The 47,458-nt window shown below is 31.9% G+C and carries 46 protein-coding genes and 1 pseudogene; 21 read left to right on the top strand and 26 right to left on the bottom strand.

The window, feature by feature from the left end; genetic code table 11:
- Both ACKI44_RS06975 and ACKI44_RS06970 read left to right on the top strand, forming a co-directional pair.
- On the top strand, positions 1-573 hold a 573-nt coding region (locus tag ACKI44_RS06975; RefSeq protein ID WP_407422871.1), incomplete at its 5' end, for a restriction endonuclease subunit S.
- Positions 574-645: 72 nt separating this feature from the next.
- Positions 646-1,305 carry a restriction endonuclease subunit S gene (locus ACKI44_RS06970; protein ID WP_407422868.1) on the top strand — a complete coding sequence of 220 codons (660 nt, stop codon included), beginning with the start codon at positions 646-648 and terminating at the stop codon, positions 1,303-1,305.
- On the opposite strand, the gene ACKI44_RS06965 is transcribed toward ACKI44_RS06970, so the two are convergent.
- Entirely contained in the window at positions 1,272-1,877 is a 606-nt protein-coding gene (locus tag ACKI44_RS06965; RefSeq protein ID WP_407422875.1) for a restriction endonuclease subunit S, read from the bottom strand. The genes ACKI44_RS06970 and ACKI44_RS06965 overlap by 34 nt on opposite strands.
- A 42-nt stretch (positions 1,878-1,919) precedes the next feature.
- Positions 1,920-2,432 (bottom strand): annotated as a pseudogene (locus ACKI44_RS06960) (restriction endonuclease subunit S); the annotation flags it as partial.
- An 81-nt stretch (positions 2,433-2,513) separates the two neighbouring features.
- Here ACKI44_RS06960 and xerA point away from each other — a divergent pair.
- The 3 genes from xerA to ACKI44_RS06945 all read left to right on the top strand — a co-directional run bounded on the left by xerA (position 2,514) and on the right by ACKI44_RS06945 (position 6,593).
- Complete coding sequence (gene xerA / locus ACKI44_RS06955; protein WP_407422866.1) at positions 2,514-3,509, top strand: site-specific tyrosine recombinase/integron integrase; 996 nt, start codon at positions 2,514-2,516, stop codon at positions 3,507-3,509.
- 123 nt (positions 3,510-3,632) lie between these two features.
- Complete coding sequence (locus tag ACKI44_RS06950; protein WP_407422864.1) at positions 3,633-4,394, top strand: abortive infection family protein; 762 nt, start codon at positions 3,633-3,635, stop codon at positions 4,392-4,394.
- A 9-nt stretch (positions 4,395-4,403) separates the two neighbouring features.
- Positions 4,404-6,593, top strand: a complete 2,190-nt coding sequence (locus ACKI44_RS06945) for a tetratricopeptide repeat protein (protein ID WP_407422862.1) — start codon at positions 4,404-4,406, stop codon at positions 6,591-6,593.
- A 46-nt stretch (positions 6,594-6,639) separates the two neighbouring features.
- Here ACKI44_RS06945 and ACKI44_RS06940 read toward each other — a convergent pair whose 3' ends face one another.
- From ACKI44_RS06940 to ACKI44_RS06875, 14 genes are all read right to left on the bottom strand, one after another.
- Positions 6,640-6,906 carry a winged helix-turn-helix domain-containing protein gene (locus ACKI44_RS06940; RefSeq protein WP_407422860.1) on the bottom strand — a complete coding sequence of 89 codons (267 nt, stop codon included), beginning with the start codon at positions 6,904-6,906 and terminating at the stop codon, positions 6,640-6,642.
- An 8-nt stretch (positions 6,907-6,914) separates the two neighbouring features.
- Positions 6,915-7,865: a hypothetical protein gene (locus ACKI44_RS06935; RefSeq protein ID WP_407422858.1), complete on the bottom strand. Its 951-nt coding sequence runs from the start codon at positions 7,863-7,865 to the stop codon at positions 6,915-6,917.
- A 1-nt stretch (position 7,866) separates the two neighbouring features.
- The gene (locus tag ACKI44_RS06930) at positions 7,867-8,889 is read right to left on the bottom strand and encodes a hypothetical protein (RefSeq protein WP_407422856.1); all 1,023 of its coding nucleotides are present in this window, start codon (positions 8,887-8,889) and stop codon (positions 7,867-7,869) included.
- Between the two features lie 12 nt (positions 8,890-8,901).
- Positions 8,902-9,759: a hypothetical protein gene (locus ACKI44_RS06925; protein ID WP_407422854.1), complete on the bottom strand. Its 858-nt coding sequence runs from the start codon at positions 9,757-9,759 to the stop codon at positions 8,902-8,904.
- Positions 9,760-9,763: 4 nt separating this feature from the next.
- Positions 9,764-10,789 carry a hypothetical protein gene (locus ACKI44_RS06920; protein WP_407422850.1) on the bottom strand — a complete coding sequence of 342 codons (1,026 nt, stop codon included), beginning with the start codon at positions 10,787-10,789 and terminating at the stop codon, positions 9,764-9,766.
- 14 nt (positions 10,790-10,803) lie between these two features.
- Entirely contained in the window at positions 10,804-11,652 is an 849-nt protein-coding gene (locus tag ACKI44_RS06915) for a hypothetical protein (protein ID WP_407422848.1), read from the bottom strand.
- A 24-nt stretch (positions 11,653-11,676) separates the two neighbouring features.
- Positions 11,677-11,928 (bottom strand): hypothetical protein, encoded by a 252-nt coding sequence (locus ACKI44_RS06910; protein ID WP_407414922.1) that lies wholly within the window; start codon positions 11,926-11,928, stop codon positions 11,677-11,679.
- Positions 11,929-12,078 carry a hypothetical protein gene (locus ACKI44_RS06905; protein WP_292799589.1) on the bottom strand — a complete coding sequence of 50 codons (150 nt, stop codon included), beginning with the start codon at positions 12,076-12,078 and terminating at the stop codon, positions 11,929-11,931. It lies immediately after the preceding gene.
- A complete protein-coding gene (locus ACKI44_RS06900) occupies positions 12,075-12,266 on the bottom strand; it encodes a hypothetical protein (protein WP_296811474.1) in 192 nt (63 codons plus the stop codon). The genes ACKI44_RS06905 and ACKI44_RS06900 overlap by 4 nt, the downstream gene beginning before the upstream one ends.
- Positions 12,267-12,332: 66 nt before the next feature.
- Positions 12,333-13,109 carry a hypothetical protein gene (locus ACKI44_RS06895; protein WP_407414926.1) on the bottom strand — a complete coding sequence of 259 codons (777 nt, stop codon included), beginning with the start codon at positions 13,107-13,109 and terminating at the stop codon, positions 12,333-12,335.
- A 1-nt stretch (position 13,110) separates the two neighbouring features.
- Positions 13,111-14,298 carry a hypothetical protein gene (locus ACKI44_RS06890; RefSeq protein ID WP_407422846.1) on the bottom strand — a complete coding sequence of 396 codons (1,188 nt, stop codon included), beginning with the start codon at positions 14,296-14,298 and terminating at the stop codon, positions 13,111-13,113.
- Between the two features lie 274 nt (positions 14,299-14,572).
- Complete coding sequence (locus ACKI44_RS06885) at positions 14,573-15,226, bottom strand: flavodoxin family protein (RefSeq protein ID WP_407422844.1); 654 nt, start codon at positions 15,224-15,226, stop codon at positions 14,573-14,575.
- Between the two features lie 32 nt (positions 15,227-15,258).
- Positions 15,259-15,384 carry a hypothetical protein gene (locus ACKI44_RS06880; protein ID WP_407422842.1) on the bottom strand — a complete coding sequence of 42 codons (126 nt, stop codon included), beginning with the start codon at positions 15,382-15,384 and terminating at the stop codon, positions 15,259-15,261.
- A gap of 330 nt (positions 15,385-15,714) precedes the next feature.
- Entirely contained in the window at positions 15,715-16,662 is a 948-nt protein-coding gene (locus ACKI44_RS06875) for a hypothetical protein (protein ID WP_407422840.1), read from the bottom strand.
- 104 nt (positions 16,663-16,766) lie between these two features.
- Between ACKI44_RS06875 and ACKI44_RS06870 the strand changes: the two genes are divergently transcribed.
- Positions 16,767-17,348, top strand: a complete 582-nt coding sequence (locus ACKI44_RS06870) for a TMEM175 family protein (protein WP_407422838.1) — start codon at positions 16,767-16,769, stop codon at positions 17,346-17,348.
- An 18-nt stretch (positions 17,349-17,366) separates the two neighbouring features.
- On the opposite strand, the gene ACKI44_RS06865 is transcribed toward ACKI44_RS06870, so the two are convergent.
- On the bottom strand, positions 17,367-18,677 hold the full coding sequence (locus ACKI44_RS06865) for a hypothetical protein (RefSeq protein WP_407422836.1): 1,311 nt from the start codon (positions 18,675-18,677) through the stop codon (positions 17,367-17,369).
- A 249-nt stretch (positions 18,678-18,926) separates the two neighbouring features.
- Between ACKI44_RS06865 and ACKI44_RS06860 the strand changes: the two genes are divergently transcribed.
- On the top strand, positions 18,927-19,919 hold the full coding sequence (locus ACKI44_RS06860) for a tRNA-dihydrouridine synthase (RefSeq protein WP_407422834.1): 993 nt from the start codon (positions 18,927-18,929) through the stop codon (positions 19,917-19,919).
- 6 nt (positions 19,920-19,925) lie between these two features.
- Here ACKI44_RS06860 and ACKI44_RS06855 read toward each other — a convergent pair whose 3' ends face one another.
- Positions 19,926-20,495: a TMEM175 family protein gene (locus tag ACKI44_RS06855; RefSeq protein WP_407422832.1), complete on the bottom strand. Its 570-nt coding sequence runs from the start codon at positions 20,493-20,495 to the stop codon at positions 19,926-19,928.
- Positions 20,492-21,067, bottom strand: coding sequence for a TMEM175 family protein (locus ACKI44_RS06850; protein WP_407422830.1), 576 nt, complete (start codon positions 21,065-21,067; stop codon positions 20,492-20,494). The genes ACKI44_RS06855 and ACKI44_RS06850 overlap by 4 nt, the downstream gene beginning before the upstream one ends.
- Before the next feature lie 133 nt (positions 21,068-21,200).
- Between ACKI44_RS06850 and ACKI44_RS06845 the strand changes: the two genes are divergently transcribed.
- Entirely contained in the window at positions 21,201-22,091 is an 891-nt protein-coding gene (locus ACKI44_RS06845; protein WP_407422828.1) for a radical SAM protein, read from the top strand.
- Between the two features lie 9 nt (positions 22,092-22,100).
- Entirely contained in the window at positions 22,101-22,991 is an 891-nt protein-coding gene (locus tag ACKI44_RS06840) for a radical SAM protein (protein ID WP_407422826.1), read from the top strand.
- Here ACKI44_RS06840 and ACKI44_RS06835 read toward each other — a convergent pair.
- Positions 22,986-23,375, bottom strand: coding sequence for a winged helix-turn-helix transcriptional regulator (locus ACKI44_RS06835; protein WP_407422824.1), 390 nt, complete (start codon positions 23,373-23,375; stop codon positions 22,986-22,988). The two genes, ACKI44_RS06840 and ACKI44_RS06835, sit on opposite strands and share 6 nt — an antisense overlap.
- Positions 23,376-23,512: 137 nt before the next feature.
- Between ACKI44_RS06835 and ACKI44_RS06830 the strand changes: the two genes are divergently transcribed.
- Together ACKI44_RS06830 and ACKI44_RS06825 are read left to right on the top strand one after the other, a co-directional pair.
- Positions 23,513-24,160 carry a nitroreductase gene (locus tag ACKI44_RS06830; RefSeq protein ID WP_407422822.1) on the top strand — a complete coding sequence of 216 codons (648 nt, stop codon included), beginning with the start codon at positions 23,513-23,515 and terminating at the stop codon, positions 24,158-24,160.
- A gap of 378 nt (positions 24,161-24,538) precedes the next feature.
- Positions 24,539-25,432, top strand: coding sequence for a phosphatase PAP2 family protein (locus tag ACKI44_RS06825; protein WP_407422820.1), 894 nt, complete (start codon positions 24,539-24,541; stop codon positions 25,430-25,432).
- A gap of 77 nt (positions 25,433-25,509) precedes the next feature.
- On the opposite strand, the gene ACKI44_RS06820 is transcribed toward ACKI44_RS06825, so the two are convergent.
- On the bottom strand, positions 25,510-27,240 hold the full coding sequence (locus ACKI44_RS06820; RefSeq protein WP_407422818.1) for an MATE family efflux transporter: 1,731 nt from the start codon (positions 27,238-27,240) through the stop codon (positions 25,510-25,512).
- Positions 27,241-28,725: 1,485 nt separating this feature from the next.
- Here ACKI44_RS06820 and ACKI44_RS06815 point away from each other — a divergent pair.
- The 6 genes from ACKI44_RS06815 (at position 28,726) to ACKI44_RS06790 (ending at position 32,538) form a co-directional block, all read left to right on the top strand.
- Entirely contained in the window at positions 28,726-29,997 is a 1,272-nt protein-coding gene (locus ACKI44_RS06815; protein ID WP_407422816.1) for an STAS domain-containing protein, read from the top strand.
- A gap of 252 nt (positions 29,998-30,249) precedes the next feature.
- Positions 30,250-30,378, top strand: a complete 129-nt coding sequence (locus ACKI44_RS06810; protein ID WP_407422873.1) for a nucleotidyltransferase domain-containing protein — start codon at positions 30,250-30,252, stop codon at positions 30,376-30,378.
- Between the two features lie 164 nt (positions 30,379-30,542).
- Entirely contained in the window at positions 30,543-30,896 is a 354-nt protein-coding gene (locus tag ACKI44_RS06805; RefSeq protein WP_407422814.1) for a HEPN domain-containing protein, read from the top strand.
- Positions 30,897-31,082: 186 nt separating this feature from the next.
- A complete protein-coding gene (locus tag ACKI44_RS06800) occupies positions 31,083-31,655 on the top strand; it encodes a transglutaminase family protein (protein ID WP_292845747.1) in 573 nt (190 codons plus the stop codon).
- A 123-nt stretch (positions 31,656-31,778) separates the two neighbouring features.
- Positions 31,779-31,976 (top strand): hypothetical protein, encoded by a 198-nt coding sequence (locus ACKI44_RS06795; protein WP_292845744.1) that lies wholly within the window; start codon positions 31,779-31,781, stop codon positions 31,974-31,976.
- Positions 31,960-32,538 carry a zeta toxin family protein gene (locus ACKI44_RS06790; protein WP_407422811.1) on the top strand — a complete coding sequence of 193 codons (579 nt, stop codon included), beginning with the start codon at positions 31,960-31,962 and terminating at the stop codon, positions 32,536-32,538. Before ACKI44_RS06795 ends, ACKI44_RS06790 begins: the two co-directional genes overlap by 17 nt.
- A gap of 532 nt (positions 32,539-33,070) precedes the next feature.
- Here ACKI44_RS06790 and ACKI44_RS06785 read toward each other — a convergent pair.
- Positions 33,071-33,541, bottom strand: a complete 471-nt coding sequence (locus ACKI44_RS06785; protein ID WP_407422809.1) for a hypothetical protein — start codon at positions 33,539-33,541, stop codon at positions 33,071-33,073.
- A complete protein-coding gene (locus ACKI44_RS06780; RefSeq protein ID WP_407422807.1) occupies positions 33,538-33,999 on the bottom strand; it encodes a DUF3990 domain-containing protein in 462 nt (153 codons plus the stop codon). The genes ACKI44_RS06785 and ACKI44_RS06780 overlap by 4 nt, the downstream gene beginning before the upstream one ends.
- 521 nt (positions 34,000-34,520) lie before the next feature.
- Here ACKI44_RS06780 and ACKI44_RS06775 point away from each other — a divergent pair.
- Together ACKI44_RS06775 and ACKI44_RS06770 are read left to right on the top strand one after the other, a co-directional pair.
- A complete protein-coding gene (locus ACKI44_RS06775; RefSeq protein ID WP_407422805.1) occupies positions 34,521-34,979 on the top strand; it encodes a MarR family transcriptional regulator in 459 nt (152 codons plus the stop codon).
- Between the two features lie 61 nt (positions 34,980-35,040).
- Positions 35,041-35,520 carry a bacterioferritin gene (locus tag ACKI44_RS06770; RefSeq protein ID WP_407422803.1) on the top strand — a complete coding sequence of 160 codons (480 nt, stop codon included), beginning with the start codon at positions 35,041-35,043 and terminating at the stop codon, positions 35,518-35,520.
- A gap of 66 nt (positions 35,521-35,586) precedes the next feature.
- On the opposite strand, the gene ACKI44_RS06765 is transcribed toward ACKI44_RS06770, so the two are convergent.
- The 3 genes from ACKI44_RS06765 to ACKI44_RS06755 are packed head-to-tail and all read right to left on the bottom strand — an operon-like array spanning position 35,587 to position 38,128.
- Positions 35,587-37,413 carry a PP2C family protein-serine/threonine phosphatase gene (locus ACKI44_RS06765; RefSeq protein ID WP_407422801.1) on the bottom strand — a complete coding sequence of 609 codons (1,827 nt, stop codon included), beginning with the start codon at positions 37,411-37,413 and terminating at the stop codon, positions 35,587-35,589.
- A 41-nt stretch (positions 37,414-37,454) separates the two neighbouring features.
- Positions 37,455-37,832, bottom strand: coding sequence for an ATP-binding protein (locus ACKI44_RS06760; RefSeq protein ID WP_407422799.1), 378 nt, complete (start codon positions 37,830-37,832; stop codon positions 37,455-37,457).
- A complete protein-coding gene (locus tag ACKI44_RS06755; protein WP_407422797.1) occupies positions 37,829-38,128 on the bottom strand; it encodes an STAS domain-containing protein in 300 nt (99 codons plus the stop codon). Before ACKI44_RS06755 ends, ACKI44_RS06760 begins: the two co-directional genes overlap by 4 nt.
- A gap of 248 nt (positions 38,129-38,376) precedes the next feature.
- Here ACKI44_RS06755 and ACKI44_RS06750 point away from each other — a divergent pair, with 248 nt between their 5' ends.
- Both ACKI44_RS06750 and ACKI44_RS06745 read left to right on the top strand, forming a co-directional pair.
- Entirely contained in the window at positions 38,377-45,219 is a 6,843-nt protein-coding gene (locus tag ACKI44_RS06750) for an amino acid adenylation domain-containing protein (protein WP_407422795.1), read from the top strand.
- 21 nt (positions 45,220-45,240) lie between these two features.
- A complete protein-coding gene (locus ACKI44_RS06745; protein ID WP_407422793.1) occupies positions 45,241-47,004 on the top strand; it encodes an MATE family efflux transporter in 1,764 nt (587 codons plus the stop codon).
- The last annotated feature ends 454 nt before the right edge of the window (positions 47,005-47,458 follow it).

Genomic DNA, 47,458 nt, shown 5'->3' with positions numbered 1-47,458 from the left:
AAATTAAGATTTGCAGAGTTTGAAGATGAATGGATACCTTATAAAATCGGAGATATCAGTGAAACTTATTCTGGTGGAACCCCTTCTACTTCAAAAAAAGAGTATTACGAAGGTAATATTCCATTTATTAAATCTGGTGAGATTAATAATAATGTTACTGAACAATATATAACTGAAGATGCATTAAAAAATTCATCTGCAAAGAGAGTCCAAAAAGGAGATTTATTATTAGCATTATATGGTGCTACAAGTGGTGAAGTAGCAATTTCTAAAATTGATGGTGCAATTAATCAAGCTGTTTTAAAAATAGACAATAATATGGACAATTATTTCCAATATTGTTATTTTTTAATGTATAAAGATCAAATTGTCCAAAAATATATTCAAGGGGGACAAGGAAACCTTTCAGCAAATATTATTAAAAAATTAGAATTTAAATATCCAAGTTTAGCCGAACAAAAGAAAATAAGTCAATTTTTCAGGTCTTTTGATAATAAACTGGAACTATATGAAAATAAGATTATAAAATACAATAATCTCAAAAAAGGTTTACTCCAACAAATGTTTGTTTAATTGCTAAATTTTTTATTAATTATGAATAATTTTTAATAATAATTCATTTTTTATTTTATTTAATAAAAAAATTTGATATTTTTAACAATACATATAATAAAATTATTTTACCAACTCCGATTTAGTGGATTTACCAAAGTTTGGGAATCCACAAGAATTGGCGAAATTGCTGAAGTTGTAGGTGGGGGAACTCCAAAAACTGAGGTTGAAGAGTATTGGAATGGTGAAATAAAGTGGTTTACTGCATCAGAAATTGGTAAAACAAAATATATCTTTGATAGTGAAAGACATATCTCCGATAATGGTTTAAAAAATAGTTCTGCTAAACTATTGCCAAAATATACTATATTACTATCTTCAAGAGCAACTGTTGGAGAGATAAGCATTGCTTTAACTGAATGTTCCACAAATCAAGGTTTTCAGTCTTTGATTACAAAAAATAATGTTGATAATGAGTTTATTTATTATTTAATTTCAACAATTAAAAATGAATTTTTAAGGAGATCATCAGGGTCTACATTTTTAGAAATTAGTAAAAATGAAATTAAAAGAATACCCATTAATATTCCAGAGTTATCTGAACAAAATAAAATATCTAATTTATTTTCGGCTATTGATAACAAAATTGAGATGTTAGAAAAAAAATGCCAATATTATCAAGACTTTAAAAAATATTTAATGCAAAGAATATTTTCAAGTCAAGACGATAAATTAAGAATTATGTGCACATAATCAAACATTTGTTGGAGTAAACCTTTTTTTAATTTTTGAAAAGTTAAAAATTGAATTTCATATAATTCTATCTTACTATCAATTTCTGTTAAGAAGAGAGATATTGTATTTTGAGTCTCTTCTGAAGGCATTTTAACTTTTAAATTTTTAATGTCATTAGAATTAATTGATTCAAATGTACTTCCTTGTGATAATCTTTCCCAAACATGATTGTCCTTTAATGACTGTAAAAGATAATAGATAAATTTATTTCCTTCTATTGAACAAACTCCTCTCCCAATACAGGATTCGAATTCGTTTATAGCCAAATCACCAACAGGAGCTCTAACAGTCATAATAATATCTCCAGGTTTTGAAATTTTAGTAATTTCAGATGTATAAACTCTAGGTACAACTTTACCATTAATTATATCTGCATTTCCTTGAATCAACACTGTATGAAAATTATTTTCTGAATAATTCTCTGAAGATGGAGATTGTCCCATGGTAATCTTACATACATCTCCCAATTTTACAGTTTTCCAATTTTCATTATCTGCAAATCTTAATTTCTGTGTGAAAATTTGTTGCATCAAATACTTCTTGAAATCTTGATAATATTGATATTTCTTTTCTAATAATTCAATCTTTTTATTTAAAATTAAGAATAATTTGGTAATTTTATTTTGTTCTCCAATATTTGGAAACTTAATTTTCATTTTAGATAAATTTCCACCAGATATTAATGCTCTTGTTGTTATAGAACTAAATTTTATAATATTATTGCGTTGCTTTGGTGATCTAAAATAATATGCAAAAAACAATGAATTTACATCCATTTTTGGCCTTGCTCTCAACAAAAATCCACTAAATACACATTTTATTTCTTTTCCAACATAAGCGCTTGTTAACCCTATTTCTTCTGATGTTTCTGAGGTTCTAGTAAAAAATAAATCATTTGGTTTTACAGAGTACCTTTTAATTTCTTCGTCATTTAATTCAACTAAACCTTTAATTGTATTTTCAGTATTTAATTCATAATTATTAACATCCATATAGTTTAAAATTTGAATACCTTTCCCAAAATAGTCTTTACCTTTGTTTAATCCATTTTTTATATCGAAAATATTTTCAAATTTATCTTCATTCCAATTTTCATTAAATCCATTAAATCGGAGATTATATTCTAATTAAAATTTCAAAATTAGATAAAATATAAATTATTTCTTATGAAAGCTAAATTAATTAATTTGATAAAAACCAAAATGGAAACTTTTTTAGATGAAAATCAGACTGATGAATTAGAAAATGTATTGATAACTGTTTTTAATGATTTTGAGATAATCAAAAAGGATTTAAAATTATCAATATTTGAATCCAAAGAAAATCAGGATTTGTTGGATGCATTTCTTTCTGCTAAAAGAGTGGAAGGTTGTTCTAATCGTACAATAGCTTATTACAGAACCACTATTTTTAAAATGCTTGATGGAGTTGGTCTTAAAATTGAAGATATTACTACTGATGATTTAAGAAATTATCTTGCAGATTATAAAGGTAAAAACAATGCATCTAAAAGCACTATTGATAATGTTAGGAGAGTACTATCAAGTTTTTTCAGTTGGCTTGAAGATGAGGATTATATTTTAAAAAATCCAGTTAGAAGAATCCGTAAAATTAAAACCAAAAAAGTTGTCAAAGAAGTAATTAGTGATGAGAATTTTGAAATTTTAAGAGATTCTTGTACTAACATAAGGGATTTAGCCATGATTGAACTTTTAGCTTCAACTGGTATACGTGTAGGTGAACTTGTAAACTTGAATATTGATGATGTTTTATTTAATGAACGAGAATGTGTAGTATTAGGCAAAGGTGACTCAGAACGTATAGTTTACTTTGATGCAAAAACAAAAATTCATTTGCTAAAATATTTAGAATCTAGAAATGATGATAATCCTGCATTATTTGTTGCATTTAAAAAACCATATAATCGATTGGGAATAAATGGAGTAGAACGTAGAATACGAGAATTAGGCCGTGAAGCTAATATCAAAAAAGTACACCCACATAAATTCAGAAGAACAATGGCAACTAATGCTATTGATAAAGGTATGCCAATAGAACAAGTTCAAAGACTTTTAGGCCATGTTCAAATTGATACAACAATGCAGTATGCAATGGTAAATCAAAATAACGTGAAAATTGCTCATAGGAAGTTTATTGGATAATTACTTTTTATTAATTTTAATTAAAATAATTATAATGGATTTAAATTTTAATATTTTATCGAAAGTGATTTATTAAAAATTGATTAAATCTATTTTTAAATAAATTATTATGGATGATTCTTCATGGTAAGATTAACAAATTCAGAATTAAAAATATTTGAAAAATTATTGATAAATGGAGGTTATGTTTTAGATTTTAATAATAATGATTTTGGTCTATTTGTATTTGATGTAACGGGCATAGATGTTTATGATAAGGAATATTTACAACATGTTGAAGAAATAATGGGTGGGTCATCTAAAGGAAAAATTCTAAAATATTTTTTACATAATGAATCTGAACAATTAGTATTACAATTACTAAAAGAATTACTTGAATATTTAGAAGTGTTAGATGACGATATTTTTGAAGTAAATGTTAAACAATTAAATTCTGCTAAATTAATTTTAGACAAACATACTACTGCAGATTATCTAATTGAAAGCGGTTCTACTGAAGAGAAAATCGATAATTTAATTGAAGATATTAATCAATCTATTATTGATGGAAAACCAGAATTTACTTTGGATAGATTACATACATTAATGAATAATTATGTAAAAGAGTTATGTGATAAGTATAATATTGAATATGATAATCAGGAAAGTTTAAATCAAATATTTAGACGTTATGCTAATTTTACTAATCAAAAATTAGAATCTGATTTGTCAAAAACTATTTTAGTTCAAACAGGCTCAATTTTCGATAAATTTAATACTGTTAGAAATAATCAATCATATGCTCACGATAATGATATTTTAAATAGAGCAGAATCTTTATTAATTTATAGAAATGTTGTTAATATATATGAATTTATAAAAACTATTGAAAATGATATTTTTTAGAGGATTAATATGGAACTTAAAGAATTAAATGAAATGGATAAAAAAGAACAAGATAGGGTAAATAATCTTATAAAAAAACATAAATCAGATAAAAAGATAGATATAAATATTTTTTATGATGACTTTAATTTAGATGGACCTTACACTAGTTATAATCCTATTTCTTCTGTAGATTTAAAACCTTTCCAACTAGTTCCTTTTTTTAAAAATATCATCATTGATATTAAACCATTTAAAAATAAAAATGAATTTGAAAAATATTATGGCATGAGTGTTGAGAGATTAGTTGATTTAAAAGGACAGGGATTATTTAAATTTAGATTAACAAATAATTATTCTGAATATTATGGATTAGAAAATGATTATCTGGATCTTATTTTATATAATAATCCACCAATATCCAATGTTGTTAATAGGGCACATGGATTATTAATTAATAACAATGATGATTCATTACTTGATATTTTTAATATAATTGGAGATGATGAATTTAATTTTGGAAATTTATTAAATTTAGATTTAGGTGTTTCTGACCCAATGGTATTGTCTGCAATGGATATGATGGCTGCGTTTGGAGATAAAACTAAATGTGGGGATGACTTTGAATATAAAAAGGTTGCTGTTAATAATTTTATAAATCTTTGGGCTTGTGGATATAATAAAATAAATGATTTCTTCAAAATCCTTTTACAAATAGGGCAAGGCCGTCTTGATTGGGTCTTTTTATTTTCTAATGTTTATGCGAACTTCTTTTCAAACCCTGTTTTAGAATCATTAAATGGTACTCATATGATAAATTCAAAATTAAAGTACTGGGCTGATGATTTATCTATTTTAAAGTTAGATAAGATTTTTGAAGATCCAAATATTCCAGATGGTTTTGAAAAAGCAGATCAAACATTTTTGAATTCGGATGTTGCAAAAATAATGAATGAAACAATGCCTATGAATACTTTATTAAATGATTATGATTTAGATGATTATGATTTCACCGGTGCAATTGATGCATTAAATAGTTTAGAAAAAATTGTCGATAATAAAAGAGAAAAAGATATTGTAGATGCATCTCTAGAATTAAAAAATCAATTGTCTTTAGCTAGTGATATTGCAGGGAACATGCAAGAAAATAAATCATTTAGTTATGATACAGTCAATAAAATATCCTTGGGATTTAGTTACATTGGTACCTTGGGAAGTTTTGCAGGAGGCTCTGAGTACTCTTTATTGTCTACAATTAGTTCTGTTATTAGTACAGCTTTATCAACATTATCTTCGACAAATTTATTTAATACTCTTTATGATGGCATTAATAAACTAAATAAAGAAAATCATATTTGTTATATTTATGATAATTATGATAAATTGAATTTTTCTATTGCAGAAAGGATTTATGATGTTGGTGCTGATAGAAATTTTTTAATATTTAATGATAACTTGACTAATAAATATCATTATTATGAATATTTATATAAAAATATTCCCTCTTTAAAAGTTTTAATTGATATTAATGCCCAAAATACTATTGCTGAAGGTTATGGTGTAAAAGTAGATAATCCTGTAATGAATTATGAATTAAATAAATTTATTAAAGAAATTTCATTAAATTCTAAGTTAAAATTATTGTTGCAACATTATTTTTTATATGGTGTTGGTTATTTCATTAATGATTTTAAAAGTGATGGAGCATTTAAAGATGTGAATGTAATTAACCCCCATTATGTTCGTACAATTAATAAAAATGGTAAAAAGTATTTTAAAGTTAATTTAAATGGGATAGAAACAGTTTATGGTAATGATAAAATTAGCAGTTTTGAAGGATGCTCATTAGTTGAAAAATCCCTACCTATTTTTGATTCATTTTATTATGATATAACTAAAAAATCAGACAGGCCTTCTTTATATTATGATGTAATTCTTAATAATAGAGACTGGTGTGAAAAGAATCCTTTTAAGATAGATGAGTCAATTAAAGTTACTAAAGAATCATTGGAGTTATGTAATAAATTAAATAATAAATCTCATAAAATCCTGTTACTATTCCAATTAGGAATGTTATATCAGATTAGAGAAGATTATGAATTGTCTTTAGATTATTTTGAAGACTCGTTAGAAGTTCTAAACCAATGCCAAAGTGATAATTTGATCGGATATCATAATAAAATACAAACACAAATTGACAAAGTTTCAAAATTAATATGAGTATGTTATTATTAATGATGTATGTAAGTAGGGACATTAAATTAATTTATTTAATTTCTTTTACTATTTCTTCACCCTTATCCGTTAATCTATACAATCTACCTTTTCTAACTTCAGGATTAATACATTCAACCAGTTCATGCGCTTTCAATTCAGATAATACTTTTGAAATATGGTTTGTCCTAATCCCAGAATCATTAGCTATGGCAGTTGGTATTTTAACATCTCCATCTAAAGATTTCATTACTTTTGTCCGGTACTTTGAGATTTGCACATAGCTAATTTCTGTTAACATTTCATCAGATAATTCCATAATATCACTTATGAACTTCTTACAAAATAAATTGTATCGTTATCATAGCTACTTAACGCATCATACGCTGCTTGAGTCATGAACCTAAATTTACCAAAGACTCCATATTCAACACCCATGTAAACTGGACCTGTTGATTTTGCCAAATACATCTGTATGCTTCCGGAATGTTTCAGGGGTATCACTGAATACGGATCAAGAGATTCTGTTTCCCATGATGTCCCATTATACTCTTTAATTGCCATAACAGAACTGGTTACAATAGCTACACGATAACCTGCACTGACACCAGTAGGTAATGTTGTTGTAGTCAATATTTCATCAACTGGTAGTTTCCATCCTGCTTCTTCATCACTACCTTGGCCGGTGCCTCCGGTATCTCCTTTTGGGCCAGTTGCCCCAGTATCTCCCTTAGCTCCGCTATCGCCAGTATCTCCTTTAACACCTTGAGAACCTGTATCTCCAGTATCACCTTTTTCTCCTTTTATGTTTCCTACATTTTCCCAAGCATTATTAAGCCAAACATAAAGGGAACCATTAACCAAATAGCCATCTCCATCATTACCAGTTGGATGTGCAGCTATTAATTCTTGGTAAGTGTTATACGAACCTTTAATAGTAGTACCAATGCCAGTAGCTCCAGTGTCCCCCTTTGCGCCGGCCGGTCCAGTATTTCCAGTAGCTCCTGTGTCTCCAGTATCTCCCTTAGGTCCTTGTTCTCCTTTCTCTCCAGTTGCTCCAGTCTCGCCCGTGTCTCCTTTACTGCCAGCCTCACCAGTTTCTCCCTTATCACCTGTATCACCTTTTGGTCCTGCCGGTCCGGTATCACCAGTTTCACCTTTCAATCCGGCCAGTTGTTCTGGTGTGAAATCTTCATATGTGAATGCATCGCCGGTGTCTCCTTTCTCTCCTGTATCTCCGACTACTCTTCCTATTGCTATCCATTCTGTTTCTGCCATTTTATTCCTCCTCATGTGTCCATGGTTCAACTTCTATGCTTTCAAATTGGATGTGTCCTCCAGCATCATAAATCATTACAGCAGGATAGAAAGTGTCAAACGTTATCTTATCACTTGCATCTCCTTCATAGGTATAGACATTGGTTGTCCCGGCCCTTATTGTTGCCTTGACATAACCATTATCATAATACAGGTCAAAATAATAGAGCTGCGAATCCAAAGTCAATTGTCCTGTTGTAACATTTAAATCCCTTACTACATGATCTGATGTTGAATATTTCAATCCTTTCTTGCCGGGATATGCTCCCAATTCCAAAATCTTAGTGTCTCTGTAATGGCTTAATGATTTTGAATTGACTAAAGCTATTGCATCTCCCCATCCCTGATTGCTGTCCTTTTTCTGGTAAAGTGCCACTTCAATATGGATTCCATTAGTCCCTCCAATGCCGTTGGCATATACTTTTGGTATTGCCATTGCTACACTTGAGCTTCCAACGTCCTTTGCCAGATTAAACACTTCCGAATAATTCACTTCATCAATGTCAAATGTGTGTGAAATGCTTGTCGGATATTTGACAATGTCAAAGTTTTCAGGTTCATAGTTCCATGCGTAATCTGAAAAACTTTCAAATGGAACACAGGAATAGCTAATGTTTATGACATCCTTTTTTCCGACTTTACATACTACAGTTCCACTACCTCCTTCAACATACTGCACTGTAACAGCTGATTTTCCGTTACTATCAGTTCTAACAACACTATGAACTCCATTAATCCACCAGTCAACAGGAACCCCATCATCTTCCAGTGTCACACTGTATTCAAATCCTCCTGGAGTGACTATATTTGACTTTACTGTGCCCAATATTGTCACTGAAAACATCAAAGCAAGTCTTTCTGCGAGCTCGAATATTGTGAGTGTATTGTCCCACCAGATATTATACTCCGTCAGTTTGTTTCTGATTTTTGTTCGAGTAGTTCCAAGTCTTGTGTTTTCTAAAATAACATTGCTTGCTATGCTCACATTAACATCCTCCTATTCAGGTTCATAATATATTTTGGTTTCCCATGCATTGCAGGTGGTATGGCTATATGATTTGTAGCCGTCAGACCCGAATGCACCAAAGACTATCTCATCCGAATTCCATGTGTCAAAGGGATCCCATGTTCCAGACAGCAGTTCATTTCCGTTTGTGTCCTTGAAAAGGTAGCTCATCTCATAGTCATCGCCTTTCTCCAGAATCATTGTTCCTGAAGGAAATGCATGGTCCTCGTCATACACTGAACTCCTCTCAAGTCCCCATCCGTCATCAAGTGAAAATACTCCAGGATATCCACCAACGGAACCTATGAATGTTCCAGTATATCCTCCGGCATTATAGTCTTTAACCATTCCTGATTCGCTGCCGTTAGCATCAATCAGAAATCCTATTCCCATCAGTCCGTTCCATCCGTCGGTAATGTTGAATTTTGATTCTATTCTCCATCCGTTATTGTCACCGTAATAGAATGTTCCAGGTGTTGTGATGAATTTGCCGAATGCCGCCGTATAGTACCATCCGTCCTCTTCGAACTGGTCTTGAGTGGTGTCGTTTGTATATGCAACATGATATTTTCCGTTGTTGGAACTTGACCATGATGCTGCAGCGATGTTTGCCATCTTATACAATGTTCCAAGTTTTCCGGCAGTATTCGGATTGACATTAACATCCGTTTGAAATATCGGAAGAATTTCGTACTTGTCTATCAGCTGATTAATGGTATCTGATTGACTATAACTGATTCCAGCACCTGTTAAACCTGCTCTTAAGTTATTTCTTAAGGTTGTCAGCCTGGAATTCATTGTCTGTTCATTGGCTAGAATCTGTGAAAAGTCAGGTGGTGTAAAAGTCATTTAGTTAGCTCCCCAATAGATTTAAGTTAGCAGTTTGTGTGGATGTTATTGTTCCAATGCTAGTTTGTAAGTTTTCAATAGCTGTAGCTACCGGTGCGTTTTTAATTGCATTTGTTGTATCAGTAGTGTCCAAACTGCTTGCAAGGTTGACTGGTCCGGTTGCACCTGTTGCTCCAGTATCACCTGTGTCACCTTTAGCCCCAGTATCACCAGTAGCTCCTGTTGCTCCAGTGTCACCAGTGTCACCCTTAGGCCCAGTTATTTCATTGAAATAAATAACGGCCTCAGTATTTGCACCTGAAAATATTATCTGTCTGTGGGCACTGTCTTTGTATACATCAATACTTTCGCCCTCATCTCCAGTATCTCCGGTGTCACCCTTTGCTCCGGTAGCTCCAGTATCACCTTTAGCTCCAGTTTCACCAGTAGCGCCTGTATTTCCTGTATCACCTTTCGATCCAGTTTCACCGGTTGCTCCTGTATCTCCGGTATCTCCTTTTGGTCCTGCTGGCCCTGTGTCTCCCGTGTCACCTTTCTCACCAGTTTCTCCGGAACTTCCGGAACTAGCTATTTTAAAACAATTAACGTAATTGTATTCATCAGAATCTTCTACCGGATGCAGTGCCAAGAATTCGCCTGAAGAATCTTTAATGGCTCCGTTTTCACTTAATTTGATTTTATCGGCCGGTGCAATATCACTGACATTACTTGCCAGTTTAAGTCTGTATAATTGACCTAACACTAACACACTGGCTTTTCTGTGGCCATTATCCATAACAACCGGATCATTAACGATGATGCCTATCGGCACTTCATCATTATCGCCGGTGTATTTTTTAACCATTTCTTTTCCTATCTGTGAATTTGGAGAGATTGCAACAGTATCTTCAGGATATAGCTTAGCAGTGTATTCATAGCCGATATCCTGGCCGGTTTCGGTCACTACTTCCTTTGATGTTATATCTCCATCGTCCAGGAGAAATGTTGTGACTTCTTTTCTTGCTTCCAATAAAACTATTTGATTTGACATTAACATCACCTATTTTACATTAACACTTCGTATATGTGGTCACCTTTTACATTTGGATTGCATTTGATATTCATTCCGTATTTTCTGGCCTCGCTGCAGAAATACAAGTCTTCAGAAAGTATTGTATCATTATCATAGATTACATACTTGAAATATGGATAGGCCATTTTTCTAAAGACATTAACATTAACGAGAGCAATTCCGAGACCGCCTCCTTTAACTTCAAAGGGATTATCAAGTTCAGACAAGGATTTCCCATAAATCATGTTTTCATTGTTAAAGTCTTTTCCAAAGTCAAAGATGACAGTCTCATCTGTTTTTGTCCTTTTCTTGAAATACCATCCTAAAGCAATGTCTGTATCACATGCCAATAGCTTTAAAAGAGTATCCTTAGGAACACTAACGTCTGAATCCACCATCAGTACGTAATCAAAGTCATGTCTGATTGCAAGTTTTGCTATTTCGTTTCTTGCACGTGCACAGTCATAGCCTTTAACATAATCAAAGTATAGATTAAACTCTTTTGGGTTAGTTAACCCATAGATGCTTTTGAAGCATTCGGGTTTGATGGTTTCAAAGGTTGGAACTGCAATTAGGATTTTACCTTTCATCAGCTTCCTCCAGCTTTTGAAGTCTTTCATCCAAATCATCAATAACGTCCTTATCTTCCCTCTCGCATCTAACTCATAAATGTCAATTAATGCTACAATGACAATGGCTAATGTAAACGGCAATAGTCCTTCGATTAAAGCATACTTTGTGGCATTGGTCATGATAATGTTGATGGCCAGAGCTGTTAAAACGGCACTTGATATTGTTTTGGTGAAGTTGCATATGATTATCTTCTTTTTTAATTGGTTCATGATAACAATATCCTCCAAAGAAGTTTATTGTTTTTCAGGGTAACCCAAAACTCTTTTAGCTTTTTGTTTTGCGTCTTCAACATCTCCTTCGCCTCTTATTCTGCTTGCGTAATGACTGGCTATTCCCAATACGATCATGAGAATACAATAGGGGATTGTGTTTTCACTGATTCCCAATGCCTCTGAGTATAACATGATGATTGGAATGGCTGTAACAAGAAATGAAGTTAAAATGTCAATGTCCTTTCTGTTTTTCTCCAGGAATTCGTAAATCATTTAAATTTCCTCCTCTTTGTATGTGTGGCTTAAAATAACGCCGTCAACAAGAATCTTTTCTTCTGACTGGTACACTTCTTCAGCGTTTTCTTCTATTTTCATCCAGGACTCGTACTCTTCAACTGTTTCAAAGTATTTTATGTATTTCATTGTGCCTCCCAAGTTATTGAGTAGTATAATATTCCATCTTCGATTTTAAATGATATTATGGGTTTAACAGCGTAAGGATAACCTGAATCGACATATCTTGTGCCGTTCCAGTAAAACCAGTGGCCTGTTGACTGGTCGATGTATGGTCCTTTGTTTTCTAAAGTTCCGACGAGTTTCCTTATTGTCATGTTAATCCCTCACTAATAATATTATATATTTTATTATGTAATTTATTATATAAATTATTATTTATTTTATATAAAATATACATTTTGGCCATCATCACAACCTTCCCATTCCATGTACAATTTGTTGTCTTCCCATACGAACCTTACATTATTGACAATAGCTACATCCGGAAGTTCACAATAGGTAACGCCGTCAGCATCCTTGACATAATTGGCCTGCGCCATAATGTTTGATTCTGTTGGTACAATCATGTTTACCACATGAGTTATCTCATCCTGTTCAAAACTGCAGTCTCCAAGATCAATGCAGTTCTGGGATTCAGGATACATTTCCACCTCAGACATCTGGCGGTAAACTCTAATGTAATCTGTATCCTCATTATTTTGGAGATTAACGATTGAAAGCAATCTTAAATCATGTCCTTCAACAGGATTGCATTCACCGTCACTGTCAATGTAGATTCTTGTATTTGGCAATATATCTTCAGCTACTGGCCTTTTGAGTTTCAGTCTGAAAACATCACCAAGCACTGCCACAGTAACAAGAGTCAAACCTGAAGTCTTGACTTGGACTTTGCCTAAAAGATAACCGAAAGCCAGTTCACCTGCCTGAGCTTTTCTGACTATTGTATGCTCCATAGTTGAAGACATGTCCAATGTTACCATATCCCCTACCGCACACTGATTGGAACAAATCCAAGCAGTATGCTCATCATTAACATATGTCCTTTCGCCCTCATCAAGAAGGCAAGCTATTACGTCCATTTTCTGCGTATGTTCAAGGCCTGTCGGATATCCACGGCCATGTCCTATTGTTGATGAATCCTGATAATCTATAATCATTTTAAAACACCCAATCCCAATTATGGTTAATAATTTTATCTGGAATATGAAGTCCAGTATCGCTCATGTCCTCATCATTGGCATCCCACATTAACGTTGAGCCTTTGTAAGCTTTGGTATACTCATGACTTCCTTTATATAATCGAATGCCAGTTTTATCCCTTTCAGTTACAGTTACCTGGGCAATTCCATTAGCTGCAAACAAGGGGGATGGAAATACCATCAGCCATTTTAAATCAACATAGTTGAAATCTTCAAAATCAGTTGTAGCATACAATGTTGGAGAGATTTCAATCTCAGCATAATTGGTTTGATAAATTTTGCTTTGATTGTTCCTGCTGAATCCTTCAAGATAATCTGATGTATTTGATGAACCGGTTCCCACACGGTCATGAAAATGATATTGTTTCCAGTTTCCCTCCTCATCACTTCCCTCGTTGTAGGCGTCAAATGAACTGGCCAATACTAAAGTTTTTGCACCAGTAAACATGCAATAATCTTTTTCACCGCCCCAATAGCAGGTAGTAGCTTTTACATTGGACTCATCAGGTGAGAGAGTTCCATCAATTTGCATCATCATGCCTCCAATGGTTGAACCATGATATGTTGCATTATCATTAACAAAAACATTACCGTTAATATATTTGAATCTGGCTACAACAACACGATTGTTGGCTAATGGTTGACCTGAAGCAAATGTTGTAAATAAATCAGTTGGAGAAGTTCCCTCAAGGTTTGGAACAAATCTGGCTCTTAAGAAATGCCCTCCATCTGTTGAATCATTATTTGATGATAAACCTGAGTAGTTCATGAAAAATTGTGAGTATGTATCATTATTTGCATCAAACATTAATACATCATTACCAGTTGATAAAGTGCTTGAAAATGCTGTTCCGGTATCATGAACGTCCAAGAGTAGCTTTGTGGTTTGTGAAATCTGACCAACAGGAACTCTTGCAAGCATTGCTGCACCTTGTGGTCCATAAGATGGAATGTATAATGCCTGACTTTCAGTACCGTTAGTGGTTTTGATTTTCAGGTTTTTCAAATCACTTCTGAAATAATTGGAGTAAGAACTGCTTGCTAAATTGTCCAAGAAGATATAATCATAGCTGGATGAATAGCTGCTGCTTCTCTGGTTGTAATTGCTCATGACAATATTGATTTGTAATTTTTTCTGCAATGTCATGATTAATAATTTATTATCCTTTTTATATAAATTATATAATAAAAAAAGTAATATTAACATTAACATTAACATTAACGATTCAATATTCGGATTTTGTTTTCCCCTACACTTTGATATATATGTGCGGGTTGAAAGCAAGTCGAATATTAACAACCACGATTGTCAATGTGAGATATGTATCAGATAATTAAAACCAGAACCCTGCTTTTGATTTAATTGACATTAACATTGATAAATTCAATAAGCAAAGTATGATTAGAAATAAAAAAAAGATTTATTCCCCAGATATTCTTCGGCCCAGTTCATAGGCTCTTTTTAAATCTTTGGGAAATTGTGTTTTATTGCTTTGATCTTTGAGTTCAGGGTCAAACATATTATTCAGATATGCTGAATACTGTTTGAACTGTTTTGTATCATAAACATATAGCGCTTCACATTCTCCGAATATGTTTGTAAGATATCCCCTCATTATTGCAAGTTGCTCTTCACCATTGAAATAACTCATCTCTTCTGTGACATTCATTGTATAAATCATTGCAGTTTTGATTTCTTTTTTGATTTTGGAAATTCTGTTTCCTTCCTCATCAAGCAGATAAGTGTCTGCTGCAAACAATAGTCTTTCAAGGAATGCCTGAGCAGAAGATGTGATTGAACCATAATATATTGGTGTACCAATAACAATAGCATCTGCCTTAAGACATTTTTTAAGAATTTCTTTTAAATCATCTCTCCAGTAACATAATGGATTATCTTTGTTTTTCTTTAAGTGACATGCAAAGCAGCTCATACAGCCTTTGAAGTCATAACTGTATAAATCAATATATTCAACTTCAGCACCATTATCTTCAGCACCTTTCACTACCTGTTTACATAGTTCCGCAGTATTAGCCTTTTTCCTTGGACTCGCATTAAGAACAATAATTTTCATAATATATTATTTCAAAATTAAATTAATTAAATTTAATCAATAACATTAATGATAACAATAGCCTTAGCCAAATCCAGACTAACATTAACCTCAGCCATTATCAGAAACTTGCTTTTGAAAAGTAAATCCTCTCTTGTCAGGATTGTGTAGGTAAACAACTAATAAAAGATTATGTTCCGTCCGAGCGTAAGCGAGGACTGGACGCCTTGAGCGTTAGCGAAAGGCTATACTATAGACATAACAATAATGTCATTGTCAAGTCCGAGGAACAGGGGCTTGTCCCCCTGTTCCGAGTTTATGGATTTGGCATAGATGAATTTGTCAAATTTAAGAACCGACCCTTTAGCGGTCGGTTCGGGGTTAAGTTTGGTAAACTTAATTATAATTTTTAAGGAGAAGCGTCACATTAAACACTTCCCCAACAATAACGAGTTTCCTACATATCAAAAATTTTAGCTCCGGTGAAAAGCAATAAAACACCATCATCGCTAAATTCTGGTACGATTAAAACCCATATCTTTTAATATCTTATTATATTCTTCACGAGTTGTAAAGGATGGTGCATCTTCATCTCCAGTGTTGCCAGTTTCACCAGTTTCTCCAACATCACCAGAGTTTGAAGGATTGCGGCCACCAGGAGTTGAACCATCATTACTAGCTTCAATTTTAATTCTTCTCTCAGCCAGTTTTTCCATTAATTCCATATCAACATCACCGGACAATAGCTTATCAATTATCTCTTTATCCTGAGGGTTTTCATTATAATTAAAGTTGTATTTGGCTTCGTATTCTTTTATTTTCCTTTCGTTTTCAGCTTTTCTTAATTCAGATAATTCTTTTAGAATATCATCTTTAGAATCTATAAATTCCTTATTTTCTTCAATAGCTTTTTTAATCTCATCATATTTTTTAGATTCTTCTTTAAGATTATTTATTTCATCCTGAAGCTTTCCAATCTCAGCATCTTTACCTTGCAGCTTCTCTAAAAGCAAGCTAGTTGCGACATTAGCATCTTTGCTAGGTGCAGGCTGAGGTTGTGGTGCAGGTTCAGGATTTCCAGTTTCACCAGTTATTTCAGAATTCAATAGGGTAATTTTTCTAGGGTTTTTAGTTACACCGACATCTATTAAGCTCATAGTATCAATTCCAAATGAATCTCCTTTATCTTTTAATAAGACATCAACTTTAGGAGATAGGCCTTTTCCTTCCATATCCAGTTCGTCCGGAACTTCAATGAATAGCTTTCCTTCCTCATATTCAATATTATTTCCGATGCCAACGTAGATATTGTCATGCTCTGAAGTTAGTGGAATTCCTCCTCTATAGTTTTCAGCTATTAGCTTTAGATCATCTTCGCTCCATATTGCAGGTTTGTCAAGTCTATCATCCAGGTCGGAGTAGTCATATGATCCGATTTTAAAAAGTTCATGTTTCATCTTATCACATTTTATTATATTATTTATTATATATTTTATTACTTATTTTATATAAACTTTTATTATAAAATAATTCAAATAACATAAATTCCAAATACAATACCATGGGTGAAGAGAATCTTATGGATACAAATAGGCTTGAAGCTTTTTATGATGCAATCATTGCAATTATAGTGACAGTGCTTGTTTTGGAATTGCCTCAGCCTGCAACAGCATCCCTTGCATCAATCTGGGCTTTAAGAACATCCTATTTCGCATACTTCATAAGCTTTCTTGTGTGCGCCAACCTATGGCAATACCACCACATTATCTACAATCATGTCGACAAAATCAATACAAGGATAATCTGGCTGAATATCCTTTTGATGCTCGTTTTTTCACTTGTTCCTTATATTACGACTTTTGTTGCAAACAACCCCAATTCATTCATTCCGCAGGCGATATATGGCCTGGACTTCATTGCGGTTGACATAATTCTATTTGTAATGGCAAAATCATTGCTTAAAGTCAACGAGGAAAACAGGGACTACATAAAAAGGGCGATGAACATTCAAACAGCATTGTACACTCCTTTTGTAATCTTCATATTTGGATTTGTCATTGCGCTTTTAGGCTATCCGATTGCGATAAGCATATGCTGTCTGATAACAATGGTAAGGTCAATAATAGCTTCCCTGAGAAGCTAAAAAAGGATTGAAGCATAATTATACTTCAACCCCACTTTCAGTTAGGATTCTCTCACCTACAGGCTGTTCCTCTTCAAAGTTGGAAAGATAATTCTTATAGATTTCATCACCTTCAGAAGACAATTCCATAATGTATCTTAAAACATCATCTCTTGAATAGCTGAAGTAAATATCCAAACTTTCACTAATGCCCATCAGCTCCAGTTGCATATTCAATAACTGATTGCAATACTTTAACACCCATTTCTGGTCGTTGGCCACATTAACTATAAACCCTGTAATAGCCGAATCGTTAATGTATTCTGCCACATTCTGGTTGGATTTTTCATTACCTGCCTGAGACTGTGGAGTTACAAATGTCCTTAAAATATTATTCCTAAAGATTTCAGTTTGTCTTGTATAATCGGACTGGTAGTTGTTACCACCAAGTATTTTAGATTCAATTCCTGGAGGTACAATAGCTACATTACTTCCAGCAGTAGTTCCATAATCAGCATAAAGATTTTCCTTAGCAGTGGATGAAAGTTCAGTAATATATGGTTGACCGTTTGCATCCATTGCAGGTTTAACTTCAATAATATTGTCCTTGTTGATACGTTCCACTTGATTTCTCTCCAGATTACACTTGTGGTATATATCATCAAGGCAATTTAGGATAATGCTTTGAGCTTCACAGTATATTTCATTATACATGAAGTTAATGACCTCTTCAGGTTCATACTTGACCGTTAATGTTCCCTCTTCGACACTAACATAATTATCAAACTCTTCCGGAGATCCGTTAACAATATCCTTAGGCATTTCATGAAGGTATAGCTGCACTTCATTATCATCATTAAATTCTTTCTTCAATCCGTAACCGTGTGCGCCTATTTCTAAGAATACTGGTTTAATGTATTTGCCAATGCTTTTATCCCAACGTTGAACAGGCTTAATAAGGCCTTCACCATCAACCATTCCACCCTGCAGAATATTTTTAGCTACTTGAGAAATGTCAATTTTTCTGGCCCACAAAATTAATGTCAATTTCTGCTCTTGAGATAATTTGTTTTCCTTATCAACAAGAACCATATTAACATTAGCTTTATCAATTCTGTTTTTCAAGATACCTGAAGTGTAACCGTCAAGTTTAACAGCATAACGTGCATTAGCTATTGTTTTATTAATAACTGGTGGAAGTGCATCATGCAATTCAAGGCCAGTATTGATTCCATCAGTTCTAGGTTGTCTTTCATCTTCACCCCAATAGCTGCGCTTGGTGTTGTACTGTTCCACCCTATTATTCAATAGTCTAGTTTTAATATAATCAGTAATTCCCATAATAATCATTTCATATATTTTATTATATTATTTATTATATTTTTTATATAAAATAAGTAATAAATTATATGGTGCATTATTCAAAATAATTATTTTCGATTGGTACAATAACTTTATCAATACTGATTTTCAATGCCTCTTCAGTTTTGATAATGTCTTTGCAAAAAAACAACTCCATCCCAAATACTTTAAATTTGAAAACTAGTTAGTTTAGAATTACTTATTTATTTTTATACTACTTTTTACTAATTACTTTTCATGAAAACAATATTTGACAAATGCAAATTAGGGAATTTGAAACTCAACAGCCGCATTATCAGAACAGGCCTTTGGGAATCCCAGCAAAATGACTTGGATGCAATATATGACAGATACGAAAGAATAGCATCCAGTGGCGTCGGACTGATTACTTCAGAGTTATATTCAATATATCCCAAAGACAAATTCATTGAACATTCATACAGGATGGACAACCTGAATTTCATGACAATGGCAAGAAAACTGGCCGAGATAACACATAGCTATGATGTTCCTATTTTTGGCCAGGTTGAATTCATCAAATACAACAGAGGCATCGATTTGGACATTCCGGTCAATGATTTGACAATCAAAGACATCAGGAAAATCCAATCAGATATTATTGAAGCAGCTCAAAAGCTGCAATACTGCGGTTTTGACGGTATTCAATTGTCTGTTGGGAACAATTTTTTCCTATCAAAGTTCATAAATCCATATTATAATCAGCGCGAAGACGATTATGGCGGAAACGTTTTGAACCGCATGCGAATGGTGCTGGAGCTGATTAAGGTAATGAAGGACAATCTGGATTTGCATGTTTCAGTTAAAGTCAATTCCTTTGATGAAAGAAAAGATGGTTTTGATTCAGCAGAAAGTCTTGAAGCATGCAGGCTGCTTGAGAAAGTTGGTGCAGATTCTATTCAGGTGACAAGACCCCTGTCCCCATTGTATTTCACAAAAAAACTGTCCGCAGAAGATGAACTCATAGATTATACAACTAAATTAATCGATTCTGTTGACATTCCTGTAATAGTGGGCGGTGGATTCAACAACAAGGATCATATGAATGAACTCTTAAACACCACAAACATTGAATATATGTCCATGTATAGGCCTTTCGTATGTGAAAACGACTTTTTAAAGAACTGGAAAAACGGAAGTTCCACACAGTCAAGATGTCTGATGTGCAATAACTGCTACAGAACCAAAAAAAGCACCTGCTATCATTTTTAAGCATATTCAGTATATTCCAAGATAACTCATAATCCATGAAGCAATCAGACATCCGAAACATGAATACAGAATTGCCGGAGGATATGCAACATAACCAATCACCATTCCCACAACAATAATCAATATAATGACAATAATCTTTTTGGTAATGATTTTAACCCTGTTTTCAAGTTCCTCATTACTTTTGTCAATATTTTTCAGGATATAACATGATTCGAGGAAGAATAAGTCGATTACAATGAATATTCCTCCATAGAGAAACAATGGGAAAAATGCATCAAAATCACTGGTAATCAGACTTGTCAGGTATGGAATGAATGACAATACAAACATTGATCCTGCGCCAAGCCACATCACTCTGTGGTCTATCTTTTCAATGTAACCGAAGAATTTCTGATGATTGTTCCAGAAATTATAGCATAAAAGAAAGCTCACGAAATATGCAAAGAAATTCATTTTCAGTGCAAACATTGAACTCCAGGTAACCGTTTCAGGAACCGGCAAATCAAGAACAATTATCGTAATGATAATTGCAATTATTGCATCTATCAGGGCTTCAAATCTCTCGGAATTCATATTATCACGTCCTTGAAATGCCTGAATGTTATAATCCAGAACAGGACTGCAACCAAACAGGAAATCAATATTGCAGGAGGAAATGCCAGATATCCGACAACAAATCCGATGAAAATGAAAATCATTGGCGTGTTGACATGTTTATTCAAATAATCTCCTTGCATCACCTGTTCATTATCAGTATTGTGGTTGATTCCGGATTTGACTGTTAAAACATAAAATATGTGAATTCCAACCAATGTTAACCCGTACATTGTCTCGGCAGGAAGTGAATAAAGATTTTTAGATGCCATGCTTGTGAAATAAGGCAAAAGTGACATTGCAAACAGTGTAAATCCCTGCATCCAGACCGTCAGCTCATCGACATCATCAATGACATGAAAAAAGTTATGGCTGTTGTACCATACATTAAAAATGATCAGAAAACTAATGAAATAAGCCAGAAAACCTTCTTTAATAGCCCAAAACCCGTCCAACGTCAGGGATGTTGGCTGGGCTAATTTCAAAACAAGAATGGTTAAAATGATTGCGATGATCGCATCGCCAAATGTTTCCAATCTTTGCTTTTTCATGATATAATATTGTATAAACTGATTATTTAATAATTAGGTAAGTTTGAACTTACAGGTAATGCAATACTTACTTTTCAGTTTATATACTATCGTTTTCATAATATTGACTACAAATAAAATGAGGTAGATTAGAATGCATTATACAGGACCAGTTTACAGACCCCCTCCAGAAGCGGACACCCCACTTTTGGAAATCACATACGGATGCTCATGGAACAGATGTTCATTCTGCACAATGTATCACGATCAGAAATTTGGAATTTCTCCGCTTGAGGATATTGAAAGCGACTTGAAGGAAATGTCAAGATACTATCCGAAAGACCTGAAAAAGATTTTTGTTGAAAACGGTGATGCCTTCTCCCTTCAATCACACAGGCTCCTTGAAATCAGCGATTTGATTCATAAGTATTTTCCTGAAGTGGAAACAATAGCCTGCTATGCATCAATCAGAAACATCAAACCGAAATCACTTGAAGATTTGAAAAAACTCCGACAGGCAGGTTACGACTGCTTCTATATCGGACTTGAAACAGCATATGATCCTGCATTAAAGCAGATGCAAAAAGGATATACTCAAGCCGATGAGTATGAGCAACTGAAAAAACTGGAGGATGCCGGAATAACCTACAATGTCATTGTAATGTATGGTGTTGCAGGAAAAGGAAACTACAGACAGAATGGCGAAGAAACCATAAAACTGCTCAACAGGTTCAAGCCAAAAATGATTCTGTCCATGTCCACTGCAGTACGGGAAAATACACTCCTTGAGGAAATGGTTGAAAATGGAGAGTTTGAAATACCTACCGAAAGGGAAATGCTTGATGAGGAACTTATGCATCTGGAAAACCTGCAGATGGATGATGACTGCCTGTACTTCGGAGGACATATATACAATTTAAGCAGAATTACCCAATACTTCAAATACCGAGATGACATGATTGAAAGATTCAAGAAAAGAGTTGAAGAAATTGATAAGAACAATCCTGGATTACTGGATTCAATACTGCCGAGAGGACATTTATGATGTGATAATATGCATTACACAGGACCGGTTTACAGACATCCGCTTGAAGCAAACACTCCAATTTTAGAAATCACATACGGCTGTTCATGGAACAAGTGCACATTCTGCAACATGTACAGGGACGTGAAATTTGGAGCGTCTCCAATGGAACATATTGAAGAGGATCTCCAGGAGCTTGCAAGCATTTATCCGCACAATTTACGAAAGATTACTGTGGCAAATGGTGATCCGTTCGCACTTTCAACTAAAAAATTACTGGAAATTTCAGACATGATTCGCAAATATTTCCCTGAAATATCAGTTATCTCATGCCAGACTTCAATCAGAAACATCATGCATAAAAAACCTGAGGAACTGGATCAGCTATATGAAGCAATGTATGATGACATCTACGTTGGGATTGAATCCGGATGTGATGACGTGCTGAAACTGCTGAACAAGGGATACACTTCCGCTCAGGAATATGAAACCCTTGAAAAGTTGAAAAATTCAAAAATAAGATATATTGCCCTTTTGATGGGTGGTGCTGGTGGAAAACAATTCAGACAGGCACACGTTGAAGATACGGCAAAGCTATTGAATACATATCCTCCAAAAATGATATCTATCATAACAACCGGAATTCCATCCGGAACTCGACTTGCCGAAATGCGGGATAATGGTGAATTTGTACAATTGACAGAACGGGAAATAATCGAAGATGAAATGGCTCTGATTGATGCATTGGACGTTCCAAACTCCGTGTATTTCTTTGGACATCATCAAAACAATGTTGCCCGTGTCAGTGGACACATGAAGGATAAGGAGAAATTGATTGACGGTTTCAAACAGAAAATTAAAGAGCTTGAAATCAGCAATCCGGAAATATTGGACAGTGCCCTTTCAAGGGAGTACCTATAACAGTATTTCCTCATAACCTTTTTTTATTTCTTCTTTAAATTCATCGTCCCTCAAGTCACCTTCAAGTTCATATAATCCAAAAATAACCATGTCATATAAAATCTTATTCATTTTTCTTCCCTTTTCAGTTAGGAAATATTCTGTATTTCTTCTGTTTTCGTCTTCAATGACATTTTTACAGATCATCCCTTGGTCTTCAAGATATTTTAAGGTAGATGACAACACAACATTGCTCAACTCAGGTTTATCCTCCTTGAATTCATTGAAATGCTTTTTGCCTGCAAATAAATCTTTCATGATTCCGAAAACCCATTTTCTACTCAACAAATCATTGACGCTGTTGATGGGACATGCTCCTTTTTGATATATAATACTTTTTTCCATAAGTAAAACCTGATTATATATCTGTCCGGATTAGTATTTATAGGATATGATATAAGTTAGTTTGAACTAACCTGTAAGTTTGAAATAACTTTTTAATTTATATTTGCTTGTGTTAAATATTAAATTAGGTGTTAAATATGGAATTTATAGAAGTTATGAAAAAAAGACACTCATCAAGAGACTTTAAAAAGGATGAACTATCTGAAGACATCTTGCGTGAAATTGTAAAAATTGCAGGTATGTCTCCGTCATGGGAAAACAGCCAGCCATGGAATGTGTACATTGCAACCGGTGAAACATTGGAAAAAATCCGTGAAACATGGATTGATGAAAACGACCAAAAAATCAAAGGATCTGCTGACATGAATCCGGGACACAGAACCAACTTCTCCGAAAGGGGTCAGAAAAACATGGCAGACTTTATGGATGCAATCGGCAAATACGAAGATGATGAAGATTTAGAATATTTCTTCCACACACAGCATATTTTATTCAATTCTCCTGCAGTCGTATATTTAACTTTACCAAAAGATTATACAAAATGGTCCGTTTATGATTTGGGGGGATTTGGCATGGCATTGATGCTTGCAGCAACAGATCTTGGTGTGGACTCCATTCCAGCGTATGAACTTGTTAAATACCCATACATATTAAGGGACAATCTTCCGATTCCAGAAGATGAAGACATTATCATGGGTATAGCATTAGGCCATCAGTCAGAAGAGCATATCAATACATATGATTCACCAAGACTCGACCTGGACGAAATCTTAAAAATTAATTAAAACACATTGCACGGGATACATAGTATCCCGTAAAATAATATTGACTTTTTTTATATTTGAGTCATAACATCACCATATTAAAACTATTCCGATTTAATGAAAAAATCTGAGTTAATCAGCTGATGATTTTCCAATACTTTCGAGTGGTAAATATATGTCAGAGCATATTTTATTATATTTTTTATATAATACAAGTAATATAACTTTTGAAATATGGGATAAATTTAAAAGTAATAAAAATATATATACTTCTTAGTTTTATATTAATAATTGAGAGCTAAAAGTAGTAAATATTTTGTATAGTATACGGGCAAAATCCTTTTTAATTAGTTCTCCAGTTAGTAATCTTTTTATTAAATGTCAAATATATTCAATAGTATGTTTGAAACAGTTTTTTATTTTCCGTGGGAAGTTTCTCTGATAATATTCTTGCAAAGTACTCTTCCAGGTTTCGTATTAGGATTTTTTGAAGTTATTGCAGAGGTGGTCTCTAAAAATGTCCTTGCATTGTTATTCATTTTAATCTATTTGGCATACAACAAGGATTGGGGTAAATTCACATTGCTTTCGTTGGGCGTGGCTGGTGTGTGCTGTGAATTTGTCAAGGTGACAGTTGCACGTTTAAGGCCATATGCTGCTGTTGATACAATCAAGTGCATTCGTGCCGATGTGGCCGATCAGAATCCTCTTGATTTTAAAATACAGGGATATTCGTTTCCAAGTGGACATACGATGATGGCAACCAACCTGTTTTTGGCAATTCCGATATACGTCAGGAATATTCAATATATATCTATTGGATTGGTTGGAGTTTTGATTGTTGCTCTTTCAAGGGTAGGATTAGGCGTTCACTTTCCGACTGATACTATTGCAGGGTTCATCATTGCTTTGGCAATAATCTTAATATTGGCTCGTATTTATGACAAGATTGAAAATAGGGCATATCTCTATTTGACTATTATCGCTTTGTCTTTGGTTGGTGTATTGTTCTGTCCTGAAATAAGTTATATTAAGTATGTGGCATTGGCTTTGGGAATTTCATTAGGTTTTCTTGTTGAGGAAAAATATGTTAACTTCGAAAATCCTAAAAGCAGAAGGGATGCAATAGTCAGACTTGTTGGAGCAGTCCTATTGTTTATATTGCTTTTTGTCTTATTCCCGAAATTTGCAGGCAATACCGACCTGGTTAAATGTATTGTGCATTTTCTATGTACTTTCATAATGCTTGCCATATATCCTTTAGCTTTTAAAAAGATTGATAGGGATGGATGACTTAATCCATTTAATCATCTTTACTTTTTTTGAGAATTTTTTTCACATCAATTAATATGTGTTGTGACCGTGTCAGATTAGCGTTTTAGAATTATGGTAATAAACACTATAAAAATCTCAGCAAGGATAAACCAAAGAATGGATTCATTACCATAACTATGCATGAATGTGAAAAGTATGATGGCAGAGACAACAAATCCAAATAACGAAAGTATAGGTCGATTTAATCTTGTTATTAGATAGATGCTGACTGTACAGATAGCTAAACAAATTATTCCGCCTATGAATATAGGATAATTATTAACCGAAATAGGTGAAAGCACAATCCATATTACTCCGATTATCAAGGCTATTAATGCTATATTTAACAGTATTTTTTTTAGGGTCTTATTTTTATTCGCTCCATTATCTTTGATTTTCGAATCTTCTTTCAAAAATTCGAGTTCATTATCAGATTTGAACGTTTTAACGACATCTTTATTTTCATATTTTTCATCAAAATTCTTGAACAAGTATCTTAAGAATACATAATATACAATTGCGAATATTATTTCAGTAATTGTTATTCCAATAAGGACACAGCTGCCATTAGACAGCATATTATTCAATACATATATTAGACTGGTTTCCAATCCAATTTTGATACAAGTGAATAACAGTGAATACATACTTTTTCCAAAACCGTCTAACATTTTTGAAGAAATAATGGAAAATGGAATTGAAAGCATTATGACTGTTCCCAAAATAGCTATCCAATATATTTCTGTTTGCATTCCAGTAATTGAAAAAAAGCTGAATGCAAAATCGCGCAAAATTATGAATGCTGTCATCACTACAACTGTTGTTATGAGAGATACTTTAAGTGTGTATTTATACATTTCATTTAATTCATTTAATTCATGTGCACCGAATAAATGTCCTGTAACGCTCATTAATGCCCTACCATAACCCTTAACAGGTGCACTCAATAAAGTTTTAAGTTTATTTGATGCGGAATAAAGTACAGGTCCAATAGGTCCCATTGTTATTGTTAATATACCATTAATAAATGATGATGAGAAAGCCCATAATCCATCATCCAGGAAATTAGGAAATGCGACTTTGAAAATTTCAACAAGTATATACCGGCGGAATTTAAAGTATTTTTTAGATAATGGAATTTTTGTTCTTCCAGTCAAATATAGAAATACAAAAACAATAAAAGGAATTAGTGAAGATAAAACAGTGGCATATGATGCTCCTTTAACTCCCAAATTCAAATTAAAAATAAAAATAGGATCCAATATTATATTTAAAATATTTGATGAAATTATGAATATGGTAGGTATTCTTGAATTTCCTTCTGCTTGTAAAGTTTCAGAGAAAAAATTAACAAACATGAATATATATGCAAAAGCTATAATTGGAATTAAATAATCCCAAATTAAAATATATGAGTCTGCCTGGTCTACACTGTATAATATTCCCTGAGCGAATAAAGTGCATATTACTATAAAAATCCATATTATATTTGTTAGAATTATTCCATGAATTAATGTATTATATGCACTTTCATAATCGTCAATTCCCATAAAACGAGACATCAGGGAATTTGCTCCTTGCCCAATTGAATCGCCGAATGAAAATATGAGAGAAACAAAAGGTATTGAAACACCCACTGCAAAAGAAGCATGAACGCTTATTTGTGATATCCAGGCCATATCGACAATACCGTAAATCGCATCAAAAATACAAAAAGCGATTATTGGTATGCTTAATTGCCAGAAGGATTTTTTAGGTGTTGAAACCATATCAATTTTTTCTTTCATCATTAAAAGTTTTATTTTTCTTTAATATATAGGTTTTACATTATATTTACAATAATGGGACGGATGTGATGTTTGTTGCAACATATAGTTTAAAATTTATATTATATTGAGTCAAATATTATGGTATCGCGGATAAAGTAGTAAATATATTGTATAGTATACGGACAAAATCTTTTAAATAATTTATTTTATTAAATAAGTTCTATTTTTTATAATAAAAAATATTATAATGGGGTTTCACTTTTTTCAAGATATAACATGGTAATATTGCGCCTATGCTGAAAACAATTATTAAAATTAAAAATGGTGCAATCTAGTTGAATTGTTATATATTTCTCTAGATGATATTATGAAATGATTTATCTAAGGACAATATACATATGGCCTTTGGTATGTAATCTTATTTATCATGAATGCAACTACACCAACATATTATTCTTGGAATAATGTTTTTCATTACGCTAAAACTGTAAAATTTAGAAGATTATTGGGAAGTACCTTCACTAAATCAATTAAACTCGATGTAACTATATTTTAAAAAAATCAACAAGTCAACCTAAATTTAATTTTATCGGGCACCTTTATTTTAAAAATTTCATTATCAACTTAACACTTGCATTTAATACTCCTTAAACTGCTAATCTAATTAATTACACTTATTTTACAAATTATCCATGGTAATTAACAGAATTTCCATTTTTCATCCGGCCATAATATTTTGCAGTGGCAGAGAAAAGTGTGTCTTTGATGGAGTTAAGTGCAGTTTCACATGCTGTAACACCTATGATAAATCATACAGTTACCTACAATAGCTACTTTTTTAGATTCGATTTAATGATTTGACATTAACATTAACGGATGCAATATTGTAAATAAAATCTGATTTTAAAATAGAATATATATGAAAGAGTTTCAATAATGTGTTTTGAATAAGTAATAGTGAATGTCAATGTTGTGTATTAATCCATGTTCCTAAAACAATTATAATTTTATGAAATCATTGCTCATTTTTAAAAATAAGAAATTTTAATAGTTTTAAGACAAAATATCTAATTTTAAAAATAGTAATATGATAATATATGGTTGGTGTTGTTTTTATCTAAATAATGCAAGAATACCATGACCTCTTCAGGGTCGTGGATGAATTGCATAAATGGAATTGAGAGTACTTTTCAAATGCTCTCTCTTTAAAATTAAATATTATTGTAATTAAATTACTATATAACAATCACATAATGATTGAACCGAGGGTTCTGCTAGGATTGCCTAGAAAAGACTCAATTAACCCATTGAGCAAAAAACAAATCTATGAATCCTCACCTTCTATAAGGTGAGGTTGTTCAATTTCATCAAAAATAGATTAACTTTTTAATATAGTAACTACTAAAATAAAATTATATTAAATAAAAGTGGATAATATAGGTATTAAATTCATTTTTTGTTTTAAATCGATATTTGGCGGAATATGTGTATAATAGGGATATTATGAATAATATGGTTAATTTTGAAGGAATAGGAATTGACCAAGAATTATTGGAAAGAACAAATCCTATATTTAACACTGCCAAGATGACTCTTTTTCAATTGGCAGCAGCAGGTAATGATGATGCCAAAGATGTAGTCGAAAGGTTGGGTCTTACACTGGAAAATACGCAGAATAGTGCTACAGTTAATGTCGATGAGGCTGATCTTTTCTGTAACAGCGTTGTTATGGAAATAAGATATTTTACTAATGGAAAACTCGCAATGGAATCCGGTTTTACAGATGCGGACTTGCCATGCGGTTTTACACCTCGGGCCATTGAATTTGCAAAAAGTGGCAAGAAATTTGTTGGAATGGATCTTCCCGCAACAATTAATGAAGTTGAACCTGTAATCATGTCACTTCTAGATGAAGATCAAAAAAAGCTTGTTAATTTTGAAGGTGTAGATGCAACTAATTATCAATCGCTTAAGTCTGCATTTGATAAGATTGAGGGGGAGGTATGCATAACAACAGAAGGGCTCCTGATGTATCTTACAGATTCTGAGATGGATGTCCTGTGTGACAATATTAGAAGGATTCTTGCAGAGCATGGAGGATGCTGGATTACTATTGATCCTGAGATGTCTCTTCTCTACCTTTTGATAGTAAAATCCTTCTATGGGGAGCGAACACGGGAGATTATGTGGCAGTCCAAGTATAGAATCGATGACAAATCTGATGTAGAAGCCGTAGAGAATACAATAACCATTAGCGTCCGAGGTGATGTTCAGGAAAATATGAAGAATGCAATGAATTATATTAAATCCAGGGGATTTAAGTTGGAGAGGCTTCCGTATGCTGACCATGTGCCTGAGTTTAAAAGTTTAGAAAAGGCAAATCCTAAGATTGTAGCTCAGATTAGGGAAGGTTTTAAGAGAGTATGTATCTGGAAGATTACAGTTGATGAATCAGTTAATGTTGACATTTCTGATGTCGGGGCAGAGTCATTTAATGCGGATGCATCAATTGATGGTGACAGGCTTAATTTGGTTTTATCAGGAAATCTTGATACATTGAGTGCACCTGAGCTTCTTGCCAATTATGAGAAGATTAAGAAAGATAATACTCTCAACAGTGTGTTCATTGACTGTTCTAAACTAGAATATGTGTCCTCTGCAGGGCTGCGCGTTCTTCTTATTATGCAAAATGACTGTGAGGATGGGGTTATAATGAAGTCATGTAATGAAACTGTTATTGGAGATTTATCAAATACTGATATAAAGATACTGTAAGAGCTAAAAATACATTATATTTTGTATAGTATACTGGCAACAAAAATTTTAATGATTTATATGGGTTATATTATTTGTTGGAGTTAAATAATTGTTTTTACTTGTTTTTTCGGTATATTATCTGTGAAAACATTCATTAACATTACTTCTGTTTTTTCATAAAGTCGGAGTTTGAAAATATTTATTATTAATGAAATTAATATCATTAATTATAAAGATTATTTGGGGATTATGTAGAATAATCGTGTTAAAATTGCTCATGAGTTTGCAAATGCCATTAATTCTGATAAGATAGTTAGAATTATATTATTCGGTTCTGTTGCTCGTGGGGAAGATACTGAATATTCTGATATTGATATTTTAATAGTTTCTGATTATTAGGAAGAAATTGACCCAATTATTACTGATGTTGTTGGTGATATTGTTTTTGATTAACAGGAACTGATTTCTCCACATATTATGTCAGTTGATAGGTTTAAAAACACAAAGGATTATTCATTTTTAACAAATGTGCTTGATGAGGGGGTTGTTCTTGTCTGAAGTTGATGAATATATTTCAAGCCAATGATAAATTAATCTCAAGCAAAATATTATTTGACAACCAGCAATATGCAACATCTGTTAGTGCAGCATATTACTGTATGTTTTTAACTTCAAAAGCATTGTTGATTAAGAAAGATTATAATCCTAAATCTCATGAGGGCATAATTTCTTTATTTGGTCAAGTATATGTAAATCAAGGTGATTTTGACAGGAAAATAGCCAAATATCTTGCACGTGCACAATCTTTGCGTGAAGATGCTGATTATGATGCTATTGATGGAATTACTGAAAGTATTGCAAAATTATGGATTAAAAATGCTGAAGAATTCATGGAAGAAGCTAAAAAGTTTTTATAACATAAATCTCCTGATTGACAATACTTATTTTAAGGTAATTGTTAATATTATAATGTGGGAGTTAAAAGTAGTAAATATTTTGTATAGTATACGGGCAAAATCCATTTTAAGAAGTTTTTTAGACTTATAAAACAATATTATTATTTTATTTTAGATTTAACTAATTATAATGAAGTGAACAATTAAATGAAAAAATATTTAATAGAAACTCCAAGCATTGATTATATGGATTCACATATTCAGAAAAAGGTTCAGGAATTAAAGAATCAATCAGATGATAATTTGGATTATATCAAGAGAAGTTACATCTTTGTTAGAGATGAAATTCCTCACTCCTGGGACATTAAAGCAAATGTAGTTTCAAGAACTGCCAGTGATGTGCTTAAAAACAAAACAGGCATATGCTGGACAAAATCATGTCTTCTCTCAGCACTTTTAAGGGCAAATTATATCCCATCAGGCATCAGTTATCAGCTGCTTACAAGAGCTGATGATGCAAGTGAAGGTTATATGATTCATGCTTTAAACACTGTGCATATAAAAGATTTGGATGAATGGATTAGGCTTGATGCTCGGGGGAATAAGGAAAACATTAATGCTTATTTTAGTTTGGATGAAGAACACCTTGCTTATTCAATTCGAAGTGAATTTGGAGAAATCGATTATCACGATAATCACGCTGATTTGGATGAAAGGTTGGTTACTATACTAATGGAAAGTATGAATATAATGGATATTTCAACAGATTTTGAGTTTTAGTTAAATTAATGTAATTCCATATCCATTAGGCAAGTGTTTTTTCATAAAGTCGCAGTTTGAAAATATTTATCATAAATGAAGTAGATATTTTATATTACAATTAGTAATAAGGGGGGGTTTGTTTTGGTTGAAGGAAATGAATTAGATTCTACTTATGGAATTTCTGATGAAGAACTTACAGAACTATTTAAAGCATCCATAAAGCTTGATAAGGAAATATGTGAAATTAAAGGACTTCCTATTGCTGGTTATGATGATGAAAATAAACGTGCTTACTTAGAGTATCCTGATGGAAGGAGAGTTTATGTCACAGAAAAATAGGCTTCCGGAAGTCATGATTTTCGCAGAACCAAATGGTGGTGGCAAAACCACAATAACACGTATGGCAAAAACTGTAGGTGTTTACATAAATGCTGATGATATTAAAAAATCAATTGCATGCAGTGATTTGGAGGCTGCACAGAAAGCCGAAGAGCTTAGGGAATCAATGCTGGAAAAAGATGAAGATTTCACATTTGAAACTGTGCTTTCAACAGATCGCAATCTTAAACTGCTTAAAAAGGCTAAAGAAAAAGGATATTTCTTAAGATGCATCTATGTCCTAACAGATGATTATGAGATAAATATTGCTAGGGTAAGGATGAGGGAGTCTATGGGTGGTCATGGAGTTCCTGAAGATAAAATCAAATCAAGATATCAAAAAGCACTTAAGTTAATTCCAGAATTAGTTGAAATTTGTGATATTGTCCATATTTATGATAACACTATTTCTCCTTTTAGAATATTTAAGAAAAGAAAAGATGTGTATTACCATTGGGAGAATAAATATTGGAATTACTCTGAAATTGAAAAACTCACTGGAATAAGTGAATATGAAAATTAATGTGGTGCACTCAATTTTTTAGCAGATGTCATGCAATATCCTCTTTTTAACAGTAATTATTTTAATGTTGTTTTGGCAATATTATATTGTAAGAGCCGAAAGTAGTAAATATTTTGTATAGTATACGGGCAAAATCCTTTGTACATAATTTGGGTGTTATTTTACTTATTACTCATTAATATTGGGTTTTTTCTTCATTAACTTAATATAACTTATTTTATGATTTTGTTAAGTGGAATATGTTTATATTTTTAAAAAATAAGTCTTTTTTTAAGGAATTAATTTGGCATTTTTTATTAGGTATTTATATTTTGTATAGTTTTTTTCAGTATATTGACTTTATATTTGAAGTAAATTCTTTGAAATATTATTGGGAAAACTCTTTATTGATGTTAAGGAGAGTTGGATTTTGTCATGGGGATGTTTGAACCAATTTTTGAAAGTAGGATGTTGTTGTCTGTTTCCAGCACACACTGAATCGTATAGATTTTCCTTGTTTTTTAGGCGATTTTTAATTTTATATTATTTTAATTTAAAAACCTCCGTTTTGATAAGCTCGGGCTATCACATAAGAAGGTTCATAGAAAGCACTGCAGTTATAATTATCTATCACATCACATATGTCATCATTATATACTCTTATAATGCCGTCAACATAATCCTCTTTGGATGATAGGGTGTTTATAATCAAACGCTGATATACTGCGCCCATATCAAGTGGTGTTGGAATGATTGTGGCAAGTTCCTTATCAACAATGGTAATATCATAATCTCCATTTTCAAGTTCGTAGTCATTAATCCAATCTGCTTCTACTTTCAAAGGATTTTCACAATGTAGGGCTTCTGCACAGCTAATCAGGTGATATAGTCCATCTCTTCCAATTGTATTTACAACATATTTATTTTTTTGTTTTATATGTCTTGCCACTCTTTCTATCATGTAACAAATAAAGTATAAATCATTGATTTTAATATCTTCATCTGGAAAATATTTATTTTTCATAATATTTCACTTCCTTTAAATGTTAATGTTTTAAGTGATTTTTCAGTGTTAAAGCAAATTTGATGTGTTGGATAATTAAATTTCACCAGTTCCCAGAATGCTTCTCTTGAAATGTTGCCTTCGATAAATCCTTCAATGTAATTCCAAATTTGATCATCTGCCATAGGCCCTTCCACTATATCATAGTTATGTTCTATGCCATTTCGACAACTTACAATGAAATTCAACCATTCTTCACACATTTCGTTAAACTTCAGAATGTTTAAATCAGCATTTGGGACATATTCATATAAGTTTACAACTGATTCTCCTTTTTTTGTCATAGCCCAACGTTTTGCTTGCTTTTCAAATAGGGTACAGTAAAAGCCATAACCAAAATCCTTATAAAAACCATTCTGTAGAATACGTGGAAAGGGCACTTCCACATTACTTCCATGATATAATATATTTTTATCCATATGACAACATCTGCTTTTTTAATATTTTAATATTCGCATGAACTCAAAATTTAAACACTGAATTCCTGGTGAAATTAACTTCCTGTAATTTCATAATTATGATTTTGTTTAATTAATATATACTATTTTTCGCATATAAATTTTCCCCAATGTCTGCAATGGGAAAGTTAAATAATGCGGTTAAGTAAACTTAAAAAGATTAATGATTCCCGTTTTATTACTTATTCCAATAACTATTTATCGTGTATAATATTCATTTTTTAAGAATTATGAAACTTTTCCCATAAATTCTATTTTTTGAAATTTACTTCGGATGGTAAATTACTATTTTACTGTCATTCATAATTAATTTTCATAGTCAACTTAATATGTTTATGATTTATCAGTTTTTTGATATCTTATGTTTCCATTTGATTATGTTATCTGATTCTTATATGTAAGATTTAGGTTTTATTATCCTTCAATTTTTTAGAATCAGTTATAATACTTAAAATACATAATATATATTTAAGTGGTTTTTTATGATTGATTTAAATTCAGGCGATGAAAGAATACCTTTCACACCGGTAGCCCTATATATTGATTATATCAGCATTCAATACACCAAGTATTTGAAAGACAATTATTCTGAAATTACTCCCCGTGATTTCACATATTTGAGTACTATTCATCATAATCCGGGTTTAACTCAAAGGGAATTGTCTGAAATATTATTTGTTTCAGAAGCTAACGTTGCTCAAATAATTAAACGGCTTGAGAAAAACGAATTGGTACATCGTGGCAGTGATGAAAATAATAAGTCTAAAAAGATTCTCAATGTTACTGATAAAGCCAAATTAATTATTTCTTCACTATTAAAAGAAATGTATGAATTTGATTCTAAATTTTTTGATGATTACAGTGATGAAGAGGCAGAAAAATTCAAGAAGATGATTCATGCATATTATGAGTGGGCTAACTTATTCGTTAATTTTAAATAGTATAGTTCAGATATTCAATTATACACTTAAGAATCTTAAGTAATTTAACTAAGGTGAAATTATGTCTGATAAAGAAAAAACAATTGAAGCACTACAGTTAATTGTAACGGGATTGTCCGCAAATTCATTCGGACACAGAATCCAATCCAAAATATTTGCAGGCCTAGGTTTCCAAGCATTAGGAGACAAATATGCCGCTCATGCAACTGAAGAAATGGATTTCGTAGAACAGTTCATGGACAGTATTCTTGATTTGGGTGGAGAAATCAAACAGGAAGCACAGGAAGCACAACCAATCTATACTGATATCATAGAGTTCATAGAACATGACTACAATGTATCTGTTGAAGGAATTAAATTATTAAACGAAATGATGGATTCTGGAATATTTGATGCAACAACCTATGACTTAATGAAAGTATATCTCAAGGATGAAGAAGAGGATATGGGTTGGAGCGAACAACAATTAGACTTAATTAAAATGATTGGAAAAGAAAATTACTTGACCCAATTATTAATCAACGGTGTGCCTGCCGAATAAACACTTAAAGGGATTGCTGAATCCCTTTTATTTCTATATGTTTAGTTTTAAAAATAGGTATTTTATTTATTTGATTTTTAAATAAATTAATGTCATATCATCAAATTGGTCCTGTTTTCCTATAAAATCATCAATATCATTTAATAGATGAATTATTGGTTCCTTATCACTTTTAAATTTGTTGAAAAAGTCTAAAAGTCTTTCTTCACCATAGCATTCATCATAGTCATTGGTGGCATCAGTGATTCCATCAGTATATACTATCAATTCATCCGATAATGTTATTTCTTCAGTTTCATATTCGAAGTCTTCAAGAATTGCTAAAATAATTCCCGGATTAATATTTAAATATTCAAATTGGTCATCCTTTTTTATTATTGGAAGAGTATGTCCTGCATTTGAAAACATTAATTTTTTAGTCTTTTTATTATAAATGCCAAGCCATAATGAAACAAACATTGCCTCAAGATTATTTTTATATAATTGATTGTTTATTAAATATAGGACTTTTGAAGGATCCCTTTCGTGGTTAAAGGCTAATTTTATCATGGACTGAGTAACCATTGCAAGTAATGCTGCTGGAACACCTTTATCTGATACATCGCCGATTACAATAGCTAAATTATCATCATCTAATTCATAATAATCAAAAAAGTCTCCTCCAACTTCTTTTGCCGGATGAGAGTAACCTGTGATATAATAATTTTCATTTCTTATGGCCTCATGCGGAAGGTTAGAGTCTTGGATTCTTGATGCGATATCAAGTTCTGTTTTAATACGTTCTTTTTCACCTTCAATTTCGCGAATATTTTCAATATAATTGTTATTGTAATTAATCAAATCAGTATATGATTTGGCAAGGGTTCCAATTTCATTTCTTTCATTAAGATACTTTGAATACAAATTCACAAGACCTTCAGATTCAATTTTTTCATTTTCTTTGATAAATTTTTCAATTTCAGAAAATGACGAAAGGGGTTCGATTACTTTTTTTTCCATATCCCTTAAAATAATCATTCCCGGAATAAATGATAGGATTATAATTATATCGGTTATTATGAGTCCCTGCATTACATATATTGTCAAATCCATATTAAGACTTATAAGATGATAAATGAAATGAGAAATAATCATTCCCAAAATACAAATAATCAAGGTTATTATAAGAAACTTTTGAATAATATTTTCAATTATTGAATTCCTATTTTGGGATTCTATTTTATGTACAAATGGTTTTGTTAAATAGCTGAATAATAAAATTCCAATTAATATTGTTTCAACAAGCATGATTTGTTTATTCACACCAAATATCCTAGAAATTAATGATATTGCAGTAACAATCAACAATGAATAAAATAAGAGTCTATATAATTTTTTATTTACCTGTTTATCTGATGTTTTTGGAGTTTCTATAAAATCAATCTTTTTAGAAAGCCAAATGCTTATGATGCCTGTGAAAAATGCAATATTGGTAAAGTTCAAGAAAAATGCAATAGTTGAATATTCTTCCAGATTAGTTTGAAAAAGATAAAATGAAAATAAAGTTTCATGGACTACTGAAAAAATGAATCCGCACAGAAGTATTATTGATAAAAATATAGTGAGATGATAAATATTGTCTAATTTAGGTTTCATAATTTTTTGATTTCTAAAATCGGAGTACCAAAGTTTATATGCCAAGTATGAAACTCCAAAACTGTAAATAGAGGAAAAGACTATTTCTATGGGCACACATCCATCTGTAATACCTATTACAATATGTCCTAATGTTGCGCCTAAAGCGCCGTAGGGACCGAGTAATAATCCAAAAACAAAAAATAAACCTACATGCGGGCAATATAGTCCCAAATCCCATAACATGCCTGATGAAAGAATCATTTCAATAATAATCATCAAAATGAATGGCACAAATATTTTTTTTAATTTATTCTTCATTATTCCACATTTTTAATAACTATTAAATGGTTTTCACTATTTTCATAATGATACTCAAGTTCATCGGCAAGTTCTTTAGTTAAATAAATGCCTGCTCCTCCTAGTTGTTTTTCATTAACAGCATACGGGGGACCATCGAACTCTTTTAAGAGAGGATTAAACTCAAATCCGTTGTCAATGAACTCTATTGTCAATGTTGGTTTTTCATATTCGACATTAACAATGATAAATTCCGTATTTGAGTAATTCACAATATTGGCAAAGATCTCTTCAACAATTAATGTGACTTGAAAGTCTTCTTCGGAAAGTTCTTTTATGATAAACTCGTTTAGAGTATCTAACTCATTTATTTCTGGTTGCAATAAAATTGAGTTCATTCTATCTTCAAAACCCTATCGACACCGGACAATCGAAATACTTCCATAATTACATCATTAGCATTTTTGATAATAAATGGAATATTGTCTGGTTTTAATTTCCTGTGAGTTGCAATTAAAACTTTAAGGCCTGCACTTGAAATATATTCTAAATTAGCAAAGTCCATGATTAAAGAGTCAAAATTGCCTATTTCATCGTTAATCTCTTTATCTAACTCTTTTGATGTAACACTATTAATGCGACCTTCAACAGATAAAGTTAATTCCTTTTCATTATAAACTTTTAGAATATTCATTATAATCCCACAATTTGTATATTGATTTATCATAATTTTAAGTAATTTTAGAAAAACCTCTATAATTTTAGTTGGTCGGTGAGACTTATATATTTGTTGTTGTCTTTCGATATTTTAATTGTGATTTTGATGAATAATTCGTGAATTCAGAAAAGTTCTATCATTTGTCAGTCCAAAATTCAAAATCTCAAAATATTTAAAGATAATGAACATAATAATTATTATATGTAATTAAGGAGGCAAATTTAATGGATAAAAACAATTCATTAATAAATAATGTTCATAAAGATGAATCTGAAGTGGAAAAATCATTCGACGAAAATAGTGAAAGATATCAATCATCAAAACAATATTTTAATGCTAAACTTTGCGAAGGTTTTGAATCAACAGTTTTAACTCCTAATCTAAATGGTAATCCAGATGATGGAAAGTTAAAAAACATTGCAGAAAGTATTGGAGCTAAAGATATTGATGATTTCTGTAATAAATATGACATAAGTAAAAACATCTTATTCTTGTCAAGTACTGTTCTGGCACTCAATAAATTCACATTCACTAAAGATACGTTATTAACAGCAATATCAAATGATGTATCTGGTTCTAATTTTGATAATGCTTCTGAAAGCTTTGTCAAAACTGTTCCATTTATCATTTCTAATGAAGATAGGGAAATTTCCATTATTAATTTCATTAAATCTGTTGATAAAACATGGAAAACTACAATGGAGAATAGTTTCTATCCTTACTCTAAAATTGCAGAGAAATATCAATTAAATCCTGAATTTTTATATTCCTATAATGAATTTTTACAATCAGAGGATATAATGACTGACAACAAATTTAATGTGTCTGAAGAATTATGTTCTGGTGATTATAAAATTGCTTTATTTGTGAAATGTTTTAAAGAAAATGTTGAATTGAGAATAGAATATAATGATCAATTGTATAGTGAAGATTATATTCATATTTTCGCTAATTCCATACAATCCATTTTAAATCAGTTCTTGAGTTGTGATGTATCTGAATTTAGAATATGTGATGTAAGTTTGCAGCCCGAAAGAAAAACACCAGAATTTAGTGAAGTTGAACTTCCATTTATTCATAAACGTTTTGAAAAGCAAGTTAGTCAAACCCCTGATGATGTTGCTCTCGTAGCATGTGATGCTACTTTAACCTACAATCAATTAAATGAAAAAACAAATATTATTGCTAATGCTTTAATTGATAAGGGAATTAAACCAAAAAGTAATATTTTAGTCATGCTTCCAAGAAACAGTAATCTGGTTGCATCTATTTTAGCTATTTTGAAAGTAGGATGTGCTTTTATTCCGATTGACCCTGAATATCCTCAGGAAAGAATTAATTATATTTATGAAAACAGTCATGCGGATTACATTATCACCGAAAAATCTGGAAAAAATTCCTTGAGTATTGATGAGTTACTTTCCAATGGTGGCCCTGAAAATCCTAATGTCAACATTGAACCTGATGATTTGGCTTATATAATCTATACTTCCGGATCTACCGGAAAACCTAAAGGAGTAATGGTTAGTCACAAAGCAATGTGTAACCAGATTACAGGCAATATCACGAAAAATTTTGACAGTATTTTGACTATTTCAACGATTTCATTCATCATGTCCATAAGGGATATTTTAACTGGAGTAACTAACGGCATTAGATTGATTTTTGCCAGTGATTCGGAAGTTAAAAACATTCCTGATTTGATTGAATTAATAAATAATACTCAACCTGAATCCGTGACAATGACTCCTTCAAGATTTTTATCTTACTTGGAAATCGATGAATTTTGTGATTCTATAATGTCTTTTAAAGCTATTCTTATGGGTGGAGAAGCATTTCCTGCAAAAAAATTTGATACAATTGAAAAACACACTGATGCCACCATATTTAATGCTTACGGACAAAGTGAAGGTAATTTCTTATTCCCAGTTCCTTTAAAGAAAGCGGCAATGGACAGCAATAACATTGCTATAGGTAAACCCTTAGAAAATTCTATAGCTGACGTTAGGGATATTGACGGAAAACTATTGCCTGATGGAGTAATGGGTCAATTATACTTTGGAGGACCTTCAATTGGGAAAGGATATTATAATTTAGATCAGACAAATGAGGTATTCATTGAAATCAATGGAATTCCGTACTGTAAAAGTGGAGATTATGCGGTTAAAACACCTGATGGTGAATTTATTTTTAAGGGAAGAGTAGATAATCAGATTAAATTACGAGGATTAAGAATTGAACCTAGTGAAATTGAATATAATATTAGTTGTTATCCGAATATAAAAGAAAATGTAGTTGTAATTAGAGAAATCAATAATGACCAGCATTTGTGTGCTTATTACACCATTAATGGAGAAGTTGATAAAAGTTCTTTGAAAAATTATTTAGAGGACAAACTGACTAATTATATGGTTCCAACTGCATTTGTGCAAATTGATGAACTTCCACGAACTCCAAATGGTAAAACAGACATTAAAAGATTGCCCGAACCAAAATTGGAATTTGAAAATGTTTCCCCTGCAAATGACACTGAAGAAAAATTGCTGGAACTGGTATCTGAATATGCATATGATGAAAACTTTGGTGTTACAGATAATTTATATTCTCTTGGATTTACCTCATTATCCTTAATGAAATTTAATGTGAATATTTCCGAATCATTCAATATTAATTTAAATATCTCTGAATTATTGGATAATCCTACAATAAGATTTATCGCAAATCTAATTGATGATAGTGAATCCGATGAAAAGTTAGATGAATTAATCGAATCTTCAAAAGACATTACTTATTATCCGTTAATGGATAATCAGCTGGGAGTATATTACGAATGCGTTCAAAATCCTGATGAACCTCAATATAATCTTCCATCCATTGTAAGGTTCGATAAATCAATCGATGCATTGAAACTAAAAGAAGCCATTATCAAAACAATTGATGCATATCCTTATCTTAAAACAAGAATTGTCAGCCATAATGGTCAGTTAATGCACAAACGTGACGATTCAATACCTGTTGATGAAATTCCTATTATTGAAATAGATGAGATTTCTAATGAAGAAATTGAAAAAGAAAATGTTAAAAGATTTGAATTATTGTATAATCAGTTATTCAGAGCTAAAATCTATAAAACCAAAGATGAAACAATTCTGTTTTTAGATATACATCATATAATAACTGATGGTGAATCTTCAGGTATGTTATTCAAAAACATTGCCAATGCATATAACGGTGACAAAATAGAAAAAGAAGTCCTTAACGGGTATATATGTTCTTTGATTGAAGAAGAGGAAAAAAATAGTGAAAAATATGCTGCCAGTGAAAAATATTTCCATGATTTATTAACAAAGGATGTGGATTCAACCATACTGACTCCAGATTTAAATGATGATGATGAATCTGGCGAATTAAAATCCTTTTCTAAAAATATTGATTCACAATCAATAAAAGAATTCTGTGCTGATAAAAGAATTTCACCAAACATTTTATTCATGGCCAGTACAATATTAACATTAAATAAGTACACATTCAGTGATAAGACATTATTGACAACTATCTTCAATGGAAGACTTAATTCTAATTATTATCATACACAAGCCTTTTTAGTTAAAACCTTACCAATAGTATCTATCAATGAAGATAGAAATATTTCCATCAGAGAATTCTTTAAACAGGTTGATGAAATTTGGAAAAATGGAATTAAACATTGTACATATCCATATATTAAAATCTCAAATGAATTTAATTTAAAACCTGAATTTTTATATTCCTACAATGCTCTTGAAAATAGTAAAATCGAATTGGATAATAATGTGTATGAAATTAATCATTTGGATTCTCTTGAAACCGATTATAAAGTTAGTTTTAATGTTTATGAGAATGAAGACAGTTTGGAATTGGATGTTTTATACAATGATGGATTATACAGTGAAAAATATATTAAAACATTCTTAGACAGCATTATCATAGTTTTAAATAAATTCATTAAATGCAGTTCTGAAGAATTGGAAAATGTCTGCTTGAAAGAAATTTCTATTGTTGAAAGGGAAATCCCTAACGTTGATGAGTTAGAATTTAGTGATATTGGTGAAACTCGTCTTAATAAGCTTTTTGAAAAACAGTGTGAATTAAATGGAGACAAGATTATTTTAACTGCAGCTGATGGCGAATTCACTTATGATGATTTAAATGAGAAGGCAAATCGTATTGCAAATGCTTTAATCAAAAAAGGCATTGAAATTGAAGATAAAGTTATGTTTATCTTAAAACGTAACAGTAATATTGTGGCTTCAATTTTCGGTATTTTAAAAGCAGGCGCAGCATTCATTCCTGTTGATTCAGAATATCCTCAAGACCGTATTGAACATGTTTTATCTGACAGTGAATCAAAATTTATCATAGTTGATGATGTCATCGATAGGAAAAGTTTGGATTTATCTTCCTGTTCGGATAAACTGCTGGATATTAATGAATTGTTAAAAGAGGAAAATACTTCTAATCCAAGCGTTGATGTTTCTCCTGAGAATTTGGCATATCTTATTTATACTTCAGGCTCGACTGGTCTTCCAAAAGGAGTGATGATAGAACATAGAAACTTTGCCAATTATGTTTATCCACATCCGAGGAATACATTTTGTCATGAATTAGTTTCAAATGCAGAAACTGAGAATTATAAATTATTATCATTAGTTACTGTGGCATTTGACACATTTTTGGAGGAAATGCTACTGCCTATTTTAAATGGTGTTCCTGTGGTCTTTGCTGATGATGTTCAGATTAAAAATCCATTGGAATTAATTCCTCTGATTGAAAAAACAAACGCTAATATTTTTGATGGTACTCCTTCAAGATTATTGCAGTATCTTGAAATTGACGGGTTGAAAGAATGTATTGCTAAATTTAAAATATTTGTCGTTGGAGGAGAAGCTTTTCCAAAACATTTATATGATATTCTCTCAAAAGTGTCTGACGGTAAAATAATTAATAGTTATGGGCCGACAGAGATAACTGTGGCATGTAATGATAAATTAATCGATCAACCTAATATCGTTTCTGTTGGAGAACCAATTTTTAATGTTTATGAAGAGATTATGGATATAGACTCCAATCCTTTACCTCCTCATGTTTTGGGAGAGTTATATGTTGCGGGAAATGGTGTTTCAAGAGCTTACTACAACCGTCCTGAAAAAAATGCCGAAGCTTACATGACTATCAACGGAATTAAATTTTATCGAAGCGGGGACTTTGCTAAATGGAATGAAAACGGTGAAGTTGAAATTCTTGGAAGACTTGATGACCAAATTAAACTCAGAGGTTTGAGAATAGAAATTGGTGAAATTGAATCAGCCATTAAAGAATTTGAAGGTATTAAATCTCTTGCGGTTGTTGTCAAAAAGATTAAAGGTAATGACCACTTATGTGCATACTTTACGGTTTATGATGAAATTAAAAATGATGGGAATGGGTATTCCATTGACATTGGCAGTTTAAAAGAACATCTAAATTCAAAATTGACTTATTATATGGTTCCTACTGTTTATATGGAACTGGATGAGATGCCTCAAACATTGAATGGTAAAACTGATTTAAGGAATTTGCCTGAACCTGTTTTGATTACGGAATATGTTGCTCCTGAAAATGATATTGAAGCATTTTTCGCAGATGCCTTTGCAGATATTTTATCTCTTGATAAAGTTGGAGTTACGGATAATTTCTTTGAAATAGGTGGAACTTCACTACTTGTAACTAAAATTACTCTAGCAGCTTTAAATAGAGGTTATGATATCAGTTATGGTGATGTTTTTGATAATCCTACTCCTCGTAAACTCACCAAGTTTATTTTAACTGATGAAGATAATGAAATTACACTTAGTGAAGTATCTGATTATGATTATTCTAAAATTAATGAGTTATTGGAGAAAAATACCTTGGAAAATTTCATCAAATCAGAATCTGATGGTGATTTGGGTGATATCTTATTAACTGGTGCTACAGGATTTTTAGGCATTCATATTTTGCGGGAACTATTGGAAAATAATGACGGTAATATTTACTGTTTAGTCAGGTCCAAAGCCAATATCTCTTCTGAAGAAAGATTGAAATTTTTATTGTACTATTATTTCTCAAATAACTATGAAGAGCTATTCAATGATAGGATACACATTATTGACGGAGACATAACCAAATATGAAGATTTTGAAAAATTAAGTTCATACAGAATTGATACAATATTTAATTGTGCGGCTAATGTTAAACATTTCTCTTCCGGCACGGATATTGAAGATATTAATTACGGAGGAGTTTTAAATGGTTTGAAATTTGCCAAATTGAAAAATTCAAAATTTGTACAGGTTTCAACATATAGTGTTGCAGGCGAAAGTATAAACAATTTCCCTCCAGAGGATTACCTGTTTAATGAAAGAGATTTATACATCGGACAAGGTACTGAAAATCAGTACGTTAGAAGTAAATTTTTAGCAGAAAGGGCTGTTTTAGAATCAGCAATTGAAGATAATCTCTCTGTTAAAATCATGAGGGTGGGGAATTTAATGGCCAGAAGTGATGATGGAGAATTCCAAATTAATTTCATTTCGAACGGATTTGTTAATAGACTTAGGGCTTTTGTAACACTTGGTAAAATGCCTTATTCCCTGCTAAGCAGTGCTGATGAATTAAGTCCTATTGATGTGACTGCCAGATCTATTGTTGAACTATCCAAAACGCCTAAAGACTGTGTTGTTTTCCATCCGTATCAGCACCACACAATTTGTTTTGGAGACATAATAGATATCATTGAACCTTTAGGTCTTGAAATCGAAGCCGTTGAAGAGGATGTGTATGATGAGTATTTAAATCAAGCTTTCAATGATAAGGATAAACAGGAGGGCATATCAGGTCTGATTACTTCTGCCGGGGGAGGAACCATGAAAAAAGTTTGGATTGGTGCTGAAAATGATTATACTGTACAGGTATTGTACAGATTGGGAGTTAAATGGCCAATTATCTCAGAAGAATACATTTATAAATTCGTCGAATATTTAAATGATTTGGCTTTCTTCTTTGAGTAATCGATAATGGGGTGTCTGAGAATGTATGAAAGGAGATATAACCTATTAAAAAGTAAGTTTGATGAGTTTTTATTACCCAGTTTGCTTACTACGATGGCAAATAATATTTGTTTATTTTTTGATGCATTAATAGTGAGTTTTTTAATAGGTTATTTTAATTTAGCTGCCATTCAGGTTGTTGTTCCGACTATCACGTTCATAGATTTGATCTGTTGGGCTGTTGGATTTGGTGGCAGTATTTTAATGTCTTCAATGAAAGCCAATTATGATGATTTTAAGAGTAATACCTACTTTACCGTTTCAATAGTTAGTCTAATGGCTATTGCAATTATTATTTCGATTTTGGGACTTATATTTATAGATCCTATTGTTGGATTTTTATGTTCGGCAAATATGGAAAGCAGTACTCAGTTATATCCTCTCGTAAAAGATTTTCTTTATTTTACCATTATAGGATTTCCTTTCATGTGTTATATTTTGGGCATATCTTATTTTTCCCGTGCTGATGGAATGCCCAAATTAGCTTTAATTGCTGTTATAATATCCAATGTGGTAAATATAGTTATGGACTTCGTTTATCTTAAATTCTTTCATATGAATATTGGCGGTGCTGCTCTTGCTACATTAACCGGACAAATTTTAGCATCAATAGTTATTTCATATTATTTCTTCAGCAATAAACGTACCATTAAATTATTATCAATTTCAAAAATTAAATTTAATCGATTTATCGCATACCTTAAAGATATTCTCATTTCAGGTTTTCCTCCCGCTTCAATACAACTTTTCATAACTCTAAAATTATTCATTATTAATTATATGGTTCAAATTGTAATGGGTGGCGTAGGCCTTGTGGCATTTAGTGTATGTGACAATTCTTCATTTTTAATTTACATGTTTGCAATTGGAATAAGCCAGACAATGGCTCCGATTGTATCTGTATATTATCAGGAAGAGGATTATAATGGCGTCAGATACACCATAAAGCGTGCTATAAAATTAGGTATTCTTTCAGGAGGCATCTTAATGGCAATATTTATAATTTATCCTCAATCCTTATTATTCCTGTTCAACATTAATAATCCTGCTGATATTCCTGTTGTAATTGATTCAATAAGATTATTTTCATTAAGTTTCATAGGTCTTGTCATATGCTTCATAATACCATATTATGCGGAATCTATTGGAAGGGAGAAATATGCAATATGGATTGCCTTTATTGAAGGTTTAATTCTTCCTGTAGGTGGATCAATATTGCTCGTTCCTTTAATAGGATTTAATGGAATCTGGATTGCATTTTTAATTGCAGAGATTTCTACAATAATATTCATGTTTATTTACTCCAAATATATTGAAAGAAAAAGTAATGGAGAATATTCAGGTTTCTTTTTACTTAAAAAACAGGATGAAGAAAATATGCTTGATTTGTCAGTGAATGCCAACATAAATGACATCGCAGATTTGGCTTCACAGGTTCTGGATTATCTAAAATCAATGGGAATTTCTGATTTGACTTCAGTAAAAGTATCTTTAGCTATTGAAGAAATGCTGGCAAATATTGTTAAAACTAATGATGATGTTGGAACAATGGATATTTTAATCAAAATTCAAAGTGAGCATATTTTAATTTCGATTAAAGACCAGGGGGTTGAATTCAATCCAACTGTTGAAAAAGAGGGATGTGAGTATGACCATATAAAAATTTTAATGAGTGTCGCTGATAAAATTGATTATGCGCGAGTATTAGGGTTGAATAGTACTGTTATTACAATCAAAAATTTCTAGTACTTGTTTGAATGATTTATCATAATTTAGCGAGAATACCCCAACTTCTCAAAGTTGGGGATGAATCGCAATGTTGGGGGTACTTTTATTTTTGCTAATTTTCCTAGTTGATTTTCTAAAATAGGCTATTTTTTCATGGTATTTGTATTGGATTTTTCATTCAGTATACTATTTTTTTTGATTTTTTTATAATTCATATGTTTGCACATTACTGGTCAAATGCTCTCTCGGTATTTCTTTATATATGCATGTGGTTTATATTATTAATTGTAGTTAATACATATTTTATTTGGGTTTTTTATTAATAATGGTGGTTATAATTAAATGAAAGTTGTTAATAAGAATATTAAAGTTAGGATTTATCCGTCAAAAGCGGATAAGGATGATAAAGGAGAAAAGATTGTTAGTATTAACAAAATTGAGTCCAATATAGGTATTTACAGATTTATTTATA

This window comes from Methanobrevibacter sp., assembly GCF_045646205.1.
In the GTDB taxonomy this organism is placed as follows: Archaea; Methanobacteriota; Methanobacteria; order Methanobacteriales; family Methanobacteriaceae; genus Methanocatella.
This window is presented reverse-complemented; position numbering and strand designations above follow the sequence as displayed.

Excerpts from the sequence above, each read along its gene's own strand:
- ACKI44_RS06775 (WP_407422805.1), top strand. The coding sequence starts at position 34,521 with ATGATTGATTTAAATTCAGGCGATGAAAGAATACCTTTCACACCGGTA.
- ACKI44_RS06755 (WP_407422797.1), bottom strand. The coding sequence starts at position 38,128 with ATGAATATTCTAAAAGTTTATAATGAAAAGGAATTAACTTTATCTGTT.
- ACKI44_RS06785 (WP_407422809.1), bottom strand. The coding sequence starts at position 33,541 with ATGAAAAATAAATATTTTCCAGATGAAGATATTAAAATCAATGATTTA.
- ACKI44_RS06825 (WP_407422820.1), top strand. The coding sequence starts at position 24,539 with ATGTTTGAAACAGTTTTTTATTTTCCGTGGGAAGTTTCTCTGATAATA.
- ACKI44_RS06935 (WP_407422858.1), bottom strand. The coding sequence starts at position 7,865 with ATGGCAGAAACAGAATGGATAGCAATAGGAAGAGTAGTCGGAGATACA.
- ACKI44_RS06860 (WP_407422834.1), top strand. The coding sequence starts at position 18,927 with ATGAAAACAATATTTGACAAATGCAAATTAGGGAATTTGAAACTCAAC.
- ACKI44_RS06845 (WP_407422828.1), top strand. The coding sequence starts at position 21,201 with ATGCATTATACAGGACCAGTTTACAGACCCCCTCCAGAAGCGGACACC.
- ACKI44_RS06900 (WP_296811474.1), bottom strand. The coding sequence starts at position 12,266 with ATGACAATAAGGAAACTCGTCGGAACTTTAGAAAACAAAGGACCATAC.
- ACKI44_RS06750 (WP_407422795.1), top strand. The coding sequence starts at position 38,377 with ATGGATAAAAACAATTCATTAATAAATAATGTTCATAAAGATGAATCT.
- ACKI44_RS06805 (WP_407422814.1), top strand. The coding sequence starts at position 30,543 with ATGAATATATTTCAAGCCAATGATAAATTAATCTCAAGCAAAATATTA.
- ACKI44_RS06965 (WP_407422875.1), bottom strand. The coding sequence starts at position 1,877 with ATGCAACAAATTTTCACACAGAAATTAAGATTTGCAGATAATGAAAAT.
- ACKI44_RS06890 (WP_407422846.1), bottom strand. The coding sequence starts at position 14,298 with ATGACATTGCAGAAAAAATTACAAATCAATATTGTCATGAGCAATTAC.
- ACKI44_RS06920 (WP_407422850.1), bottom strand. The coding sequence starts at position 10,789 with ATGTCAAATCAAATAGTTTTATTGGAAGCAAGAAAAGAAGTCACAACA.
- ACKI44_RS06915 (WP_407422848.1), bottom strand. The coding sequence starts at position 11,652 with ATGAACCAATTAAAAAAGAAGATAATCATATGCAACTTCACCAAAACA.
- ACKI44_RS06780 (WP_407422807.1), bottom strand. The coding sequence starts at position 33,999 with ATGGATAAAAATATATTATATCATGGAAGTAATGTGGAAGTGCCCTTT.
- ACKI44_RS06830 (WP_407422822.1), top strand. The coding sequence starts at position 23,513 with ATGGAATTTATAGAAGTTATGAAAAAAAGACACTCATCAAGAGACTTT.
- ACKI44_RS06945 (WP_407422862.1), top strand. The coding sequence starts at position 4,404 with ATGGAACTTAAAGAATTAAATGAAATGGATAAAAAAGAACAAGATAGG.
- ACKI44_RS06765 (WP_407422801.1), bottom strand. The coding sequence starts at position 37,413 with ATGATTATTATTGAAATGATTCTTTCATCAGGCATGTTATGGGATTTG.
- ACKI44_RS06855 (WP_407422832.1), bottom strand. The coding sequence starts at position 20,495 with ATGAATTCCGAGAGATTTGAAGCCCTGATAGATGCAATAATTGCAATT.
- ACKI44_RS06820 (WP_407422818.1), bottom strand. The coding sequence starts at position 27,240 with ATGAAAGAAAAAATTGATATGGTTTCAACACCTAAAAAATCCTTCTGG.
- ACKI44_RS06870 (WP_407422838.1), top strand. The coding sequence starts at position 16,767 with ATGGGTGAAGAGAATCTTATGGATACAAATAGGCTTGAAGCTTTTTAT.
- ACKI44_RS06885 (WP_407422844.1), bottom strand. The coding sequence starts at position 15,226 with ATGAAAATTATTGTTCTTAATGCGAGTCCAAGGAAAAAGGCTAATACT.
- ACKI44_RS06770 (WP_407422803.1), top strand. The coding sequence starts at position 35,041 with ATGTCTGATAAAGAAAAAACAATTGAAGCACTACAGTTAATTGTAACG.
- ACKI44_RS06910 (WP_407414922.1), bottom strand. The coding sequence starts at position 11,928 with ATGATTTACGAATTCCTGGAGAAAAACAGAAAGGACATTGACATTTTA.
- ACKI44_RS06875 (WP_407422840.1), bottom strand. The coding sequence starts at position 16,662 with ATGAAACATGAACTTTTTAAAATCGGATCATATGACTACTCCGACCTG.
- xerA (WP_407422866.1), top strand. The coding sequence starts at position 2,514 with ATGAAAGCTAAATTAATTAATTTGATAAAAACCAAAATGGAAACTTTT.
- ACKI44_RS06850 (WP_407422830.1), bottom strand. The coding sequence starts at position 21,067 with ATGAAAAAGCAAAGATTGGAAACATTTGGCGATGCGATCATCGCAATC.
- ACKI44_RS06760 (WP_407422799.1), bottom strand. The coding sequence starts at position 37,832 with ATGAACTCAATTTTATTGCAACCAGAAATAAATGAGTTAGATACTCTA.
- ACKI44_RS06905 (WP_292799589.1), bottom strand. The coding sequence starts at position 12,078 with ATGAAATACATAAAATACTTTGAAACAGTTGAAGAGTACGAGTCCTGG.
- ACKI44_RS06800 (WP_292845747.1), top strand. The coding sequence starts at position 31,083 with ATGAAAAAATATTTAATAGAAACTCCAAGCATTGATTATATGGATTCA.
- ACKI44_RS06815 (WP_407422816.1), top strand. The coding sequence starts at position 28,726 with ATGAATAATATGGTTAATTTTGAAGGAATAGGAATTGACCAAGAATTA.
- ACKI44_RS06925 (WP_407422854.1), bottom strand. The coding sequence starts at position 9,759 with ATGACTTTTACACCACCTGACTTTTCACAGATTCTAGCCAATGAACAG.
- ACKI44_RS06745 (WP_407422793.1), top strand. The coding sequence starts at position 45,241 with ATGTATGAAAGGAGATATAACCTATTAAAAAGTAAGTTTGATGAGTTT.
- ACKI44_RS06835 (WP_407422824.1), bottom strand. The coding sequence starts at position 23,375 with ATGGAAAAAAGTATTATATATCAAAAAGGAGCATGTCCCATCAACAGC.
- ACKI44_RS06895 (WP_407414926.1), bottom strand. The coding sequence starts at position 13,109 with ATGATTATAGATTATCAGGATTCATCAACAATAGGACATGGCCGTGGA.
- ACKI44_RS06790 (WP_407422811.1), top strand. The coding sequence starts at position 31,960 with ATGTCACAGAAAAATAGGCTTCCGGAAGTCATGATTTTCGCAGAACCA.
- ACKI44_RS06940 (WP_407422860.1), bottom strand. The coding sequence starts at position 6,906 with ATGGAATTATCTGATGAAATGTTAACAGAAATTAGCTATGTGCAAATC.
- ACKI44_RS06840 (WP_407422826.1), top strand. The coding sequence starts at position 22,101 with ATGCATTACACAGGACCGGTTTACAGACATCCGCTTGAAGCAAACACT.
- ACKI44_RS06865 (WP_407422836.1), bottom strand. The coding sequence starts at position 18,677 with ATGATTATTATGGGAATTACTGATTATATTAAAACTAGACTATTGAAT.
- ACKI44_RS06950 (WP_407422864.1), top strand. The coding sequence starts at position 3,633 with ATGGTAAGATTAACAAATTCAGAATTAAAAATATTTGAAAAATTATTG.